The following is a 41,334-nucleotide window of genomic DNA, read 5'->3' as shown; positions in this document are numbered from 1 at the left end:
TCGTCGGCCTTGTTTAGCGGCGACTTCTTCAATATATCACATTTGCCTATTCGATTGCAAGTACTTTTTTTTTCGAAACCTGAGAAACAACAGTGCGTTTCAACTAAAAAGTCCTCGCCGCCGAAGCAGCGAAGACTAATATATCATGAACCATTTCCTTAAGTCAAGCATCTTAACCGGACTTTTTTTCATGTCCTTTAGGAAAGCTATACTTTACTTACTTCTGAATAACGTCTTCAATGTACAAGCTGCGCTCGATTGTCAAATTAACAATTTTGCCGTTCACATTCACCCAAGGTCTTGTCGGATGAGACCGGTCAGAAAAGACAATTTCACCGATACGGTTATCGCTCAGCTTCACGAGCGTTCCGTTATGGAACGAGGTTACCTTGGTAATGAACGTCTGAACCATGGCGGGATCCAACTTGCCAAAAGCTTCATTCTGCAGCTGTTCCAGAACCAGGTAAGGGGATATGCCTTTTTTGTGAAACCGGTCGGTCGTCATGGCATGGAACATATCCGTAACGGCAACAAGCTTCGAGTAACTGTGAATCTTGTCACCGCGTATGGCAAGCGGATAGCCGGAACCGTCCTCGCGCTCGTGATGCTGTAAAGCGCAAAGCTTCACCCCTTCGTTAATCGCAGGAACGGTCTTGAGAAGATTGTATCCGATGATCGTATGTTTTTTTATTTCTTCGGATTCATCATTGTTCAATTTCATTGGCTTAAACAAAATTCCGTCATCGACCTTGGCCGTTCCGATATCATGCAGCAATCCGCCCAAAGCGACGGGCATCAGATCTTTGGCCTGCATTCCGGCCCACTTGGCTAAAGAGTAAGACGTCAAGCTGACCATAATGCTGTTGTGAAAAATGAAATCACGCAATTGAAACGATTTGGGACTAAAGGTCAAAATGTTGTAGGAATCGATATGTTTAATAAGACCCTCCAACGTCGTCCGGATCTCCAGAATCGGCAGATTTTGCCCGCCAGCGTTGGCCACTTTAAAAACACGGCGAAGCAGCTGCAGCATCTTATCGTAGTTCTCATAGAACGGCAAAATGCTGTTATTCGATTCTTCCGCGAACGGATCTTCGCCCATGCTTTCGATTTCCGCATGTTTAGGTTCGATTTGTACGGAAGGAATTAAGAACGCTTTTAATATTTCAATATCGCGTTCCGTCACGACTTTGCCCTTGGCAAACAAAACATTATTAAACTTGGTCAGCACATTCTCGCTGATTTTCTCACCGGTTTTAAGCTGAGACACGGGAACTGTCGCCATATTGGATCCCCTCACCTTAATTTCAAGTTGGCTTCATTGGGTTAACCCTTGTATGGAAAAATCATACTTTAGACCCATGTCTGTAATTATAAGCGAAAAAGAATGGGGATGTAAGCCCCCATTCTTTGCAAGAGTAAAAATATAGTGGCAGCGTTTATTCCTCGGCCGTACCTTCCGAACCTGAAGCCGGCCCATTTGGCGTTTCTTCGCTAAAGGCGTCGTCTTGATCCTCGTCTTCAGAGACTTCATCGCTCTTATCTACCCGAGCGACGGTCGATACTTCGTCTTCATCGCGAATATTAATCAATCTAACCCCTTGTGTATTGCGACCCATTAATGATATGCCCGCCATGCTGGTACGTATAACGGTTCCCAGCGCGGTAATGATCATGAGGTCCTCCTCATCCTGAACGACCTTCAAACCGACGATAGGGCCGTTCTTCGGCGTTACATTGAGCGTCTTAATCCCTTTACCGCCGCGAGATTGCAGTCGGTACTCGGAAACCGGCGTCCTCTTGCCGTAACCTTTTGAAGTTACGATCAAAACGCTGTTGTCTTCTTGAACGACGTCCATATCGATCACAACGTCGTCTTCGTCGAGCTGGATGCCTTTCACCCCGGTTGCAGATCGTCCCATTGCACGCACTTCTTGTTCCGGAAAGTGAATGGACATGCCTTGCTTCGTACCCAAGATGATCGATTGATTGCCATCCGTCAGACGAACGCCGATCAAATCGTCATCCTCGCGAAGCGTTATTGCTATTAAGCCGACTTTACGAATATTGCCGTAATCGTCGAGCGGGGTCTTCTTCACAAGACCGTTCTTCGTAGCGAAGAACAGGTATTTGTCCGAGTCAAAGCTTTCAACCGGAATTACGGCATTGACCGTCTCGCCCTGTTCGATTTGAATCAGGTTAATAATCGGTGTTCCGCGGGCCGTACGGCTAAGATCCGGAATTTCGTACGCCTTCAACCGGTACACCTTGCCTTTGTCCGTAAAGAACATGAGGTAGTGGTGAGAGTTGGTTACGAACAAATGCTCCACAAAATCATTGTCTTTCGTATCCATCCCGATGACTCCCTTACCTCCTCGACGCTGACTGCGATAGGTGGAAACCGGGAGTCGCTTAATATAACCCGTATGGGTAATGGTAATGACGACATCGGTTTGCGGAATCAAATCCTCATCCTCGATGCTTTCTTCGCCGATCGTAATTTCCGAGCGGCGGTCATCGCCATATTTATCTTTGATTTCGTTCAACTCGTTGCTGATGATTTCGAGCACAAGCTTCTCATCGGCCAAAATTGCTTTATACTCGGCAATTTTCTTCAGGAGCTCGGCGTATTCTTCTTCGATTTTCTCGCGCTCCAAACCAGTCAAGCGCTGTAAACGCATATCCAAAATCGCTTGCGCTTGATCGTGGCTCAATCCGAATCGGTTCATCAAGCCTTCGCGCGCTTGATCGGTCGTACGGGAAGCACGAATCAAAGCAATGACTTCGTCCAGATGGTCAAGCGCGATTCGCAGTCCTTCCAGAATATGCGCGCGAGCTTCCGCTTTGCGCAAATCGTATTCCGTCCTGCGGCGAATAACCACTTTCTGGTGCTCGAGATAGTGGAACAACATGTCCCGCAGATTAAGCACTTTCGGTTCGCCGTTAACCAGGGCCAGCATAATAATCCCGAAGTTGGACTGCATCGCGGTTTGTTTGTACAGGTTGTTCAACACGACATTCGGATTGACGTCGCGACGCAGCTCGATCACAATACGCATACCATTGCGGTCAGATTCGTCGCGAAGGTCGGTGATGCCATCGATTTTCTTCTCGCGGACGAGCTCTGCGATTTTCTCGATCAAGCGCGCTTTGTTCACTTGATACGGCAGTTCGTACACGATAATGCGCGCTTTATTGCCCGATTCTTCAATCGTCGCTTTCGCACGCATCGTCACGGATCCGCGACCTGTCGCATACGCTTGACGTATTCCTTCTCGGCCCAGGATGAAACCGCCGGTAGGGAAGTCCGGTCCTTTGATGGACTGCATCAAATCAAGCGGACTGATATCCGGATTCTCGATCAGCTGCTGTACGCCGTTAATGACTTCAGTCAAATTGTGCGGCGGAATATTAGTGGCCATGCCGACGGCAATTCCGGACAGCCCGTTGACGAGCAGGTTCGGGAAACGGGCCGGCAATACGGCCGGTTCACTCTCTTCGCCGTCGTAGTTGGGAACAAAATCAATCGTCTCTTTATTGATATCGCGCAGAAGCTCCATCGCGATTTTGGACAAACGGGCTTCGGTGTAACGCATAGCCGCCGCTGCGTCGCCGTCAATGGAACCAAAGTTCCCGTGACCGTCGACGAGCATATAACGGAGGGAGAAGTCCTGAGCCATCCGGACCATCGTCTCATATACGGCCGAATCGCCGTGCGGGTGATATTTACCGATGACTTCGCCGACAATCCGCGCCGATTTTTTATACGGCTTGTCAGGCGACATTCCAAGCTCCGACATCGCATACAAAATACGACGATGAACCGGCTTTAGTCCGTCCCGAACGTCAGGTAACGCCCGGCTGACGATAATGCTCATCGCATAATCCATAAAGGACGTGCGCATCTCAGAGCCGATATCGATTTCTTTAATCTGCGAACGAGGTTCTTCCGACATGTGTACCTCCTACAAATTTTACGGGGCAACCGCTTGGTGATAATGATTTGGTGTCAGGGCGAGACCCGATAAAGCTTGTGTATAATCATATTATTTAATGAGTTCATCCGAACGTAAGGACTTCCTGCATTGATTCTCGGAATTTGGAACGGGTCGTTCCCCCGTTCGGCCATGCCGCTTTGCGTCGTAAATGCATATTGAATGCCGGCTTGTCGCAATAGCTCGATCGAACGAAGGTTATAGGCCCCGAACGGGTAGGCATAGGCATCGATCGGGCCGTCATTCAACGTGCTCAGCTTGTCCAGGCTGCGCCGCGTATCGCTGACAATTCTGCGCTCGAACTGTTCGTCCGACTCAAAGCCGCCCTCGGCGAGCGGCAGCTTCGTCGTCAACAAAGGCCCGCCGTCCGGCGTACGGCCGTGGAGGCTGTCCGAGTGGCATTCAACTTCGATCTCTTTCATTTCGCTGATCATTCGCCGTATTTGCTCGCGAGAGAGCGTTGGAATTAACGTCCGGTCCGGATGATCCAAATCTTCCGTAATGACAAAATTAACGGCCGGAACGCGCATTTCTTTAAGAATGGGAAAGGCTTTCGTATAAAAGCTCTCATAACCGTCGTCAAAGGTAACCAAGACCGAATTCGGTGGTATGGAGCCCCCCTTCATGAAGGAGCGAAACTCTCTTAGCGTTATGAAATGATATCCTCGATTCCTCAAATCGCGAAGCTGCTCGCGGAACCGTTTGGACGTAATGGTCACATCGCCGCGTTGATCGTCATCGATATGATGATAGGCTAAAACAGCCACCTTATCGGTGTAATAAACTGAGGGACCGCCCGAGTGAACGAACCCGGGCGCCAAGAATAGAACGGACAAGATTGAAATCAGCCACAGCAGGCCATATCTCCTAAGCATAGCCACCACTTATACGAATTAGATGTCCAGATTTTTGACATACTTCGCATGCTGCTGTATAAAATCACGGCGAGGCTCGACGTTGTCGCCCATCAGCGTATCGAACACGACGTCCGCTTCGATAGCATCCTGGATGCTAACCTGCAGCAATGTGCGGCTTTCCGGGTCCATCGTCGTTTCCCACAGCTGGCCCGGATTCATCTCCCCGAGACCTTTATAACGCTGAACGTTGACTTTGGCTCCCTCGCCGAATTCCGCCATAATCATTTCCCGTTGACGATCGTTATAGGCATAACGAATGGTCTTATTGCGCTCCAGCTTGTACAGCGGCGGTTGAGCGATATAAACGTAACCGGCCTCGATAATTTTCCTCATGTAGCGGTAGAAGAAGGTCAGCAGCAGCGTACGAATGTGCGCGCCGTCGACGTCGGCGTCCGTCATGATGATGATCTTATGGTAACGCGCTTTGGCAATGTCAAAATCGTCACCGATACCCGTGCCGAGCGCTGTTATGATCGCGCGAATTTCGGCATTGGACAAAATTTTATCGAGACGAGACTTCTCTACGTTCAAAATTTTACCGCGAAGCGGCAAAATCGCTTGGAAATGACGGTCGCGGCCCTGCTTGGCGGATCCGCCGGCAGAGTCCCCTTCGACGATATACACTTCGCTGATGGAGGCGTCCTTGGACGAACAATCGGCAAGCTTGCCCGGCAGCGAGCTGACTTCGAGCGCACTCTTCCGCCGCGTAAGTTCACGGGCTTTACGAGCCGCTTCGCGAGCGCGTTGGGCTTGCAGGCCTTTCTCCACGATTTTCTTCGCGATGGCCGGGTTCTCATCCATAAACTCTTGGAATTTCTCAGCGAAAAGGGATTCCACGATCCCCCGAACTTCACTGTTGCCGAGTTTTGTCTTTGTCTGGCCTTCGAACTGCGGCTCCGGAATTTTGACCGAAATAATAGCCGTCAGTCCTTCACGCACATCATCGCCTGACAAATTCGCATCACTTTCTTTAATGGCGTTATTCTTGCGCGCATAGTCGTTGAGAATACGGGTTAAGGCGCTCTTGAAGCCGGATTCATGCGTACCGCCTTCATGTGTATTAATGTTGTTGGCAAACGAATATATATTTTCCGAGTAGCTGTCGTTATACTGCAAAGCGACTTCCACATGGATATTGTCTTTGTCACCCTCGACAAAAATCGGAGGCTGATGGAGCGCTTCCCGTGTACGGTTCAAATATTCGACGAAAGAAATAATCCCGCCTTCGTACTTGAAAGTATGGGAGACGTCCGTACGCTCATCGCGAAGAATAATCTCAATGCCGCGGTTCAAAAATGCGAGTTCGCGAATACGCGATTGCAGCGTATCGAAATCGAACTCTCTTGTTTCGGTGAATATTTCTTCGTCCGGCCAGAACGTAACCTGTGTCCCGCTCTCGCTCGTTTCCCCGATCACTTGCAGATCTTGCTGCGGAACGCCGCGGTGATATTCCTGCTCGTAAATTATGCCTTCGCGTTTAACTTGCACGACGAGCTTCTTGGATAAAGCGTTAACGACCGATACGCCGACGCCGTGCAAACCGCCCGACACCTTATAGCCTTCGCCGCCGAACTTTCCGCCCGCATGAAGCACGGTAAGCACGACCTCCAAGGTCGACCGCTTCATCTTCGGATGTTCGCCGACCGGAATGCCGCGCCCGTTATCGATGACGGTGACGCTGTTGTCTTGATGTACGATAACTTCGATTTTCGTGCAATAGCCGGCCAACGCTTCGTCTATACTATTATCGACGACTTCCCATACCAGATGGTGAAGACCTCGAGCGCTTGTTGACCCGATATACATCCCTGGTCTTTTGCGTACCGCTTCAAGACCTTCAAGCACCTGAATCTGACTCTCATCATAGGCTGTACCCGGATTTACAGACATGCAGACACCCACTTTTCCATGATAAAAAATCTTGAAACTGCGTTTTTCTTGAACTGCGAACCTACGTCGTCAACAATTGGTGCGCCCGCTTCTTCAACGTCATCGACGAAATCGGCGAATAATATACCTTCGATTGCGTCACAACGAGCGATTTGCTCTCTTCCTCGCCGATCACTTCGACGCGCTTCTCCTTGCTGGCGTAGGTCACGAATTGTTTCGATACTTTGGATGATTTCTCAATGGATAAGTCAAAAATGGCGATTAATTCCGATGCGCGGATAATCTTTTCTCCGCCCAGATGGATGAACATAGGAATCCCACTCCTTATCGGCAAATCGATCTATATGAAGCTCCCGTCCCGAACATGAATCACGGAAGCACTTTCCAGTTTTGACAAATCTATACTTTCAATTCCGGTCGTTGTAATAAACGTTTGCACCTTGCGCTGAAACGTCTCGATCAACTGCGTCTGCCGGTACCGGTCGAGCTCCGACAGGACATCATCCAGCAGCAACAACGGATATTCACCCACTTCTTCGCAAATGAGCTCTATCTCCGCCAGCTTCAAAGATAATGCCGTCGTTCGCTGTTGTCCTTGCGAACCGAACGTTTGCACTTCCTTATCGTTGATATAAAAGCGCAAATCGTCGCGATGCGGGCCGACCAAGGTGACGCCGCGACGCAATTCCTGATCTTTGGTCTGTGATAACTTTATCATAAAATGGTCAAATAAAACAGCTTCTTCTTGGTCTTCGGCTAAAGACAGCGAGCTGTCGTAAGCGATTTTTAGCCGTTCTTGTCCGTTCGTGATGCCGGCATGAATCTTCTCGGCCCAGATTTGCAGCTTTTTTATAAAGCTTTGACGTTTTTTAATAATTTTAGTACCAAATTGCGCCAATTGTTCGTTCCAGACGTCCAATAACGGTAATTTACCCGAAAAACCGAACATTTGTTTCAGATAATTGTTCCGCTGCACTAAAATTTTGTTGTATTGGGACAAGTCGTACAAATAGGCCGGATGCACTTGGCCGATTTCCATGTCGAGAAAGCGGCGGCGCACGCCCGGCGAACCTTTTACAATTTCAAGATCTTCGGGGGCGAACATGACCACGTTCAAGGAGCCGATGAAATTGCTCAGCTTGCGCTGCTCGAGCCCGTTCACCTTCGCACGCTTGCCCTGCTGGGATATGGTCAGATCAAGCTGGAACGTACCGTACTTTTTCTCGACCTCGGCATGCAGCAGGGCAGCTTTCTCGTTCCACCGGATCAATTCCTTGTCTTGGTTGGTCCGGTGGGATTTGGTTAAAGCGAGAACGAAGATCGATTCCAGCAAATTTGTTTTGCCCTGCGCATTCGGGCCGACAATGATGTTCACCATGTGATCCGTAGCGAATTCGATATGCTCGTAGTTGCGGTAGTGCTGGACAGACAACGTTTTTAATTGCAAAATGGCTCCTCCCTAGGACCCCTTCACGACTTGAAATTCGCCGCAGCCCTGGACTTTGACGATATCGCCTGCGACGAGCTTGCGCCCGCGGCGGTTGTCCGGCTCGTCGTTGATCGTAATGGGGGTTTCCTGCAGAAAGCTTTTGGCTTGTCCACCTGTGGATATGCAATCCGAGAGCTTCAGAAATTGTCCGAGTGTTATATAGTCGGTGTGGATTGAAATTGGTTTCATGGATCCGTCGTCCCTTCGTTTTAGCCGGTTGTCCGATACGGCAAAATGAGCTGCAGCAGCGATGCGTTCTCGTCCGGCCGGATGATGATCGGCTGCATGGCTCCCGTAAAGCCGATATGAATTTGTTCGCTGTCCATCACTTTAAGCGCATCGAGCATGTATTTGGAGTTAAAGGAAATCCGCAGCAGCTCGCCGGTCAAACGGATCGTCGTCAAGTCTTCCGTCACTTTACCGAGCTCGGAGGAACTGGAAGAAATTTCGATCGTCTGGTCGTCGCGCATCACGAGCTTCACAATGTTGCTCTTATCTTCACGAGAAAGCAGGTAGGCGCGGTCGATTGCATCGACAAGATCATCCGTCTGCACCACGAGCTGTGTTTGGTACGATTGCGGAATGAGCTTCGACGTATCCGGATATGTCCCGTCCAGGATGCGGGTATAGAACAGGATCGAGCTCATTTTGAACAATACTTGATTATCCGCGAACACCACGTCAATAAGAACATTTTGGTCCGGTAAAATTTTGGACAGCTCGTTTAAGGTTTTTCCGGAGATGGCTACGTTGTTTAACACAAATCCTTCCTCGGTATCGATACTCGTCTCCCGGCTGGCCAGCCGATGCCGGTCACAAGCGATAAATTTCAGCTTACCATTGGCGATCGTCCAGAGGATTCCCGTCAGAATCGGCGTCGCCTCGCTTGTCGAAACGGCAAACGACGTCTGCTTGATCATGGTCTTCAGCACGTCGCTCGGAATCTGGATTCGTTTGCTTTCTTCGATGCCCGGCATAATCGGATATTCTTCCGGATCCAAGCCCATCAGTTGAATTTCAGACGAACCGGAACGAATGATGGTCTGAAATTGCTCCTTCACTTCAATTTCCACATGCTGCGCCGGCAGCTTTCGAATGATTTCGACAAAAAATTTGGAAGGCAGCACGACGCTTCCCGATTGTTTCAGATCGATGACTTGCAAGTCGTTCTTTTCCATCGGAATAAAGCTTTGAATCGATATATCGGTGTCGCTCGCGGTTAACGTCATGCCGGATGAATCCACATCTATTTTGATCCCCGTAAGAATGGGAATGGTCGTCTTATTCGAAATTGCTTTATTTACATGTTGGATGGATTCGTTCAAAAATTCTTTCAGTACCGTCAATTTCATAGTTTCACTCCTACAGGTTCTAGAATGGTCTGAATGGGCGTATTTATCTATTTTACATGTTTTTTTTATTTAGTTGTAGTAGTAGGGGGCCTGAATATGTGGATATGTGGGTGAACAACGCAAAAAGAAAGCCTATCCACATGTGAATAGTTTGTGCATAGGCTTCAAGTTATTCAGGTGTGAGTTATCGACAAATAGGAACGATCAAAGGTCTACAACGTCACGTTTTTCACTTTTTCGGTAAGGTTCTGAATAATTTTATATAATTCCTGGTCGGCTTTGATCGCCTCGGAAATTTTCTCATGGGCGTGTATGACGGTCGTATGGTCGCGTCCACCGAACGCCTCGCCGATCTTAGGCAGAGAGAAATCCGTCATTTCGCGGGCTAAATACATGGCGATTTGCCGTGGAAAAGCGACGCTCTTCGTTCGTTTCCTCGCTTTGAAATCCTCGATTTTCAAGCCGTAAAACTCGCCGACCTTCTGCTGGATATCTTGTATGGTAATGACTCGAGGCCGGCTGCTGGGGATAATATCCTTCAGCGCCTCAGCGGCCAGATGGGACGTAATGTCCTCGTTAATCAGCGAAGAATAGGCAACGACGCGGATCAACGCGCCTTCCAGCTCACGGATATTCGTGTCGATCTGGTTGGCGATGTAGACCATCGCTTCGTTCGGAATATCGAGATTCTCCGCTCTAGCCTTCTTACGAAGAATGGCGATCCGGGTCTCCAGATCCGGCGGCTGAATGTCCGTAATCAAGCCCCATTCGAACCGGGATCTGAGCCGCTCTTCCAGCGTCGGAATTTCTTTAGGCGGCCTATCGCTGGAGATGATGATCTGCTTCCGCTCCTCGTGCAGCGCGTTAAACGTGTGGAAAAATTCTTCCTGCGTCTGTTCTTTTCCCGCCAGGAACTGAATATCATCGATAAGGAGCACGTCAATGCTCCGGTACTTGTTGCGGAAGCTCTCGCCGCGGTTATCGCGGATCGCGTTAATGAACTCGTTGGTAAACTTCTCGGACGAGATGTACATGACGCGTGCGCTCGGATTATGCTCCAGTACGTAATGGCCGATGGCGTGCATCAAGTGCGTTTTTCCTAGTCCCACGCCGCCATACAAGAACAACGGATTGTAAGCTTTTGCCGGCGCTTCGGCCACTGCGAGGGAAGCGGCATGTGCGAACCGGTTGCCGGCGCCGATGACGAACGTATCAAACGTATATTTCGGGTTCATCATATGAGCAAACGGCTCTTCGGCGATGGGTTTGGCTTTCGCTGCGGGAGTGACAGGTGTGGAAGGGGCGCCTGACTCTTCAGGCTCGTCATCGGATTCAATAATGAATTTTAGCTCGATTTGTTTGCCGGAGTAATCGTAAACCGCTTCTTTAATATGTTTCGTGTACCGGTTTTCCAACCAGTCACGCGCAAAATTGTTGGGGGTACAGATGACGACGGTCGAATCGGTAAAGACGACGGCCCTTGTGGAGATCAGCCACGTTTCGTAGCTGGGTTTGCTCACCCTTTTTTGCAAAATGGAAAGGACTTGCTGCCATTGTTCGTTAGGATGGCTTTCCACAAATTATTCACTCCTTCAGAATAATACCGTTGCTGCGAAACAGGCGAAGCTGTAGAAAAAAATTGAAAGCTGTCGGAATTGTCCACAATATACAGATTTATGACATTATAATTATACATAATCCGTGTAAATTGTTCACAAAGATATCCACAGGCTGTTAATAACTTTATTGTCGATAAAGAGTATCCACAAGAGAAAACATATTCATAATAACAAAAAAGACCCTGCTCCGCAATGGAATGTTGCGATTTATCCACATACCCTATACCTTGTGTACAATAGTTATCAACAGCACAAGATATTGTTTATAACCTGTTTGCAATTCGACAAATTCGGAGAAAATCCGATTTTTTTTATTCACAGGGGGGTCGCGGCAATTTTTTACTGAAGCTGTGTATAACTTTTTTTCCGACCCTAAGTTGACTTTTGAAGCGTAAAGTGGTTTAATGTTGAAAGGTATTTTTCGAGGATTGGTAATAATCCTTGTCTGAGGAGGTGCACGACCGAATGAGACCGACATTTAAGCCGAACGTCAGAAAGCGCAAGAAAGTTCATGGCTTCCGTAAAAGAATGAGCACGAAGAATGGACGCAAAGTTCTCGCAGCTCGCCGCCAAAAAGGAAGAAAAGTGTTAAGCGCATAAGACGAAAGACCACTGTCCGGTGGTCTTTTTTGTTGTTTATGATGGAGAAGACCCGGCTAGGGAACGATGATGACAAGCTTAGGCGGCCGTAACCGTTAAATGGAGAGATGTTCGATGGAAAAGAAAAATCGTCTGACCAAAAGAGAATATTTCGATAAAGTGTACAAACACGGGAAATCGTCGGCGAATCATCAATTCGTTCTATATTATAAAGCGCAGCCTCAGCAATCGTCGTTCCGTCTCGGCGTATCCGTGAGCAAGAAGCTGGGCAATGCGGTCGTCCGGAATCGGATCCGGCGCGTATTGAAGGAAATTATCCGCCTGAACGCGCCCAAAATTCCCGGAGGGTACGATCTGATCCTGATCGCGCGCAAGCCGGTTGTGGAGATGTCGTATCGCGAGATCGAAAAGAGTGTATTTCACGTGCTGAAGAGAGCCTCTCTGCTTCGCCGCAATGGGGAACCGAAACAAGCGGATTAGTTTCTTTGTGTCCGAAGATATGATATAGTTTATTATTGGAAAAGATGAAGCTGGGAGGATGTTCTTTTGACGCGTCGACTTTTGAAATATATGCCTCTAACGGCATTGCTGCTGCTGGCGGGGTGTAGCCCGGCGAATGCACAGCTCGATCGCACTAAATTTTGGGACAAGTATTTCGTAGGTCCGCTGTCGGATACGCTCGATTGGTTCGCTGATCTGATGGGAGGATCATACGGTCTATCGATTCTCGTCGTGACGATCATTATTCGATTGATCATATTGCCGTTGACGCTCAAGCAGTATAAGAGCTCCAAACGGATGCAGGAAGTTCAACCGGAGCTGAAGAAGCTTCAGGCTAAATATAAGGACGACCCGAAGAAAGTTCAGGAAGAGACGATGAAGCTGTTCCAGAAGGAAGGCGTCAACCCGCTTGCGGGCTGCTTCCCGATTCTGGTGCAAATGCCGATTCTGATCGCTCTGTACAACGCGATTATGCGGAATCCTGAAATCGGCTCGCATTCGTTCCTGTGGATGCAGCTTGGACAGAAGGACCCATATTACATTTTGCCGATTCTTGCTGCGTTGACGACTTACCTGCAGCAAAAGATGATGTCCTCCCAAATGACTCCGCAGATGCAGAGCTTGATGTTTATCTTCCCGGTGTTGATCTTCGTCATGGCGATGAATTTCGCATCGGCGCTTCCGCTGTATTGGGTATACAGCAACCTGTTCACCGTTGTACAAACTTATTTTATTTATGGAAAACCCAGCAAAGGCGCAAACTCTGCAGAGTTGAAACCGAGTTCAGGCGGATCTAAAAAATAAGGGTGGCCGGATGAGATGAAAAAAATCGTGGTAACGGGTAAAACGATCGATATCGCTGTTACAAGCGGATTGGAGCAGCTCCGCACAACCGAAAATCGGGTTAAGGTTCACGTTCTGGAGCAGCCCGCCAAAGGGTTGTTCGGACTGATTGGCGCGCGTGATGCCAAGGTAGAGCTGGAGCTGCTGCCCGATGCCATGGAAGAGGCTGTCTTGTTCTTGCAGGATGTGCTTCGCACGATGCAGCTTGATGTACGCATCGAGCAAAAAGAGGATAAGGATGGGTTCGAGCTGCATATGCACGGCGCAGAGCTTGGCATGCTGATCGGTCGACGGGGACAAACGCTGGATGCGCTTCAGTATTTGGTAAATATCGTCGCCAATCGTTATTCCGATCATCATCTGCGCGTCGTTCTGGACGCCGAACAGTTCCGCGAACGCAGGAAGAAGACGCTGCGGGAGCTGGCTAATCGTTTGGCCGAACGGGTCATTCGAACGAAGAAGGAAGTGGTGTTGGAGCCGATGCCTCCTCAGGAGCGCAAGGTCATCCACGCCCAACTGCAACAACATCCGAAAGTGCGGACATTTAGCCGCGGCGACGAACCGAATCGTCGCGTCGTTATCGTATTACGTTGAATTATGCTGCAATGACGTCATGTTCGAATGACCTCATTGCTTTTTCTTTAGCTGATAAGAAGTATGAATGTTCATACTTATACTTGGCATCAGGTTATATGCAAGTTTGAAGAATGAGGTGTGGTTTACATGATGCAGGACACCATAGCGGCGATCGCTACGCCCTCGGGTGAGGGAGGCATTGCGGTTATCCGGGTGAGCGGAGACGAAGCCGTTGCTATCAGCGACCGTGTTTATAGCGGAAAGTCAAAGCTGGCGGACGTTGCGACGCATACGGTGCATTACGGGCACATTCGGGAACCGGAGAGCGGGGCCCGTATAGAAGAAGTGCTCGTTACCGTGATGCGGGCACCGCGTTCCTTTACCAAGGAAGATGTTGTGGAGATCAGCTGCCACGGCGGCTTCGTCTCGGTGCGCAAGGTGCTCGATTTGCTGCTGGAGAACGGCGCTAGATTGGCCGAGCCGGGCGAGTTTACGAAACGGGCGTTCCTGAACGGGCGCATCGACTTGTCTCAGGCGGAAGCGGTTATCGATCTCATTAGAGCGAAGTCGGATCGGGCGTTCAAGATCGCATTGAAGCAGTCGGAGGGGAGCTTGTCCAAACGGATCAAGGAGCTCCGCCACCGTCTCGTCGAGTTGATGGCGCATATCGAAGTGAATATCGATTATCCTGAACACGATGTGGAAGAGCTGACCAACGCTTTCATCAAAACGAAATGTACGGAAGCGTTAGACGATATTGAGCGGCTTCTCGCTTCGGCGCAGCAGGGAAAAATATTGCGCGAAGGGCTGACGACCGCCATTATTGGGCGTCCTAATGTCGGGAAGTCATCGCTTTTAAATACGCTGGCACAAGAAGAACGCGCCATCGTAACCGATATCGCCGGTACGACGCGCGATGTGGTGGAAGAATATGTGCACGTGAACGGCATTCCGTTGAAGCTGCTTGACACCGCAGGCATCCGGGAGACAAGCGATATTGTCGAGAAGATCGGGGTAGAGAAATCACGCCAGGCGCTGGGCGATGCGGATTTGATCCTGTTGGTGTTTAACGGTGCGGAAGAGCTGGTGCCGGAAGAGCGGGCGATGATCGAGGAATTGTCCGGTCGGCAGGTGATCGCCATTATTAATAAATTGGACCTGGATCAGCGTCTGGATGAGCAGGTGCTCATCGACGCTTTCGGGGAAGAGCGTGTAGTCAGGATGTCGCTGCTAGAGCATCAGGGTGTGAGCGATTTGGAGAAGGCGATCGGAGGTTTGTTTTTCAGCGGGCAGATCGAATCGAGCGATTTGACGTACGTCAGCAACGCACGGCATATTCATTTATTAAAGCTGGCCAAGGCGGCTTTAACCGAAGCCTATGGAGCGGCCGAGTCGTTCGTGCCGATCGATATGATCCAAATCGACATCCGCAATGCATGGGAACATCTAGGTGAAATTATCGGGGATTCGGTTAGCGAATCACTGATCGACCAAATTTTTTCACAGTTTTGCTTAGGGAAATAATATAAGTAATGTTAGGGGGTAGTCAGCATGAGTTACACAGCAGGTCAGTATGATGTTATTGTTATCGGTGCCGGTCATGCCGGATGCGAAGCGGCGCTAGCCGCCGCACGAATGGGCTGCGAAACTTTGCTTTTGACGATTAATTTGGATATGGTTGCGTTTATGCCGTGCAATCCGTCGATCGGAGGACCGGCGAAAGGACATGTCGTACGTGAAATCGATGCGCTGGGCGGAGAGATGGGGCGCAACATCGACAAGACGTATATTCAACTGCGGATGTTGAATACAGGCAAGGGACCTGCGGTTCACGCGCTGCGCGCACAGGCCGATAAGTTTCTGTACCAGCATACGATGAAGGAAACGATCGAGAAAACCGATCATTTGACGCTTCGTCAAGGCATGGTCGAAACACTGATTGTTGAGGATGGCGTATGTAAAGGCGTTGTTACGAAAACGGGAGCGGCGTATTACGGCAAAGCGGTTGTGCTGACGACCGGTACTTATTTGCGCGGCAAGATCATTATGGGCGAACTGATGTACGAATCCGGTCCGAACAATCAGCAGCCGGCTGTGAAGCTGTCGGAGGATTTGCGAAAGCACGGCCTGGAGCTTGTTCGTTTCAAAACCGGAACACCGCCGCGGGTGCATGAAGATACGATCGACTTCTCGAAGACGACGATTCAACCCGGGGATGAGAAACCGAAGTTTTTCTCCTACGATACGACGGAGGAAGTTCCGAACCAGCTGCCATGCTGGCTTACTTACACGTCGGAACAAACGCATCAAATTATAAATGATAATTTGCACCGGGCTCCTATGTTCTCGGGGGCAATCGAGGGAACGGGCCCGCGTTATTGCCCGTCGATCGAAGATAAAATCGTTCGGTTCAGCGATAAGCCGAAGCATCAGATTTTCTTGGAGCCGGAAGGGCGCAATACGAAGGAATATTATGTGCAAGGCCTCTCCACAAGTATGCCGGAGGACGTGCAGCTCAGCATTTTGCGCTCGATTCCGGGACTTGAGAAGGTGGAGATGATGCGTACCGGCTATGCGATCGAGTATGACGCCGTAATACCGACGCAGTTGATGCCTTCCTTGGAAACCAAGGTGGTGGAAAACCTCTTTACAGCGGGTCAAATTAACGGAACATCGGGTTATGAAGAAGCGGCTGGACAAGGGATTATGGCGGGAATTAATGCTGCGCGCAAGGTGCTTGGCAAAGAACCCGTCATCTTGGACCGCTCGGAAGCTTATATTGGCGTTCTGATCGATGATCTCGTGACGAAGGGGACGAGCGAGCCGTATCGGCTGTTAACGTCGCGTGCGGAGTACCGCTTGCTGCTTCGCCATGATAATGCGGACCTGCGGTTAACCCAAATCGGTTACGATATCGGGCTGATTCCGGAAGGTCGCTACCAACGTTATTTGGACAAAGTAGCGCGGGTCAATGAAGAAATCGAACGTTTGAAAATGACGAAAACGAAGCCGACCCCTGAGGTTCAACAATTGTTGCAATCTCTGGGAAGCGCGGAATTAAACAATTCGGTCGACTTGCTGTCGTTGCTTCGCCGTCCTGAGATTACTTACGATCATATTCATTCGATTTCACCGTCTCCGGTCGAGCTCACGGAAGATATGAAGGAGCAGGTAGAGATTCAGGTCAAATACAGCGGCTATATTGAGAAGCAGCTTGCACAAGTCGAACGGCTTCGTAAAATGGAGAAGAAGCGTATTCCTGACGATATCATCTACGAAGATATTCATGGAATTGCAACGGAAGCGAAGCAAAAGCTTGCTAAAATCCGTCCGATATCAATCGGTCAAGCATCCCGTATATCCGGGGTGACACCGGCCGATATTTCCATTTTGCTGGTGCATTTGGAACATTATAATAAAGTCATTGCATCTAGAGGGTAACGATGACCGTACAAGATCAAGTTCAATTGCATTTTGTTGATTTGTTAATGGCTAAAGGCATTACGCTGTCCGATGATCAACTGCATCAATTTGAGGTGTATTATCGGGAATTGATCGATTGGAACGAGCGAATGAATTTGACCGGCATTACGGAGAGAGAACAAGTTTATATCAAACATTTTTATGATTCTCTCTCTTTATCATTTTTTGTTTCGATGAACGACATTGCTACGCTGGCGGATATCGGCTCAGGGGCCGGTTTCCCCAGCGTTCCTTTAAAAATTGCTTTCCCTCATTTGAAGGTGACGATTGTCGATTCATTGAATAAACGCATTCAGTTTCTGAAGCATCTTACAGGTTCACTAGGATTGACCGATGTTCATTGCGTTCATGGGCGTGCCGAGGATATTTCCAGACTTCCCGAGCATCGCGATCGTTACGATTTGGTCACAGCAAGAGCGGTTGCCAAATTGGCTGTATTAAATGAGTTTTGTTTGCCCTTTGCCCGGACCAACGGTATGTTCGCGGCTATGAAAGGGCAGGATGTGCAGGCTGAATTGCAGGAAGCCAAACGCAGTCTTCGGGAACTCCACGGACAGGTGGTTCAGACGCATCATTTCGAGCTTCCGGTGGAAGAGTCGTCCCGACACATGGTACTAATCGAGAAAACGGGACCTACTCCACGCAATTATCCGAGAAAAGCAGGAATGCCATTGAAGTCTCCTCTTATATGAGGTGTTCCACGTGGAACATTTTGTACGATGAAACAATGATAAGGGATGGCTTCGACCCATTGCCTTCTCATTTTTTTTGTAGAATCATACAAGAAAGTTCTTTCTTTTATTAGCAGGAATTTGACTAGTGGCTGGAGAATATTTATTAGACAGAGACCTTTCATTTTTTGTTAAAAAGATCGGGTGGTTATCGGTATGAAGGAACATATCTCGAAATTGTTTGGTTTTAGCGAAAAAGCTTCGTCAGATGAAGTGAAAAATGTTCCTGTCCAAGACATCGATCCTAGTCCATATCAACCTCGGACTGTTTTTGACGATGAGCGTATAGAAGAGCTATGTCAAACGATCAGAACTCATGGCGTCATTCAGCCGATTGTGTTAAGGATCCGCAACAACCGGTATGAATTGATCGCGGGGGAACGTCGTTGGCGTGCGGTAAAGAAACTCGGTCTAGAAACGATACCGGCGATTATTCGCGAATTCAACGATTCGCAAGCAGCATCTATCGCCTTGATCGAGAATCTGCAGCGGGAAGGCTTAACCGCTATCGAGGAAGCTATCGCTTATCAACAATTGATTGACTTACATAGCTTGACACAAGAGAGCTTAGCGCAGCGGCTTGGCAAAAGTCAGTCGACGATTGCGAACAAAATCAGGCTGTTGCATTTATGCGAACCAGTGAAAGTCGCGCTAATGGAGCGTAAAATTACGGAGCGTCATGCAAGAGCTTTATTGTCTCTCGATAGCGATGAGCTTCAAGTCAAAGTGTTAGAAGAAATAATCGCCAAGGAATTGAATGTTAAGCAAACGGAAACAAGAATTGCCTTCTTAAAAGAGGCGGATAAAATCAAAAATAAAGCGAAGCGCATTTCGTATTCGAAGGACGTTCGTCTGGCGCTTAATACAATCCGACAATCGGTCGAAATGGTCACGTCTTCGGGATTGCCGATTAATACGGAAGAGAATGACCGCGACGATCACTATGAGATTGTAATTCGTATACCGAAACGATAAAATAGAATAGTTCGAAGTAGAATCATTGGGGAGTGTACCCACAACTCTTCAATGATCTTTTTTTCACCGTAATCGGTTGTGACATGTTTGGCTATCCTAGTATTTATTTGAGGTGAATTGGTTTGTCTAAAATTATCGCCATCACGAACCAAAAGGGTGGGGTTGGCAAAACGACGACGTCCGTTAATTTGGGTGCATCACTTGCGTCTCTCGGTAAAAAAGTATTACTTGTGGATATTGATCCGCAAGGCAACACGACTAGTGGGATCGGTGTCAACAAAGCGGATGTTCAATATTGCATCTACGATGTGCTTATTAATGATGTACATCCGAAAGATGCAATGGTTGACACGGCGATAGAAAATTTGAAGATCATTCCCGCGACGATTCAATTAGCGGGAGCAGAAATCGAACTGGTACCTACCATTTCCAGGGAAGTACGTTTGAAGAGATCGTTGCAATTGGTTAAACAGCAATTCGATTATATTCTTATTGATTGTCCTCCATCCCTCGGAATATTAACGGTGAACTCCCTTACGGCTGCCGATTCGGTCATCATTCCTATTCAATGTGAATACTATGCGCTAGAAGGTTTAAGCCAGTTGTTGAATACGGTACGGTTGGTGCAGAAACATTTGAACACGACCTTGCAAATTGAAGGCGTATTGCTGACGATGTTTGATGCCCGAACTAATTTAGGTATGCAAGTGATTGAAGAAGTGAAAAAATATTTCCAACAAAAAGTTTATCAAACGATCATTCCTAGAAATGTAAGATTAAGCGAAGCTCCGAGCCACGGGCAGTCGATCATTACTTACGATCCGCGATCGAAGGGCGCCGAAGTGTACATGGAGCTGGCGAAGGAAGTGATTGCAATTTGAATAAGAAAGCTGGATTAGGGAAAGGGCTGGATGCGCTTTTGCCGGCACTAAGCATCAATGATGACGATAAAGTAGTAGAAATTCCACTTTCACAGCTGAGACCGAATCCATATCAGCCAAGACGGAATTTTAACGATGAAACGATACAGGAATTAGCTTCATCGATCAAAGAGCATGGTGTTATTCAACCTATCATTGTTCGAAGCGTCTTGAAAGGTTATGAGATTATAGCAGGGGAGCGGCGTTATCGTGCTTCTCAGGTTTCAGGCTTGCCTACGATTCCTGCTGTAATTAAAAAATTCACGGATCAGCAGGTTATGGAAATTGCGTTAATTGAGAACGTTCAGCGAGAAGATTTAAACGCAATGGAAATTGCAATTGCTTATCAAGCTCTTATTGATCAATTTTCTTTAACACAAGAACTGCTTTCAGTAAAAGTCGGTAAGAGCCGGTCTCATATTGCGAATTTTTTGCGTTTGTTGCAGCTACCCGAAGAGGTTAAACAATATGTTTCACGTGGAACATTATCCATGGGACATGCGAAAGCTATTGTGGCCTTAAAGGATAAGAAACTAATTAAGGCGCTTGCCGATACCGCGATCAAGGAACAGTGGAGCGTTCGGGAGCTTGAAGAAGAAGTGAAGAAACTGGAAGAAAAAGCGGATACGAAAAAGGCTAAACAAAAACCGAAACGCAAAGATCCTTATATCGATCAAGTTGAAGAAAATTTGAGAGAAATGTATCGAACCACTGTTAAAATCAGGCATAGCAATAACAAAGGTAAAATTGAATTGTTATATTACTCGAATGATGATCTGAATCGTTTGCTCGAACTGTTACAAGGGAAAACGTCTTAGCAAATCGATGATATAGCATACCAGGTCAAACCTGATAAAGTCAGGGTCATCTAGGTATGCTATATTTGTGTTATTAGGGTAAACCAGGAGATCGAGGAGGAGAGGACTTGTCGACGATTTATTTGGATCATGCAGCATCGTCATGGCCGAAACCGCCGGAAGTAGTACGGGCAATGGTCGAGTGCATGGAAGAGTATGGGGCCAATCCGGGAAGAGGAAGTCACGAGAAAGCGGTTAAGGCGAGTCGTACTTTGTTTGAAGGAAGAAAACAGTTGGCCCGTCTGTTCCACATTAAAAATCCCAACGATATCGCTTATGCATTGAACACGACAATGGCTTTAAATATGGCGATAAAAGGGTTTGTTCGTGAGGGCGATCATGTGATTTGCACGGCGGTCGAGCATAATTCTGTTCGTCGTCCGTTGGAATATTTGAAAGCAGCTAAAGGTGTACAAGTTAGCTATGTGAAAACGGATGCTCAAGGAAACTTAAACCCGGACGATCTTGTATCGCTAATAACGTCGAGAACGAAGCTCGTAGTATGCAGTCATAGTTCGAATTTGCTTGGCAGCATCCTGCCAATTGCCGATATGGCTGAAATTTGCCGTAAGCATCAAGTGAAATTGCTGGTAGATGCCGCACAAACTGCGGGTACTATCGATATTGACGTAAATCGGATGGGAATTGATATGCTGGCATTTCCCGGCCATAAGGGACTGCTGGGACCACAAGGAACTGGCGGCTTATATATTCATCCGGACATTGATTTGGATCCGCTCCTTCATGGGGGTACAGGGAGTCAGTCAGAAGCAATCGAGCAGCCTACCGTCCGTCCCGATCGTTATGAAGCTGGCACGCAGAATACAGTGGGAATCGCCGGATTGGTCGAAGGTATCAAGTGGATTCAGAAGGAAACGGTGGAGAAGATTCATCAGCACGAGTGGCAATTGACACAGCGTTTAATGAGTGGGCTCATGGGAATTGATGGGGTTCAAATTTTAGGTCCGGAACTGGGACAAAATAAGACAGGAATTGTATCGTTCACCGTCGCGCAATCCGATTCATCGGAAATTGCTTTCATACTCGATCAATCCTTCGGAATCGCGGTTCGATCCGGTTATCACTGCACTCCGCTGGCTCATCAAATAGCCGGTACATTGGAGCGAGGGGCTGTGAGAGCAAGCGTCGGTTGTTTTACGACAGAGGGTGAGATCGACCAATTGATCGATGCCGTGAAAGAAATAGCTGCGCATATGCAGTCGTAAACATACATATGGGGGAACGAAGATGATTATTCCGGTAGAGGTTGTATTCGTAGCAGCTGCAGCAATCATGGTTGTATTTATGATCATCGTCATCACGCTATGGGTCAAACTGAATAAACTGAGAACAAAATATATGGCCATGCTTAATGGTACCGGCAGTATGAACATGGAAGAGATTATTATTGATCTGCAGCAGAAATACAGTGATTTGAAACGAAGCAGTGAGGCTGCCGATCAAACGGTTCAGCGAATTCGCGAGCATCTTAACCGTATGAAATCGCATGTCGGTATTTATCGATACAATGCTTTTGCAGAGAGCGGCAGCGATCTTAGCTTCTCAGTTGCATTTGTTGATGAACAAAAGAACGGAGTCGTATTAAGCGGAATACATAACCGGGAGCAAACGTATGTTTATGCGAAACCGATTGAGCATGGACAATCGAAATATACGCTATCACCCGAAGAAAAAGAAGCGATCAATCGATCTTTACTAAAGGAATAGGGACCCAGCGCTGTCTCATAAGAAGTGCCGCGTGTATCGCTTTGGAAATCGTTTCTGACATCGCCATGACGAGGCTCAAGCGCGTGTTCTGCAAGACGAAGTATTCCATGAAGCCGCCTACGTTCACGATGCCTGTTACATGCATATTGCCTACCGGAGGCAGCTCTTTATTAACGCCCGCGCCCGGTTTGACAGGACCATCGCCGAGCTGAATACAGCCGACACTTGTCAATTGTCCCAGACAAGCATCGATTGCAATAATAAACGGATTATTAAAATGCTGGTAGATCGTCGTTAATGTTTCGCTGAGATTCATGGCATGAACGGGATGATCCAGGGTACCGTAAAGATGAATACCTTCCGATTGAAGCTTCTTTAAATGAGTGCCGACGAGAGGGCCCAGTGAATCTCCAGTCGAACGATCCGTACCCACACAAACAATGACGATCGGTTGGTGGGCGGGAACCGATTGTATGAATTTAAATAAGGCTTCAGATAAGAGCTCTATGCAGTTGGATTCGGAATGCATGACTTTTATGGCAGCAGTTGGGACTTGCTCTTTCGATTTGTCTGGGGATGGCTCTTTGGAAAAAGGCAGTTTCATCACAGGTTCCTCCTTAGGGGAGTAAGATTGGAAAGGCTAGCAACATCTGGAATCAGTAGAGTGTTACTAGTATACGGATCGTAGGAACGTTTTATACGTAGTATTGGGAAAAGAATCGGCCGTAACGGGGGAAGCAACCGAGTCTAGTAAAAGGTTAAACAAGAAGGAGGCCGGCTGCTATGATGCTGATGGCGTTCGATTCGACTCAGCAAGCATTGCGAGCGGAGATGCTGCTCGAATACGCAAATATCGAGAACGATATGTGTCCGACTCCCAAAGAAATCACGGCGGGCTGCGCGCTATCATTAGAATTTCCCGCTGAAGCGCTGGCCGAAGTGCAGGAGATTATCCGAACGGAGTCGGTTGAGATCCGAGGCATTTATTTCAAAAAGAATGGAATGTATGTTACGATAAGTTAAGCAAGGAGGGAGCTACTTATGTTTCAAATCCATCAATCGCTGCAAGCAGATGCAGCTGCTCTGAAGGATTGGAAGCAGACCTGGATGCAAGTGCAAACCCAATTGCTGGAGTATGTATCCAATCCCGAAGTTTGGATCGGTTTATTCATGGTCATTCTCAAAATCATTCTTATTTATATAGGTGCACGTTTAGTTGTGAAATTGGCTAATTCAGGACTTCAGCATTTATTGACAGCCAGGGAAAAAAGTCCGTTGAAATTCGACTCGCGGCGTACGAAGACGATCGGCAAGCTGGTCGGCAATATTGTTACGTATGTCGTCAATTTCATCATGATCTTGATGATATTAAGCCAATTTAACGTCAATCTTGGCCCGGTCCTGGCAGGCGCCGGCGTTGTCGGGCTTGCAATCGGTTTCGGTGCGCAGAGTTTAGTGAAAGATGTGATTACCGGTTTTTTCATTATTTTCGAGGATCAGTTTGCAGTAGGGGACGTAATCCAAGTCGGGGCTTTTAAAGGTACGGTCGAGGAAATCGGACTGCGTGTAACGCGTCTAAAGAGTTGGACAGGCGAGGTACATATTATACCGAACGGAACGATCAATCAAGTAACGAACTTCTCTCTGTATAACTCATTGGCCGTTGTTGATGTATCTGTCGCTTATGAAGCCGACATCGATCAAGCGATGCGTATATTGGAAGAAGTGGTAAATAAAGTATACGAAACGAACGTAAATATGGTGAAAGAGCCGGAGGTACTAGGGGTACATATGCTCGGTGCTTCCGAGGTGACCTTGCGGGTAACGGGGGAATGTAAGCCCAACATGCAGGTGGCCGTATCCCGAGAGCTGAATGCGGCGATCAGGAAAGCATTTCAAGCCGCTGGAATTGAGATCCCTTATCCCAAGGTCGTAACGTATCAACGAAAGGAGGCGGCCGGAACCTAAATGGAGAGAAAACAATATCAGCTGGGCGATGTCGTACAAATGAAGAAGCCGCATCCGTGCGGCACCAACGAGATGGAGATTATCCGGATGGGGATGGATATTCGAATCAAATGCGTGGGCTGCAAACATAGCGTGCTTGTACCTCGCGCGAAATTTGAAAGCAAGCTGAAGAAGGTGCTTCGTTCAACGGCCGTTGAAGATCACGGGGATGCAGCTAAAGAAACATTGGATTAAAAAAGTTATTAAAATGGCTTGCATTTTTCTTAAGTGCTGTGCTATTATATTACTTGTCCCTTTTGGAAATGCGGAAAGGTACCCAAGAGGCCCAAGGGGGCTGACTCGAAATCAGCTAGGCGGCTCGCGCCGTGCGTGGGTTCGAATCCCACTCTTTCCGCCACTTACATTAACAATTACAGCCCTTCTACGGATTAACGTAGAAGGGCTTTTTCGTATGTTGATGATGGCCTTTTACGACATGAGCGGGGCAATCGAGGACGGTTGTAAACGCCTATAAAGCGCGTTCTAAGGAATATATTTGTACGGTTTGATAATTTGCTTGAGAAGGGCGAATAAACCCGTAAGCGGGCCGCTAACGCGTCTCTGATGCGTCTGAAGGCGGATAGGGAAACTCCAGGTTGAACGATGACGAAATAAAGCGGTACAATACCCCGAGAAGCACAAAGGTGATGGCAGCTAAGAGCAGACAGATCATGCTGCAGCCAATGAGGAATAAGGAAGAGTCGAACTTCATGGAAGCGGAATATAAGCTGTGTCGTCCGAGGGAAGGGGGCTGTGCTGTAACCAAATCAAAAAGATATCCACATGTGGATAAATATCGAATAGGAAAGGGGCTCGTCTAAGAAGTTAAGTTATTCACATGTGGATATACAACAGAGATATTCCATCAAGGCGATACTGTGGATGAACTCGAGCACAAACATAAACCCGCACACTCTTGTTGGCAGAGCGTGCGGGTTTCGTGTATGACCAGTATGAGGCGAGAGGGCGGGGTGGTGGTTGACACTCCGCCTATTCGATTTAATGTCCGCCGGATGAAGCGGTTAGACCGACTTTGTCAATGAGCCGCTGGCTTTCTTCATTTAATCCGACAATGACGACTTTCTTATCCAGTTGTTCATATTTAGCAACGACTTTGCCGATGGCGGTGACGGCGGAGTGATCCCATACATGCGATTGGGAGAAATCGATCCGGACCGTATGCGGGTCCTGCTGGTATTGAAATAAACCGACGAAGGAATTCATCGTCCCGAAGAACAATTGGCCGGATAACTTGTAAAGTATGCTGCCATCCGGCAGCAGAGTAGTGGCGGAGCGAATTTTGGCCATTTTCCAGGCAAATATGACTGCACTGAGCACGACGCCGGCAAACACGCCTTTGGATAAGTCGTGGGTTGCAACAACAATCGCCACCGTGACGATCATGACGAACGTGTCGGTGCGCGGGATTTTCTTCATCTCGCGCAAGTAGCCCCAGTCAAAAGTCCCGATCGATACCATAAACATAACGCCGACAAGCGCTGCCATCGGAATTTGCTTGACGACGTCACCCAGCACGATAATGAGGAAGAGCAGAAACAGTCCGGCCACTAACGTGGACAATCTCGTGCGGCCCCCGGATTTAACGTTTATTACAGATTGACCGATCATGGCACAGCCGGCCATCCCGCCGAAAAAGCCGGTGGCGATATTCGCGATGCCTTGTCCTTTCACTTCTCTATTCTTGTCGCTGGTTGTATCGGTCATCTCATCAATGATCGTTGCGGTAAGCAGCGATTCCAAAATACCGACGATAGCTAACGAAATGGAGTACGGTAAAATAATCCGGAGCGTATCCAATGAAAACATAACTTGCGGAATGTGGAAGACCGGCAAAGAGCTTGAAATGCGCCCCATGTCGCCAACCGTATTCACATCCAGGCCGAGTCCGATTGTAAGGACTGATACGACAATAATGGCAGCCAAGGCGGACGGAACTGCTTTGGTGAATCGCGGCAGCACGTAAATGATGACGAGCGTAAGCGCCACCAAGGCATACATGATCCAGCTTTGTCCGACGAAATGGGTCAGCTGTGCCATAAAGATCAGGATGGCGAGCGCATTGACGAATCCGGTCATAACCGAATGGGGAACGAACGTGACGAGCTGCCCTAACCGAAACAATCCCATAAGGATTTGCAAGATGCCGGCGAGCACGGTAGCCGCAAACAAGTATTCGATCCCATGATCCTTGACGAGATTCACCATCAGCAAGGCCATAGCGCCTGTAGCCGCGGATATCATCCCGGGTCTTCCGCCAACGAAAGCAATAATGACCGCGATACAGAACGAAGCGTAGAGTCCAACCATCGGGTCCACACCTGCGATAATGGAGAACGCAATCGCCTCCGGAATTAAAGCCAACGCGACCGTGATACCGGATAAAATGTCGCTCCGCGTGTTGGAAAACCAGGTAGTATTCAGTTGTCCTTTCAAAATTAGTACTCCTCCTTATACATGTAGAATAATGACTTTCCACTCTCAGAAAAGTCGGGGCCGATGTGTATAAGATGAAATTATACATAAAGAAGAAGAAATTCTCGATTTAGCCAATCTCCATGTAAGCGGAAAAAGTATCATCATGCTCCCGATTTCTTTGAAATTCAGCAAAATTCGATCCATTTCTAATCACTTGTGGGGAACATGCTCGCAAGCAAAAAGGATGCTGCCGGAGAAAACAGCAAACAGCAAGAAAAAGACTGGCGTCGACGCACAGCCTTTTTTGCTTTAGACAGAGAAACGGTAACGCAGCGCAATGGCTCATTAACGGTGCCGAACTTGGCGGTAGATGGAAAAACGATCAATGACATACCCGATAGCGGCCCAGGAAAGGGTAGTTAAGACGTAGAGCAGCAGCGGATTCACATCCGTATATGTAAAAATCGGATAGAACCATGCCGGAACGCTTAGGGCATAGAACAGCAGGTAAACCGGGTCGTATTCATGACCGATGTAATGAACTAAACATAAGGCGGCCCCGATGATTGTACAGATCGCCGTGATTTTATATTTCATAGGAAAAACTCCTTTGCCGAAATAGCTTGAAGGTAACCCCGCCTGCAGCGCAAACGGGGGTGAGGCCTGGCAATTAACCACGGAACACTTTTTTCCATTTCCGGTTATGATTTTTGGTGTCGGGAAAGGATTCGCCTTTCTTGAGCTTGATGATTTTCGGATCGTTGATGCCCATGTGAAAAGCATCTTCTCCGACTTCCATATATTCGCCGTCATTCGGGGCTTTATCGCCGGGACGGAATTGACTCCATTCACCCATGACAGGTGGTCACCTCCTGTTGGTTGATGTAAGATTAGAATTTCCGTTCGAATCCCTAACCATGAGGCTTAATTATTGCCAAGTCGGAGAGAGACGTCGGTTCTAGGCGAAGAATGCCGCTTGCTTTGCCGAACCATTTTTGCTATAGTATTTAGGTGCGAGTTTTGACTTAAGCTTTTCTCATTCCTCGCTCCTTGCTTCTGACGGTACAAGCCGATTCAGGGGCCATAGTCCAAAAGGAGGTGACAACATGCGCAAATATGAAGTAATGTACATCATCCGTCCTGATCTTGAGCAGGAAGCTGTTCAGGCTACGGTGGAGAAGTTCCAAAACATCATCAACAACGGTGGCGAAATTACGAAGCATGACCTGATGGGTAAGCGCCGTCTTGCGTATGAGATCAACAAGTTCCGTGACGGTCATTATGTGTTGGTGCATTTCAACGCAAACAATGACGTTGTGAGCGAGCTTGACCGCGTAATGAAGATTTCCGACGAAATCATTCGTTACATGATCGTTAAAGACGTAGCTTAATTTATGCCGTGTAACGGCTAATCCGGGAGGGAATGCGGATGTTGAATCGTGTAATTCTGATCGGAAGACTGACACGTGACCCTGAACTGCGCTATACCCCGGCAGGTGTGGCTGTAACCCAGTTTACGCTTGCGGTAGATCGACCTTTCTCTAACCAAGGGGGCCAGCGGGAAGCTGATTTTATCCCGGTCGTCACTTGGCGTCAACTGGCGGAGACTTGCGCGAATTATCTTCGCAAAGGTCGTTTGGCCGCTGTGGAAGGCCGCATTCAAGTGCGTAACTACGACAACAATGAAGGACGGCGCGTATACGTGACGGAAATCATTGCTGACAATGTGCGTTTCCTGGAATCGGCGAACAGCGCTAACCGTGAAGAAGGCGGACCGGCAACGGGCGGCGGAGGAAATTATGGCGGCGGCGGTAGTGGCAACGGCGGGAACCGTGGCAATTTCGGCGGAGCACGCGACAACCAAGATCCGTTCCAGGATGACGGTCGACCGATTGACATCTCCGATGATGATTTGCCGTTTTAGAGAGCGTAACATCTGAGATCAGAAAATGCTTTAAGACCTCAGTAAAATCAAGGGGTTTTAAAGCATTTTAACTGTGTAATGGTAATCTTCATTTACGACCAGCATCCACGGTTTATTAAGATCGCGCGATGTTGAGTAAAGTGTGTAATACGTTATGACCGTCAATGTAGTCTAGTGATGATGACCATCCTTATTTCAAGATGTGGGTGTAGCCCCGTAGTGAGAAGTCGGGTGTGGGTAAGTCGTAAGACTTATCCATACCCAACTTTGAACTAGAGGATAGTCAGAAAAAACTTGGCACGTTAACCAATGTGCAATAATGAAGGGAACGAGAAAATAACAATGGCATTTGCACAAAGAAATGACGAAGAACGTGGTGAAAGAAAGTTTGCTCCACGTAGAGGTGGCAAAGGTAAACGTAGAAAAGTTTGCTACTTTACAGTCAATAAAATTACTCATATTGATTACAAAAATACGGAAGTTCTTAAAAAGTTCATTAGCGAACGTGGGAAGATTCTTCCTCGCCGTGTGACTGGAACAAGCGCAAAATATCAACGTGCATTAACAGTTGCAATTAAACGTGCTAGGGCGGTAGCGTTGCTTCCGTACACAACGGATAATATCTAGGAAAAAGGTGTGTTGGCCTTATGGCAACACACCTTTTTCTATGGTAGCACAAAAGAGTTCATTGAACCCGCGGCGGAAGAGCATTGCATGTGCGAATCGTTCCTTTTGTTTCTTGAGTTTACTCCGGAACTCAACTATGATAATTGACAATTAACTCTATAATAATAGATGATGGATGATATACACACTCAAGATCGGTAAAAGTGGGAAAACATTGGCTAAACATCATATAGGATTGATCTCGGTGGTGATGAATATGGGCAATCTGAAAATTGAAAAAACTCTCAATGAGGCCGGAAAACGAAATGTAGTAGTTGTGGATGAGGACTACAACATTGTCGAGGAAATAACATTGTTTCTTCACTATTTAGAAGAGAAGGGGCACTCTGAGAACACAATCGAAGGTTATAGTAGAGACTTAAAGGAATATTTCACTTGGTTAAACGAAGTGGGGCTTAAATTTTACGAGGTTAGGAAAGCGGATATGTTTTCTTGGCTTGAGTATTTGAAAACGAAAGTCGGAAAGACGGACAAAGAGAAATCTGCAAAGACAAAGAATAAGTATATGGCAACAATAGCCTCATTTTATCGATATTATGAAGTGATTGGGGGCTTTGTGACGGAGAACCCATTAACTTATAAAGATGATTCAAAAAACAGACATTTCCTAGTTCAGAAAGTTAGTCGTAAAGATATGGGTTTTAATTTCTTCCGAGTTAAAGAGAAAAAATCAGTTAAGGGTAAGCGTTTGACTCGGGAACAGGTTGAAAAGCTCTATCAAGGACTTGAGATGTTACAGTCAGATGAGAGCTTGAATGCCCGAAATCAGTTATTGTTCAGATTTCTTTATGAAACGGGTTGCCGGATTAGTGAGGCACTAGGTCTTCGTATAGGTGATTATGAGATTCAAACAAAAGTTGGGGTTATAAAGGTAAAAGAGCATGATCCACTATACCATAAAGACCACAACATCAAATCACTAGAAAGGGAAATACCCGTCAGCAGAGATATTGTCTTTGCCATAGAGGATTATATCTTGTATCATCGCCCTGATGATGGAAAACATCTTACGATATTTGTGAATCATGAAACCAGCCCTGGCCAATATATGATCCGCGATACGATAACAAAGCTCTTCAATAAGCTATCTGAACAAGTGGGTATTAAATGCACTTCTCACATGCTTAGGCACACCCATGGAACCGAACTCACCGAATCGGGATTTGATATGCGTTATGTCCAAGATAGGTTAGGTCATAATGATGTTAAGTCTACGAGTAAGTATCAACATTTGTCGCTTGAAGCGAAAACAACGGCATATGAAAGCTTCATGCGTCAGAGAAGGAGCGCGGAGTTGAATTGAGTAGAGCGTATATTTCAACAGTTGATACAAAAACTGATAGATGGGAGGTTCCGTATCAATCGAGTTATGGTGATAAATTATCTTTTGAATTTTCATATTTGCCAAATAAATGGTTCAAGAAAATACATAAGCAAATAACAATTGAATGCATGAGTCTAGGGAAGCCGAGTGTCGAAACACTGTATCGATATAATTATTCATTGAAACGGTTCTTTGAATTCCTGAAAGAATACAACTTGAAAATTATGGATTACGCCGATTTATCGCACCAAATCACTCAAATGTATATTTATTATTTACAACAGATTCAATTAGCAAACTCTACAAGATCGGTTGCTATGTCTGCACTAAAATGGGTAATAGAACATGGGCAGTTTTTTGAGTATGATGGTTTTCCGGAGGGACAGGTTTTTGATGGAGATGAGTACCAAGCACTTAAGCAAGATGATGTTTTAAGGACAAGGTATATACCCGATAATGTAATGGAACAGATTGAAATAGCTTTAAAAAAGGAGAAAAACATCCTCTTGAAGTCTATTGTGGAGATCGGCATCGATTCGGGAATCAGGCTTTCAGAGGTTTTGGACCTAACCGAGGGGTGTATAACTGAAGATTTTACAGGAAAACCCGTATTGTATGTTTTCTCTCCGAAAAATAAGGCTGACAGATATATCCCCGTATCAAATCGAGTCAAACGGGCAGTTCAACTACTTGAACAATACTCAGAAGTGGCCAGGAAAGAACTTGCAACAAACTACATTTGTCTTTACTGGCAAAAACGGAATATACGGTATGCCAGACTGCTCCAAAAAATATTTCGAGATAAACTTTATCGGTTTGTCAAAAAGCATGATATCAGAGATAACGATGGCGAATTATACCCATTAACCTTTCACGCATTTAGGCATACGCTTGGAACGGACATGCTAAACAAGGGTATGAGTATGTTTGAAATTCAAGAATATCTTGGTCATGAATCATTACACTCTACAAGTTTATATGCAAAGGTCAAAGATCCAAAAATTGAAAGCGAATATAAAAAGCTTGGATTTATTGGCATGATAGTCAAGGAAATCAATGAGAAGGAACTTGGTCAAGGAAAGAATCTCGACACGGAAACGCTATTGTCTGCTTCATTGCCTGATGGGGCTTGTCAGAAGCCGATAAATAATGAGGGCAAGATATGCTCTAAATTTAATATGTGCGTGATCTGTCCTAAGTTTATCACGACTCCCGAACACTTACCAATTCATAAAGACCATTTGGATCGTCTCAGAGCCAACAGAGAGGCATATATGGCTCAGGAGTATATCGGGACGACGAATCATCTTGAGACTGTTGAATACGCCTTAGAAACGATTATAGGGCGTTTGGAGGCGATGCAGAGTGGTTGAAAGCATAAAGCTTCAATTGTTTGATTACAACCCCCTAATGCCCCAATTAGATTTCCGCTGCGGTAATAGTAAATTCTCAGACAATGTATGGGATTTTAACGGATTTATTAATGTAGAGCATTTGTCTGGCAAGAGGCTTATGATTGATTTTGAATTTGTTGTTGATAAGCCCAAAATGCTAGAAGTAATAAAATGGTTTATGCATCATGAGTTAACCACGGGCAAGTTTTCAACTGCCAAACGAAATTTAGACGGTGTTGTTCGATTTTCTAAATTTATAAAAGAATATGCGCCGGAAGTGGAGTCGTTTTCAGAAATTGATCAGATTTTATTGGAGACGTATTTTACGTATTTGCCTGAAGCGAAAAGCGAGACAAGCGGTCAGTTAATAAGCTCTGTTTCAATCAAGAAAAGTGCATTGGCGTTAAAAGAAATCTTATTAAAGGGAAATATTAAAGGCTGGGATGTTCCAAAAGATGTTCGATTTGTTCAGGGCATGTACAATGAGCTCATTATTAATAACAAAGCGTTAAAGAAGGATGCCAAGCAAGCAGAGCAAGTAAACATTGATAAAATTTCGGACGAACAGTTGATCGATCAGATATTGCGTAAAGCAGTAAGTGATTTAGATATGGACGAAAATATACTTGTTGCAGCTAGCGTAGTAGTTGGATTGCAGCTTGGACTTCGCATTAGCGAAATCATTACTATGTATAATGCCTCCATTGAGCCAATTGGCGGAGAAACTAAATTAGTATACAACACCGGTAAACTGCAAGCCGAACCTACGAGGGTGTATAAACCAGCGAATGCCCTTGTCGTACAAGCCATTACGAAAGTTGAAAAATACACGGATCCGTTAAGAAAAGAATCGGGCTTACCGTATTTATTTCTTAATCGAATACGTAATGTCAAAGGATATCCCGTGGGTATAGTTTCCCATGCAAATTGGTCAAAGAATTTTTTAAGACCCTGGCTTCAAAAACACAATCTCCGATATAAAAATGGAGATATTGCTGATTTTTCATCTCATACATTCCGCCACGCTTGCGCTACGTATGCTTTAAAAGGCGGGGCCTCTCTGGAAACCATACGGGAATTGTTAAATCACAAGTCCATTAGAGGTACACAGCACTATACCCACCTGCTTCAAGAGGATGTAAGGAACAAGTTCGCGAAAGTATTCAATGAAGGCGCAGTTCTTGTTGGTAAGCAGGCTCTTCAAATAAAAGAAAAACTTAAAGTAATTAACCCATTCAAAGGAAAGACCATCGAACAAGTTGATAAATTGCGTAAAGCGCATAAGATTCAAATTTTGTCACATGGACTTTGTCTTCACCATCCAATGCGAAATGAACCTTGTGAAGGCGACGGGATATGTTTAGGATGCCGCAATTTTTTGACTACTCCGGACTTTCTTGAAGTTCATAAAGGCCGGTTGAAAAAAATTCGTGGCGAATTGGCATCTGCACCTGCTGGAGGTCCTTATGAGAACAAGTTAAAGACAATTGAAAAATACCTCGTAGGAATTATTGATGAGTTGGAAACCCAGGTGAATTATTCCGGAATTGATAATCATTCAGATTACAATATCACACCAAGCGAATGGGAGGGAATGGCATGAGTGACCCTTCTAAAGAAAATAAACTCGTTACACTGGAGCGTATCGAACAAGCAATAACAAACCTCCGAAAAGGAAAGAAAAAACTGTCCATATCAGCGATTGCTAAAAAAGCTGGCATTGAGCGAAAGACGATCTATAATCGTCCTGATCTTAAGGAACGCTGTGATCAAGCCATTTTGCTGCAGATGGAAATTGAAAAAGGGGCAGAAGAAATTGCAGCTACTGCAATCGAAACGTCAACCAGACCAAGCGGCAAAAGATTGCTTGAGAATCGGTATGAAAAAGTTAAGCAGGCGCTTCAGAATGAGAAGGAAAAGAACGAGAAACTTCTGGAAATATGCAGAAAACATGTCATAGAGAAAGCACAACTAAAATCTCGCATCGAATATTTAGAAAATAAAATTCAAGAACTAAGGGATAGGCAATTGAAACCATTCAAATAAAGGCTTGTGCTTGACCACCACCATGTGACGAGCCGCACGCTGGGAGTCGCGCACGGCTAATAGAAATAAACATAAATAAAGGTTTCGTATACATGCCATATAAGCAGCAACCCTTACCCGTATAGGAACGCAACACCTTACAATCCGGCGAGCTTTTGCAGCCGTTGGGCAATCTGCATAAAATCCTCATTCGAGATGCCAGGGGCAAATTGTTCCGGCACTTCTTCAAGATCGGGCACTTCCCCTCCTTGGGGAACTCCTCTGACGACTTCCAATCGCTCTCCGTCGGAAGGGTGGGATCCTTTCCAGATTTGAGCGATATCTTCATAGTCTGAATCGCTAAACGTATATAACTTTCGATGAATTCCCTGTTCTTCGTATTTGCGGGTCGCATCAAATGCCCGATTCTCCAGATTGGGAATAGGGAGCATTTTTTTGACGTCGACTCCGGTCATGATTTCGAGCGCCTTCGCGTAAGCAAGCACATGAACTCCCCCGCGGACCAGCAAGTAACCCGTCATTTCGCGGGCGACAGGATGATCTGTCATCTCGTACACGCGCATCTTATGGGTGCGGGCGCCGCATTCGAGAAAAAAGTTATGCAGCAGATCAAGTACCAGATTGCCACTGTTAAAGACATAATCACCGTTCCATGCTTTGCCCATCGAATCGCCGGGCAACGAGGTTTGAGCCGTTGCAATAAAATGGTAGGTATTGCGTTTGTCAAGCCCGTTGCGCAGAGGAGCCGCATCCGGATCTGCCGGAAATGTGGAACCGGACAGGCATAAATTAATGGAATTCATCACCAATTCCACATGGCCAACCTCCTCCGCCGTAATGCTGGCCACAAGTTCATAAAAGGGCTTCAGCTTTTTTTTGCTGCGAAAATTCGAAGATTGGACCAAATAATTATTCAACGTAGACATCTCCCCGAAACGGCCGCCTAATAGTTCCTGCACAGCCGCCGCGGCGTTGGCGTCCGGATGTTTGGGAACAGGCAATGCAATGGGCAATCGATTGATGCGCTTGAACATGGCGGTCATCATCCCCTTATCAATTTGATGGTTCTTAGTATCTTTATGACAGGGGACGTTTGTCTCATGCCGCGCCGGAGTGCTAAGAGGGCATAACCCAAATCATTTGCTGCGTGCGCAGAAAAAATGAGGAATTGTCTGTTTGCAGCAGGACATGATCTGGTTTCACGTCGGTTATCGTACCCCGAACAGGGCCCCGAAACGTTTCAATAACCACCGGCTTTCCTTGAAGCGAGCGCAAGGTGTGATAAAAATACGGGTCAACCAAGGTTACTGTGGATAATGCGGGATTTGCCGTTTCTCTGTACAGTCCATTCGGATAAGCATACACGATGAAATCTCCTCCTCATTCTTGTTACCATTTAGCCTATGCCGAAGGAAGGAAGGTTGTGTTTCCGATTGCATTTGAGACAACCAACCCGATAAAAATGACCGGAAACCGGGCGGATGCCGTTGTCGCTTCTATGCGTCTGCCATAGACTGATGCTGTAAGTTCAAAATTCACCTACCCAAGGAGGAATGGTTTTGAATGCAGTTTACTAAACAGGCAATGCCCATGTTTACGCATGACCACGCCGCTTATGTCAGGCAAATGCACGACTGGCACATGAAAATGGCTCAATATCACGACCAATTGCGTGCCTTTCATCTGGAAAGAGCGAAACAATTTCAAAAGCTGGCCGAAGAAAGAGCGAAAACGTCAGAAATACCCAGCGGCACCAGCGCCGCTTAAAGGCGAACCGACATGGAGCGATGTGATGAGTTGGCAGCATTCCGAATCAAAATCTGGGACCGTTATGTAACCCTTCGTTCCCAATATGGAACCCGGATGCCCTTGTCTTTCGATCAGTTCTGGTACGACTTTTTGGCCAGGCACATGATATCCGACAGCAAGGTTGAGCAAGTGTATGAGGACTTCTGCAACAACTGGGAGAAGCAGTGTTTGCGAAATGTTCACGAATCAAGTCATCGGCAGGAAGGAGGCCGCTGAAAAAGATACGTTTTTTCTGTGATGCCTCGATTTTTAAGTTTGATGTTGCAGGAAAATAAGGAAAAGTCCGTTTAAAGCCGTCTCACAGGCTAAAAACGGACTTTTTGCATCGCAGAAAGAAGGCGAGGGGACTTTTTTCAGTGGCCTCGCAGGAAGCCCGTGGTTTTTCACGAAATGACTGATAATCTCCGGACTGCCAACAGCCCGGAACTGCGAGGTATGTTTTTTTTCATATCGGGAAAAATAATACTGGACTAAACGCGAAAGGGGGGGAGCCGATGCGTTGGATCGGTTGGTTTCAAAAGCAAGACAAAAGCAATACGCCAAAAGAAGCCGATACTCAACCTCCCGCAGGCAACTTGTCTCCGCAGCACATTCAGCAATTGTTTCACGATATTCACGATGCACAGGTGCATGAGTTGGATGCGGGAGGGCGGAAAGTCAAGCTGTTTTACATCCGTTCCTTTGTGGATCAAAAACAGGTCGAAAGCGACATCGTGCTTCCCCTTTTGCACGCCCCGGACAAACAAGCAGGACAAAAGGTGATTTCCGAAGATCGGGTGGACGTAACGACGTTGCAGCAAGCCGAAGAGCTCATCCTGCAGGGAGGAATTCTTGTTTTTGATGAAACCGGGAACGTTTGCGCAATCAAAAAGCAGAATCAGCTCGGCCGCGCCATCGAGTCTTCCGAGCAGGAATCGATTGTTTACGGTCCCAAAGACAGCCTGAACGAGCGGCTTGACAAAAACTTGACCTTAATCCGTCGCCGGCTGCCCGTAGCAAGCCTAAAGTCAAAGAAATGGACCGCCGGATCGTTAAGCAAAACTTCTGTTGTGCTGCTGTACATGGAAGGTATTGTCAATCCGGAACTGGTGCGGATCGCAGATATGAAGACGAAACAAATTGATTTCGATGTGCTTCTCGATTCTTCCCATATCTCCGCTTTGATGGAGGACCACGTCAACAGCGTTTTTCCGCAATTTCAACAGACGGACCGTCCGGACGTGCTGGCCGCGGCGCTGGCCAGCGGCAAAGTGGTCTGGCTGGTGGACAACACGCCGTTTGCGCTTGTAGCGCCCATTACGTTCTTTGATCTGTTTCAGTCCCCGGAGGACTATATTCACCGATGGATGGTGGGCAGCTTCCTGCGGGGGCTTCGTTTTGTCGCGTTCGTAATTGCTCTGTTTTTGACCCCGGCTTACGTGGCGGTGACGGTTCACCATTATCAGATGGTTCCGCTGGAGATGCTGTTTGTCCTGATGCAATCCCGCAGTGAAATTCCGTATCCTCCGTTCTGGGAAGCGCTGCTCATGCTGCTGACGCTGGAGATATTAAAGGAAGCCAGTTTGCGCATGCCAACCAAATCCGGCCAAACGCTCGGCGTCGTGGGCGGTATTGTCATCGGTCAAGCGGCCGTGGAAGCAGGAATCGCAAGCAATGTGATGGTCATTGTGATCGCCATCTCCGCCATCGCCTCGTTTCTCGTTCCCAACTATTTGATGACGAACGCGAGCAAACTGCTCCAATTTGCCCTGCTCATTCTGGCATCATGGCTTGGGATGTGGGGCATCGGGTTCGGTTTGCTCTGGCTGTGCATCCACCTGCATGGGCTGACTTCGCTCGGGCAGCCGTATTTGTCCCCGCTAAGCCCGTTTTTTGCAAGCGACTGGAAAGATACGGTGTTTCGTGCGCCGCTGTCCAGGATGCGCACAAGGCCGGCTTATTTGAAGCCGCTGCAGCGGATGCGCGTTACCGGGAGGAAACCGTGATGGCTTCTCGTGTAGGTTCGGCCGGTTTGTTTTCGATTTCAGCGCCCTTCGGTTTCTTGTCCCTCGCCTTCTGGGCGAACCGGATGCAAACGTTATATTATCTTTTATATTTGCCCAGTGTGCTTGCGGAGCCGGTTATGATCGGCCTCATCCTGCTGGCGGCGGGATGCTCGCACCTCAACATTTTGATGATTGCCCGCTGTTTTGCATGGAAAGAAACGCCCGGCGGTTATCTCGGCATCGTCCGCACGTTGGGAACGGCGGTGTCTTTCCTGTTTTTGCTTGCGGGGCTGTTCGCTGTTTTGATGAAAGGTATCGTGCTGATGATGGGTTATGTCGATATTGTGCACCATATTTTGTTTCCCGCCTTACATGCTACGTTGTTTGGCATCCTGCTATTGTGTGCTTGCGTATACCTGGCTCGATTGGGCATGGAGAAGACCGTTCGTTTTGCGATCGTTGCGTTTGTCGGCACGATATGGGTTACCTTCCTGTACGTGCCGTTTGCGTTTCCGCCGGCTGCCGAATACCGCCATCTGCTCCCTCTTCTTCCGGAGCACATGCCCAAGGGAGCTTGGCAAACCTTTCTTACGATATGGGCGGCGTTCTCCGGTCCCGAATATATGCTGGCATTGCCGAAAGAGGCGGTAGACGCGAAGAAATTGAAAACGGCTCTGATTTCCGCCAATGCATTTACCGCATTCGAGTACATATTCTTTTTTGTCATTTGCCTGACGTTTTACGGATCTGATTATTTGCAGCGGCAAGACTTGCCGATCGTCGATCTGATCCGGTATATTCAGCTTCCTTTCGCCGAACGGCTGGAAATGATCCTGATTCCAGCCTACGCCATTTCCGTCGTTTACGTCGTCGCCATCCTTCTATTGTATGCGGCGGGAGCAATCCAATGTCTTGCGCGCAGTCGTCTTTCAGCAGGAAGAGCGCCGCTTTGGTTGGCGTTTTTGATGATGCTTCTGCTGACATGGATGGCCGGTCGCTGGATATGGCCGAATGAATGGAAAGCCAAGGAATGGATCACCTGGCTTTCATGGCTGGATGCCAGCACATATACCGTTTTGCCTTTTGGCTTCTTCCTCTTGGGATGGATCACGATTCGCAGGACATGGAGGGATCGACATGCCGGCGGCTCGTCATAAACCGCTTCTTCTATTACTGGCGTTGCTTGTTCTTGGCGGTTGCTCGTTTGTCGATAAAACCAATACCATTGAGGAAATAGCGCCGGTTGTATTGCTTTATCTGGATGAAGGGAACGACGGATCCGTTAAGCTATCTACCATCATTCCCCCCCTGAAGGAAGAGAAAAAGAGCGTGATTACAACGTCCTCCAATACGTTAATCGAAGGAAGATACTTACGAAACTTGAAGTATTACCGGGAAACGAAAGGGGGGCAGATCCGAATGATTTTCTTCTCCGAAGCCATGGCTAACCGGGGGCTGATGTCTCTGCTCGATACGTTACTGCGTGATCCCGAAATTTCCAGCCGCGTGTTTCTCTCTGTTGTGAGTGGCGATATGATCGGATATTTGAACAGGCAGTTGCAGAGCAGGCAGGAGGAAATCGACTTGTATCTGTACAAAATGTTTGCGCACTACGAAAAGCAAGGGCAATTGACGACAAGCAACGTGCATGAATTTCTGGCCAGAATGTACAACCCTTATGCCGATCCGGTTCTTCCCTATTACGCCGTCGCAAATAATGAACTTCGTTATTCCGGGACGGCGCTGTTCCGCGGGGATAAGATGGTCGGGACGGTTTCGCTGCCCGATGACGTCTTTTTCCAAATGCTGCGTGAAAAGAGAAGCGTTCAAAAGACGATGCCGCTGCCAGCGGCGGATGTCGTGCTCGGCAGTATAAAAACCGAGCGGCAAATTCGTTTTACCGATTCGTTCCGGAAAGTTCATATTGACGTGATACTTAAAGGACGAGTGGAAGAAGTCCCCGCTGGACAAAAGCTGGGCAATCTCTGGGAATTGCAGGAGTTCGAGCGTTCGCTTGAACGGAGAATTCAGGAGAAGCTGGAGAAAGTCATCGATCGAACGCAGTCGTTATGTGTCGACCCGTTCGGCCTGGGCATGCACACGGTAGGATGGAAGGAACGGCCATTCACCCGTGAGCAGTGGAACCAACGATGGCCGGATATGGACGTGACGATCCATGTTTCGCTGAAGCTGGAGCATACCGGGATGCTCGATTCGCATGCGGACCGGCGATGAAGACGCAGCTCGCGCGCCCTGTGTCACTCGCCAATGATCGCGTCTTCATGACATGGAACGTTTGAAGCCGCGTACAAAAGCGCTCACATTCCCCAAACAGCAAGTCCCCTGCGGATTGTGGATTTCGCATGCGCAGCGGCCAGCCTGTACCTGAGTTTTGATCCGGTCAACATACGATTCCGGCATGATCGGAAGGTGCGCAGCAATCCACAGGAATTCCCCCTTGCAGGATGTGTGAAAGGAATTGACGTTCGACGCCTCTGGAATCGTAAGGTAGCTTCCAAATCTTTACGAATTTTTTTCGCACGAAAAATTTTATGTGTGGCGTCTGGAACCGGATCAACTGATCAATTATACCGGCGTTGTGATGCTGCACACCTTTTGCATTTATCCTTTGACTGCTTTTCTCTACCTGACTCGTTTTCCAGAAGTCGAATGGAAGGCTGCGGTTCACATTGCAAAATGGGTGCTGATCTATATCGGTGTAGAATGGGTTGGATATCGCCTCGGTTATATTACCTACTCCCACGGCTGGAATTGCTGGTGGTCGCTTTTCTTTGATGTACACAAGTTTCTGATGCTTCGCTTTCATCATACAAAGCCGGTTTGGAGCATCCCGATGACGATACTGTCCATCTTCTTTTACTTGATCCTGTTCGGTTATCTGTAAAGAATCCATGCCCCGTGACTGGCATTTTTGCCGAGGACGCATATAATGACGTGATCCAACTTTTGAGGAGTGATGAATCATGTCCGTTGCGGCTCAAACAAGTACAAAGAGTGTACCTCCCTTTTCCATATGGGGGGTTCATGCATCTGTCGCCGGAAGACCGGTTGTGTGGGGCAAACTCGTGATGCGTGTTTTGCCGGATCAACAAATTCAAGGCACCATCCGATTTCGCGGAACGCCGATTCCGATTGAAGGAAGCTGGAATGAAAGCGCGCAGCAGATCATGTTTCATTCCCCCTACGCCGCCTACTCCGGCCATTTATCCATCTACGACGATGTCC

General features: G+C 47.3%; 42 protein-coding genes, 1 tRNA gene and 1 pseudogene. 28 read left to right on the top strand and 16 right to left on the bottom strand.

Translation table 11 applies throughout. From position 1 onward, the window contains the following. Nucleotides 1–217 precede the first annotated feature (217 nt). The 9 genes from FKP33_RS21345 to dnaA form a co-directional block, all read right to left on the bottom strand. On the bottom strand, nucleotides 218–1,285 hold the full coding sequence (locus tag FKP33_RS21345) for an HD-GYP domain-containing protein (protein WP_141336319.1): 1,068 nt from the start codon (nucleotides 1,283–1,285) through the stop codon (nucleotides 218–220). A gap of 154 nt (nucleotides 1,286–1,439) precedes the next feature. Next, nucleotides 1,440–3,956, bottom strand: a complete 2,517-nt coding sequence (gene gyrA, locus FKP33_RS21340) for a DNA gyrase subunit A (protein WP_141336318.1) — start codon at nucleotides 3,954–3,956, stop codon at nucleotides 1,440–1,442. Between the two features lie 53 nt (nucleotides 3,957–4,009). Then, complete coding sequence (locus FKP33_RS21335; protein WP_155615375.1) at nucleotides 4,010–4,870, bottom strand: polysaccharide deacetylase family protein; 861 nt, start codon at nucleotides 4,868–4,870, stop codon at nucleotides 4,010–4,012. Nucleotides 4,871–4,888: 18 nt separating this feature from the next. Continuing rightward, nucleotides 4,889–6,802, bottom strand: a complete 1,914-nt coding sequence (gyrB, locus tag FKP33_RS21330) for a DNA topoisomerase (ATP-hydrolyzing) subunit B (RefSeq protein ID WP_127605367.1) — start codon at nucleotides 6,800–6,802, stop codon at nucleotides 4,889–4,891. 61 nt (nucleotides 6,803–6,863) lie between these two features. Continuing rightward, the gene (gene remB, locus FKP33_RS21325; RefSeq protein ID WP_054796098.1) at nucleotides 6,864–7,112 is read right to left on the bottom strand and encodes an extracellular matrix regulator RemB; all 249 of its coding nucleotides are present in this window, start codon (nucleotides 7,110–7,112) and stop codon (nucleotides 6,864–6,866) included. Between the two features lie 30 nt (nucleotides 7,113–7,142). Then, the gene (gene recF / locus FKP33_RS21320) at nucleotides 7,143–8,249 is read right to left on the bottom strand and encodes a DNA replication/repair protein RecF (protein ID WP_141336317.1); all 1,107 of its coding nucleotides are present in this window, start codon (nucleotides 8,247–8,249) and stop codon (nucleotides 7,143–7,145) included. A 12-nt stretch (nucleotides 8,250–8,261) separates the two neighbouring features. Beyond that, nucleotides 8,262–8,480, bottom strand: coding sequence for a S4 domain-containing protein YaaA (gene yaaA / locus FKP33_RS21315; protein ID WP_054796099.1), 219 nt, complete (start codon nucleotides 8,478–8,480; stop codon nucleotides 8,262–8,264). 20 nt (nucleotides 8,481–8,500) lie between these two features. Next, complete coding sequence (gene dnaN / locus FKP33_RS21310; RefSeq protein WP_127605363.1) at nucleotides 8,501–9,643, bottom strand: DNA polymerase III subunit beta; 1,143 nt, start codon at nucleotides 9,641–9,643, stop codon at nucleotides 8,501–8,503. A 212-nt stretch (nucleotides 9,644–9,855) separates the two neighbouring features. Continuing rightward, a complete protein-coding gene (gene dnaA / locus FKP33_RS21305) occupies nucleotides 9,856–11,220 on the bottom strand; it encodes a chromosomal replication initiator protein DnaA (protein ID WP_127605361.1) in 1,365 nt (454 codons plus the stop codon). A gap of 507 nt (nucleotides 11,221–11,727) precedes the next feature. Here dnaA and rpmH point away from each other — a divergent pair. The 12 genes from rpmH to FKP33_RS21245 all read left to right on the top strand — a co-directional run bounded on the left by rpmH (nucleotide 11,728) and on the right by FKP33_RS21245 (nucleotide 22,476). Beyond that, nucleotides 11,728–11,862: a 50S ribosomal protein L34 gene (gene rpmH / locus FKP33_RS21300; protein ID WP_054975180.1), complete on the top strand. Its 135-nt coding sequence runs from the start codon at nucleotides 11,728–11,730 to the stop codon at nucleotides 11,860–11,862. Between the two features lie 114 nt (nucleotides 11,863–11,976). Beyond that, nucleotides 11,977–12,342, top strand: coding sequence for a ribonuclease P protein component (gene rnpA, locus FKP33_RS21295; RefSeq protein WP_141336316.1), 366 nt, complete (start codon nucleotides 11,977–11,979; stop codon nucleotides 12,340–12,342). A gap of 66 nt (nucleotides 12,343–12,408) precedes the next feature. Further along, nucleotides 12,409–13,167: a membrane protein insertase YidC gene (gene yidC / locus FKP33_RS21290; RefSeq protein WP_127605359.1), complete on the top strand. Its 759-nt coding sequence runs from the start codon at nucleotides 12,409–12,411 to the stop codon at nucleotides 13,165–13,167. A 15-nt stretch (nucleotides 13,168–13,182) separates the two neighbouring features. Beyond that, the gene (jag, locus tag FKP33_RS21285) at nucleotides 13,183–13,800 is read left to right on the top strand and encodes an RNA-binding cell elongation regulator Jag/EloR (RefSeq protein ID WP_127605357.1); all 618 of its coding nucleotides are present in this window, start codon (nucleotides 13,183–13,185) and stop codon (nucleotides 13,798–13,800) included. 129 nt (nucleotides 13,801–13,929) lie between these two features. Next, the gene (gene mnmE / locus FKP33_RS21280) at nucleotides 13,930–15,306 is read left to right on the top strand and encodes a tRNA uridine-5-carboxymethylaminomethyl(34) synthesis GTPase MnmE (RefSeq protein WP_127605355.1); all 1,377 of its coding nucleotides are present in this window, start codon (nucleotides 13,930–13,932) and stop codon (nucleotides 15,304–15,306) included. 27 nt (nucleotides 15,307–15,333) lie between these two features. Beyond that, nucleotides 15,334–17,223 (top strand): tRNA uridine-5-carboxymethylaminomethyl(34) synthesis enzyme MnmG, encoded by a 1,890-nt coding sequence (gene mnmG, locus FKP33_RS21275; protein ID WP_054796103.1) that lies wholly within the window; start codon nucleotides 15,334–15,336, stop codon nucleotides 17,221–17,223. A 2-nt stretch (nucleotides 17,224–17,225) separates the two neighbouring features. Further along, nucleotides 17,226–17,957 carry a 16S rRNA (guanine(527)-N(7))-methyltransferase RsmG gene (gene rsmG, locus FKP33_RS21270; RefSeq protein WP_054796104.1) on the top strand — a complete coding sequence of 244 codons (732 nt, stop codon included), beginning with the start codon at nucleotides 17,226–17,228 and terminating at the stop codon, nucleotides 17,955–17,957. A gap of 195 nt (nucleotides 17,958–18,152) precedes the next feature. Further along, a complete protein-coding gene (gene noc / locus FKP33_RS21265) occupies nucleotides 18,153–18,971 on the top strand; it encodes a nucleoid occlusion protein (RefSeq protein ID WP_127605350.1) in 819 nt (272 codons plus the stop codon). Nucleotides 18,972–19,093: 122 nt separating this feature from the next. Then, a complete protein-coding gene (locus tag FKP33_RS21260; protein ID WP_127605348.1) occupies nucleotides 19,094–19,852 on the top strand; it encodes a ParA family protein in 759 nt (252 codons plus the stop codon). Next, entirely contained in the window at nucleotides 19,849–20,709 is an 861-nt protein-coding gene (locus FKP33_RS21255) for a ParB/RepB/Spo0J family partition protein (protein WP_141336315.1), read from the top strand. Before FKP33_RS21260 ends, FKP33_RS21255 begins: the two co-directional genes overlap by 4 nt. A gap of 107 nt (nucleotides 20,710–20,816) precedes the next feature. Beyond that, nucleotides 20,817–21,974: an aminotransferase class V-fold PLP-dependent enzyme gene (locus FKP33_RS21250; protein WP_141336314.1), complete on the top strand. Its 1,158-nt coding sequence runs from the start codon at nucleotides 20,817–20,819 to the stop codon at nucleotides 21,972–21,974. Nucleotides 21,975–21,996: 22 nt separating this feature from the next. Next, a complete protein-coding gene (locus FKP33_RS21245) occupies nucleotides 21,997–22,476 on the top strand; it encodes a DUF4446 family protein (RefSeq protein ID WP_141336313.1) in 480 nt (159 codons plus the stop codon). On the opposite strand, the gene yyaC is transcribed toward FKP33_RS21245, so the two are convergent. After that, a complete protein-coding gene (gene yyaC / locus FKP33_RS21240) occupies nucleotides 22,451–23,080 on the bottom strand; it encodes a spore protease YyaC (RefSeq protein WP_127605342.1) in 630 nt (209 codons plus the stop codon). The genes FKP33_RS21245 and yyaC overlap by 26 nt on opposite strands. A gap of 179 nt (nucleotides 23,081–23,259) precedes the next feature. On the opposite strand from yyaC, the gene FKP33_RS21235 reads away from it, so the two are divergent. The 4 genes from FKP33_RS21235 (at nucleotide 23,260) to FKP33_RS21220 (ending at nucleotide 24,841) form a co-directional block, all read left to right on the top strand. Then, nucleotides 23,260–23,499 carry a putative Se/S carrier protein gene (locus FKP33_RS21235; RefSeq protein ID WP_054796106.1) on the top strand — a complete coding sequence of 80 codons (240 nt, stop codon included), beginning with the start codon at nucleotides 23,260–23,262 and terminating at the stop codon, nucleotides 23,497–23,499. 18 nt (nucleotides 23,500–23,517) lie between these two features. Then, nucleotides 23,518–24,444, top strand: a complete 927-nt coding sequence (locus tag FKP33_RS21230) for a mechanosensitive ion channel family protein (RefSeq protein ID WP_141336312.1) — start codon at nucleotides 23,518–23,520, stop codon at nucleotides 24,442–24,444. Continuing rightward, complete coding sequence (locus FKP33_RS21225) at nucleotides 24,445–24,678, top strand: DUF951 domain-containing protein (RefSeq protein WP_054796107.1); 234 nt, start codon at nucleotides 24,445–24,447, stop codon at nucleotides 24,676–24,678. Nucleotides 24,679–24,750: 72 nt separating this feature from the next. After that, nucleotides 24,751–24,841, top strand: a tRNA-Ser gene (locus tag FKP33_RS21220). 641 nt (nucleotides 24,842–25,482) lie between these two features. Here FKP33_RS21220 and FKP33_RS21215 read toward each other — a convergent pair. From FKP33_RS21215 to FKP33_RS21205, 3 genes are all read right to left on the bottom strand, one after another. Then, the gene (locus tag FKP33_RS21215) at nucleotides 25,483–26,937 is read right to left on the bottom strand and encodes a SulP family inorganic anion transporter (protein WP_141336311.1); all 1,455 of its coding nucleotides are present in this window, start codon (nucleotides 26,935–26,937) and stop codon (nucleotides 25,483–25,485) included. Between the two features lie 327 nt (nucleotides 26,938–27,264). Continuing rightward, nucleotides 27,265–27,516, bottom strand: coding sequence for a hypothetical protein (locus tag FKP33_RS21210; RefSeq protein ID WP_054796138.1), 252 nt, complete (start codon nucleotides 27,514–27,516; stop codon nucleotides 27,265–27,267). A gap of 73 nt (nucleotides 27,517–27,589) precedes the next feature. Beyond that, nucleotides 27,590–27,775, bottom strand: coding sequence for a YjzC family protein (locus FKP33_RS21205; protein ID WP_127605334.1), 186 nt, complete (start codon nucleotides 27,773–27,775; stop codon nucleotides 27,590–27,592). A 250-nt stretch (nucleotides 27,776–28,025) separates the two neighbouring features. Between FKP33_RS21205 and rpsF the strand changes: the two genes are divergently transcribed. From rpsF to FKP33_RS21170, 7 genes are all read left to right on the top strand, one after another. Then, complete coding sequence (gene rpsF / locus FKP33_RS21200; RefSeq protein ID WP_054796110.1) at nucleotides 28,026–28,310, top strand: 30S ribosomal protein S6; 285 nt, start codon at nucleotides 28,026–28,028, stop codon at nucleotides 28,308–28,310. 38 nt (nucleotides 28,311–28,348) lie between these two features. After that, nucleotides 28,349–28,843, top strand: coding sequence for a single-stranded DNA-binding protein (ssb, locus tag FKP33_RS21195; protein ID WP_054796111.1), 495 nt, complete (start codon nucleotides 28,349–28,351; stop codon nucleotides 28,841–28,843). A 342-nt stretch (nucleotides 28,844–29,185) separates the two neighbouring features. Further along, a complete protein-coding gene (gene rpsR / locus FKP33_RS21190) occupies nucleotides 29,186–29,470 on the top strand; it encodes a 30S ribosomal protein S18 (protein ID WP_023559051.1) in 285 nt (94 codons plus the stop codon). Nucleotides 29,471–29,684: 214 nt separating this feature from the next. Continuing rightward, nucleotides 29,685–30,833 (top strand): tyrosine-type recombinase/integrase, encoded by a 1,149-nt coding sequence (locus tag FKP33_RS21185; RefSeq protein ID WP_228551779.1) that lies wholly within the window; start codon nucleotides 29,685–29,687, stop codon nucleotides 30,831–30,833. Further along, nucleotides 30,830–32,227, top strand: coding sequence for a tyrosine-type recombinase/integrase (locus FKP33_RS21180; protein WP_141336310.1), 1,398 nt, complete (start codon nucleotides 30,830–30,832; stop codon nucleotides 32,225–32,227). The genes FKP33_RS21185 and FKP33_RS21180 overlap by 4 nt, the downstream gene beginning before the upstream one ends. Next, nucleotides 32,220–33,851 carry a tyrosine-type recombinase/integrase gene (locus FKP33_RS21175; protein WP_141336309.1) on the top strand — a complete coding sequence of 544 codons (1,632 nt, stop codon included), beginning with the start codon at nucleotides 32,220–32,222 and terminating at the stop codon, nucleotides 33,849–33,851. The genes FKP33_RS21180 and FKP33_RS21175 overlap by 8 nt, the downstream gene beginning before the upstream one ends. Beyond that, nucleotides 33,848–34,294: a DUF6262 family protein gene (locus FKP33_RS21170; RefSeq protein WP_005828377.1), complete on the top strand. Its 447-nt coding sequence runs from the start codon at nucleotides 33,848–33,850 to the stop codon at nucleotides 34,292–34,294. The genes FKP33_RS21175 and FKP33_RS21170 overlap by 4 nt, the downstream gene beginning before the upstream one ends. A gap of 137 nt (nucleotides 34,295–34,431) precedes the next feature. Here FKP33_RS21170 and FKP33_RS21165 read toward each other — a convergent pair whose 3' ends face one another. Together FKP33_RS21165 and FKP33_RS21160 are read right to left on the bottom strand one after the other, a co-directional pair. Further along, the gene (locus FKP33_RS21165; RefSeq protein ID WP_074730211.1) at nucleotides 34,432–35,328 is read right to left on the bottom strand and encodes a manganese catalase family protein; all 897 of its coding nucleotides are present in this window, start codon (nucleotides 35,326–35,328) and stop codon (nucleotides 34,432–34,434) included. An 82-nt stretch (nucleotides 35,329–35,410) separates the two neighbouring features. Continuing rightward, nucleotides 35,411–35,659 carry a YuzF family protein gene (locus tag FKP33_RS21160; RefSeq protein ID WP_141336308.1) on the bottom strand — a complete coding sequence of 83 codons (249 nt, stop codon included), beginning with the start codon at nucleotides 35,657–35,659 and terminating at the stop codon, nucleotides 35,411–35,413. 198 nt (nucleotides 35,660–35,857) lie between these two features. On the opposite strand from FKP33_RS21160, the gene FKP33_RS21155 reads away from it, so the two are divergent. The 4 genes from FKP33_RS21155 (at nucleotide 35,858) to FKP33_RS21140 (ending at nucleotide 40,323) form a co-directional block, all read left to right on the top strand. Then, nucleotides 35,858–36,061, top strand: a complete 204-nt coding sequence (locus tag FKP33_RS21155; RefSeq protein ID WP_028407024.1) for a hypothetical protein — start codon at nucleotides 35,858–35,860, stop codon at nucleotides 36,059–36,061. A 536-nt stretch (nucleotides 36,062–36,597) separates the two neighbouring features. Then, complete coding sequence (locus FKP33_RS21150) at nucleotides 36,598–38,088, top strand: spore germination protein (RefSeq protein ID WP_141336307.1); 1,491 nt, start codon at nucleotides 36,598–36,600, stop codon at nucleotides 38,086–38,088. Beyond that, nucleotides 38,088–39,245: a GerAB/ArcD/ProY family transporter gene (locus FKP33_RS21145; RefSeq protein WP_181410235.1), complete on the top strand. Its 1,158-nt coding sequence runs from the start codon at nucleotides 38,088–38,090 to the stop codon at nucleotides 39,243–39,245. Before FKP33_RS21150 ends, FKP33_RS21145 begins: the two co-directional genes overlap by 1 nt. Further along, a complete protein-coding gene (locus FKP33_RS21140; RefSeq protein ID WP_181410234.1) occupies nucleotides 39,226–40,323 on the top strand; it encodes a Ger(x)C family spore germination protein in 1,098 nt (365 codons plus the stop codon). The genes FKP33_RS21145 and FKP33_RS21140 overlap by 20 nt, the downstream gene beginning before the upstream one ends. Before the next feature lie 45 nt (nucleotides 40,324–40,368). Here the strand turns inward: FKP33_RS21140 and FKP33_RS29500 are convergent. Beyond that, nucleotides 40,369–40,485: pseudogene (locus tag FKP33_RS29500) on the bottom strand (bacterioferritin-associated ferredoxin); the annotation flags it as partial. Between the two features lie 157 nt (nucleotides 40,486–40,642). Here FKP33_RS29500 and FKP33_RS21135 point away from each other — a divergent pair. After that, nucleotides 40,643–40,993, top strand: a complete 351-nt coding sequence (locus FKP33_RS21135; protein WP_141336304.1) for a hypothetical protein — start codon at nucleotides 40,643–40,645, stop codon at nucleotides 40,991–40,993. Nucleotides 40,994–41,334: the final 341 nt, after the last annotated feature.

Source organism: Paenibacillus sp. tmac-D7, assembly GCF_006519665.1.
In the GTDB taxonomy this organism is placed as follows: Bacteria; Bacillota; Bacilli; order Paenibacillales; family NBRC-103111; genus Paenibacillus_G; species Paenibacillus_G validus.
The sequence above is the reverse complement of the archived record's forward strand: the minus strand, read 5'-3'. Positions and strand labels throughout refer to the sequence as shown.

What these genes read in the sequence shown, in the direction of transcription:
- rpmH (WP_054975180.1), top strand. Translation starts at nt 11,728, where the DNA reads ATGAGACCGACATTTAAGCCGAACGTCAGAAAGCGCAAGAAAGTTCAT.
- FKP33_RS21150 (WP_141336307.1), top strand. Translation starts at nt 36,598, where the DNA reads ATGCGTTGGATCGGTTGGTTTCAAAAGCAAGACAAAAGCAATACGCCA.
- jag (WP_127605357.1), top strand. Translation starts at nt 13,183, where the DNA reads ATGAAAAAAATCGTGGTAACGGGTAAAACGATCGATATCGCTGTTACA.
- FKP33_RS21210 (WP_054796138.1), bottom strand. Translation starts at nt 27,516, where the DNA reads ATGAAATATAAAATCACGGCGATCTGTACAATCATCGGGGCCGCCTTA.
- dnaN (WP_127605363.1), bottom strand. Translation starts at nt 9,643, where the DNA reads ATGAAATTGACGGTACTGAAAGAATTTTTGAACGAATCCATCCAACAT.
- gyrA (WP_141336318.1), bottom strand. Translation starts at nt 3,956, where the DNA reads ATGTCGGAAGAACCTCGTTCGCAGATTAAAGAAATCGATATCGGCTCT.
- FKP33_RS21225 (WP_054796107.1), top strand. Translation starts at nt 24,445, where the DNA reads ATGGAGAGAAAACAATATCAGCTGGGCGATGTCGTACAAATGAAGAAG.
- gyrB (WP_127605367.1), bottom strand. Translation starts at nt 6,802, where the DNA reads ATGTCTGTAAATCCGGGTACAGCCTATGATGAGAGTCAGATTCAGGTG.
- rpsR (WP_023559051.1), top strand. Translation starts at nt 29,186, where the DNA reads ATGGCATTTGCACAAAGAAATGACGAAGAACGTGGTGAAAGAAAGTTT.
- FKP33_RS21345 (WP_141336319.1), bottom strand. Translation starts at nt 1,285, where the DNA reads ATGGCGACAGTTCCCGTGTCTCAGCTTAAAACCGGTGAGAAAATCAGC.
- ssb (WP_054796111.1), top strand. Translation starts at nt 28,349, where the DNA reads ATGTTGAATCGTGTAATTCTGATCGGAAGACTGACACGTGACCCTGAA.
- mnmG (WP_054796103.1), top strand. Translation starts at nt 15,334, where the DNA reads ATGAGTTACACAGCAGGTCAGTATGATGTTATTGTTATCGGTGCCGGT.
- FKP33_RS21205 (WP_127605334.1), bottom strand. Translation starts at nt 27,775, where the DNA reads ATGGGTGAATGGAGTCAATTCCGTCCCGGCGATAAAGCCCCGAATGAC.
- FKP33_RS21140 (WP_181410234.1), top strand. Translation starts at nt 39,226, where the DNA reads ATGCCGGCGGCTCGTCATAAACCGCTTCTTCTATTACTGGCGTTGCTT.
- rpsF (WP_054796110.1), top strand. Translation starts at nt 28,026, where the DNA reads ATGCGCAAATATGAAGTAATGTACATCATCCGTCCTGATCTTGAGCAG.
- FKP33_RS21155 (WP_028407024.1), top strand. Translation starts at nt 35,858, where the DNA reads ATGCAGTTTACTAAACAGGCAATGCCCATGTTTACGCATGACCACGCC.
- FKP33_RS21170 (WP_005828377.1), top strand. Translation starts at nt 33,848, where the DNA reads ATGAGTGACCCTTCTAAAGAAAATAAACTCGTTACACTGGAGCGTATC.
- FKP33_RS21165 (WP_074730211.1), bottom strand. Translation starts at nt 35,328, where the DNA reads ATGTTCAAGCGCATCAATCGATTGCCCATTGCATTGCCTGTTCCCAAA.
- remB (WP_054796098.1), bottom strand. Translation starts at nt 7,112, where the DNA reads ATGTTCATCCATCTGGGCGGAGAAAAGATTATCCGCGCATCGGAATTA.
- FKP33_RS21335 (WP_155615375.1), bottom strand. Translation starts at nt 4,870, where the DNA reads ATGCTTAGGAGATATGGCCTGCTGTGGCTGATTTCAATCTTGTCCGTT.
- mnmE (WP_127605355.1), top strand. Translation starts at nt 13,930, where the DNA reads ATGATGCAGGACACCATAGCGGCGATCGCTACGCCCTCGGGTGAGGGA.
- FKP33_RS21230 (WP_141336312.1), top strand. Translation starts at nt 23,518, where the DNA reads ATGTTTCAAATCCATCAATCGCTGCAAGCAGATGCAGCTGCTCTGAAG.
- FKP33_RS21245 (WP_141336313.1), top strand. Translation starts at nt 21,997, where the DNA reads ATGATTATTCCGGTAGAGGTTGTATTCGTAGCAGCTGCAGCAATCATG.
- rnpA (WP_141336316.1), top strand. Translation starts at nt 11,977, where the DNA reads ATGGAAAAGAAAAATCGTCTGACCAAAAGAGAATATTTCGATAAAGTG.
- yaaA (WP_054796099.1), bottom strand. Translation starts at nt 8,480, where the DNA reads ATGAAACCAATTTCAATCCACACCGACTATATAACACTCGGACAATTT.
- rsmG (WP_054796104.1), top strand. Translation starts at nt 17,226, where the DNA reads ATGACCGTACAAGATCAAGTTCAATTGCATTTTGTTGATTTGTTAATG.
- yyaC (WP_127605342.1), bottom strand. Translation starts at nt 23,080, where the DNA reads ATGAAACTGCCTTTTTCCAAAGAGCCATCCCCAGACAAATCGAAAGAG.
- noc (WP_127605350.1), top strand. Translation starts at nt 18,153, where the DNA reads ATGAAGGAACATATCTCGAAATTGTTTGGTTTTAGCGAAAAAGCTTCG.
- FKP33_RS21145 (WP_181410235.1), top strand. Translation starts at nt 38,088, where the DNA reads ATGGCTTCTCGTGTAGGTTCGGCCGGTTTGTTTTCGATTTCAGCGCCC.
- FKP33_RS21235 (WP_054796106.1), top strand. Translation starts at nt 23,260, where the DNA reads ATGATGCTGATGGCGTTCGATTCGACTCAGCAAGCATTGCGAGCGGAG.